This is a genomic window from Brevibacterium sp. HMSC07C04 (assembly GCF_001815905.1).
Classification (GTDB): domain Bacteria; phylum Actinomycetota; class Actinomycetes; order Actinomycetales; family Brevibacteriaceae; genus Brevibacterium.
On sequence record NZ_KV823244.1, the window covers coordinates 135,709 to 193,379 of the forward strand.

Genomic DNA, 57,671 nt, shown 5'->3' on the forward strand with positions numbered 1-57,671 from the left:
CTTCGACGAACGGCGAAGCCTTTACGAAGAAGCCGCAACGGCAGTCATTCAGGCCGATGATGGCCCGCCGTCTACGGCGGTCAACCGCATCGTCGGGATCATCACCGGTCTCCAGCGGGCCGAAGAATACGAAAAATTCCGTGAAAGCAGCCAGGAACAGGAGTTTCAGTGACAGAAGCAGTCGTGCCGGTCAGCGCCGGGGGGGACTACGACGTTGTGATCGGGCACAAGCTCATGCACCGACTGCCGGAGCTCATCGGCGGTCGTGCGCAGAAAGTGCTCGTGATCTATCCGCGAGCTCTGCGGACGACGGGGGATCTGGTCCGCGATGACCTGCAGGCGGCAGGCTACGAGGCCCTTGCCGCAGAAATCCCCGATGCCGAAGAAGCCAAGCACGGCCGGGTGGCCGAATTCTGCTGGAAGATCCTCGGCCAGTCTGACTTCACCCGCACTGATGTCATCGTCAATGTGGGAGGGGGAGCGGTGACCGATTTGGGGGGCTTCGTGGCCGCCACGTGGCTGCGCGGAATCCGCTATATCAACATCCCCACGACCGTGCTCGGCATGGTCGATGCCGCCGTCGGAGGCAAAACCGGCATCAACACCGAGGAGGGCAAGAACCTGGTCGGCGCTTTTCACGCGCCGGCAGGCGTCCTGTGTGATCTTGAAACACTCGCCACACTGCCGCCGAATGAGCTCTTCACCGGCTTGGCCGAAAGTGTGAAGTGCGGTTTCATTGCCGACCCCGAAATCCTTGACCTCATCGAAAATACACCCAAGGATTCACTCACAGATCCCGCATCGCCGGAGCTGTTTGAGATCATTCGCCGTTCCATCGCGGTGAAGGCAGACATTGTCAGCGAGGATTTTCAGGAATCTGGCAAGCGTGAGTTCCTCAACTTCGGGCACACCCTCGGTCACGCCATCGAACGCCTGGAACGCTACCAGTGGCGCCACGGGGCCGCTGTGGCCGTCGGCATGATGTTCGCCGCAGAACTGTCGGTTCTCACCAAGAACCTGTCGGAAGAAAACGTCACCCGGCTGCGCACCGTTCTTGAGCACCTGGGTCTGCCGACCGGCTACCGCGGCGACAAGTGGCCGCAGCTGCTGGACACAATGCGCAGGGACAAGAAGGCTCGCGGCTCTCTCCTGCGATTCATCGTCCTGGAGGACATCGGGCGTCCAGCTGTTCTTGAAGCAGCGGACACATCGCTGCCGTTCAGCGCCTACACCGCAATCGGAACGGATTCGCCCGTCACGCGGCTGAGCTGAGCACTGATACAATCGACGGGGTTTTCGGCCATTCATCGGATGAAGGAGAAACGTGGCAACGACGAATGATCTGAAGAACGGCATGGTGCTGGTTCTCGACAACGAACTGTGGCAGGTGCTTGAGTTTCTGCACGTCAAGCCCGGCAAGGGCCCGGCCTTCGTCCGCTCTAAGATCAAAAACGTTCTGTCTGGAAAGATCGTCGACCGCACGTTCAACGCGGGCACCAAGGTTGAGACCGCCACGGTCGATCGCCGGGACATGCAGTACCTGTACAACGACGGCACCGACTACGTCTTCATGGACGAAAAGGACTACGACCAGGTCTCCATCGGTCCTGAACTCGTTGGCGACGCCGCGAACTTCATGCTGGAAAACCAGTCGCTGCAGATCGCTTTCCACGACGGCAGCCCGCTGTACGTGGAACTTCCGCCGATCGTCGAACTCACGATTACACACACCGAACCCGGTCTGCAGGGCGACCGCTCCTCTGGCGGCACCAAACCCGCAACCCTGGAAACCGGATACGAAATCCAGGTTCCGCTTTTCCTCGAAGAGGGCACCGCTGTGCGCGTCGACACCCGCTCCGGTGAGTACCTCGGGCGCGTTCGCGATTGAGCGCCCGCAGTCGCGCCCGCCGCAGGGCGCTTGAACTTCTCTTTGAAGCCGGAGAGCGCAAGCTGGATGAAAACGAGCTCATCCAGCTGCGCTCCGGTGACCCCGAATACCCCATGAAGGAATACGCCGTCGAGATCGTGCGCGGTGTTGTCGAACACCGCACCGCCATCGACGCCACTCTGCGGGAGTATTCGGAATGGAACGTCGACCAGCTGCCGAAGGTCGATATCGCTCTGCTGCGCATGGGCCTGTGGGAAGTTCTCTACAATGACGAACTCGACGATCCCGTTGCGATTGACGAAACCGTCAGCCTCGCTGCCGCCTACTCGACCGATGATTCACCGGCCTTCATCAACGCGCTGCTTGACCGTGTGAGCAAAGAGGGCAAGAAGGACCGCAGCACTCCAGACCAGGCTGTGCAGCAGCCGCAGCCGGAATCAGCACAGTCCGACGAAGGCTCAGCCGAACAGGACTGAACCGGTTCGGCTATGCTGATGAAAATCGCTCCTTTAATGACCGTCCAGTGAGGCGGGGAAGGGGGACTGATGCGCACAGCCGAAGTTTTCGACGCGAGTGAGATCTCGCGTGCGCTGACACGCATTGCCCACGAAATTCTCGAATCCAACAAGGGTGCCGATGGCCTCCTGCTCCTTGGCGTTCCAACCCGCGGTGTGCCTTTGGCGCAGCGACTGGCCCAGCGGATCGCCGCGATCGAACCCGGTGTGAGTTCAGACAGGATCGTCGGAAGCATTGACGCGACGATGCACCGGGACGACCTCAACACCGGCAGGCTCCGCCCAGCGCTGCCCACTCAGCTGCCCGAAAGCGGAATCGACGGACGTACCGTCGTCCTGGTCGATGATGTTCTCTACTCGGGGCGCACCGTGCGCGCAGCACTCGATGCGCTGCACGACTACGGACGCCCGCAGGCGGTCCGCTTGGCTGTTCTCGTTGATCGCGGGCACCGTCAGCTGCCCATCCGCGCTGATTTTGTCGGCAAGAACCTGCCGACCTCTGCCGAAGAGCGCGTCGCGGTGTCGCTGTCAGAAACCGACGACGCCTGCGACCGGGTCATCATCACCTCCCCAGAACGAGGTGAGGGGTGATGCGCCACCTTCTTGGCACCTCGGGCCTGGGCAAGGCCAATGCGGTCGACCTGCTCGACATTGCCGAAGCCATGACCGTTTCCGGTGGGCAGGCGGTCAAGAAGCTGCCCGCCCTGCGGGGGCGCACAGTTGTCAATCTGTTCTTTGAAGACTCCACCCGAACGCGCATTTCCTTTGAGGCCGCCGCCAAGCGCCTGAGTGCGGACGTCATCAACTTCTCCGCCAAAGGCTCTTCGGTTTCCAAGGGCGAAAGCCTCCAAGACACCGTCCAGACGCTCGGCGCCATGGGCATTGATGCGATCGTCATCCGCCACCCCGGGTCCGGAACACCGCACTTCCTGGCCGGCAGCGAATGGACGGACGCGCATATTCTCAACGCCGGCGACGGTATGCACGAACACCCCACACAAGCACTGCTGGACGCCTTCACCCTGCGCCGCATACTGTCTGACGAACCTGTTTCCGGGCCCTCTGAGACCAGCTTCGGCAAGGACCTGGCCGGTATGCGAGTGGCAATCGTGGGCGATGTTCTGCACTCCCGCGTAGCCCGCTCAAATGTGCATCTGCTGGAGACCCTGGGGGCTTCTGTCGTTCTCATCGCTCCGCCCACCCTGCTGCCGTGGGGAGTGGAAAGCTGGCCGTGTGAAATCCGCTATGACTTCGATACCGCCCTTGAAGAGTTCGACTTCGACGCCGTCATGATGCTGAGAGTCCAGCGCGAGCGCATGCATCAGGCGTTCTTCCCCGGCCCGCGCGAATACACGCGGCTGTGGGGCCTCACCGAGGAGCGCTACCGCAGACTGCCTGAAGCTGCCGCAATACTGCACCCCGGACCTATGAACCGCGGTTTTGAAATCTGTGCGGCCGCAGCCGATTCGCCCCGCGCCGCTGTCCTCGGACAGGTGGAGAACGGCGTCTACGTGCGCATGGCTGCGCTCTATCGTCTTTTGACCGGTCGCACTTCGGAGGACATGCAATGACATCGCTGCTCATCACCAACGCTCAGCTGCCCGACGGCAGCACCGGCTCGATTGCGGTGCGCGACGGCCGGATCGTCGAATCTGTCGAGGCTGGCGACACCACGATCGACGCGACGGGGCTGGTGGCCCTGCCGGGCCTGGTCGACATGCACGTCCACCTGCGCGAACCCGGAAAAGAAGACGCCGAGACAGTTGCCACTGGTTCGGCCTCGGCCGCTCGGGGCGGCTTCACCGCAGTCAACGCCATGGCGAACACACAGCCGGTTGCTGACACCGCCGGTGTTGTCGAGCAGGTGTGGCACCTGGGCCGCGAGGTGGGGCTGACGGAAGTCGCGCCGATCGGAGCGGTCACGGTCGGACAGGAGGGCACCCAGCTGGCAGAGCTCGGTGCGATGGCGGCCAGCGCCGCGCAGGTGCGCGTCTTCTCCGATGACGGTCTGTGTGTCCACGACCCGCTTCTCATGCGTCGCGCCCTCGAGTACGTCAAAACCTTCGACGGCATCATCGCCCAGCACGCGCAGGACCCTCGCCTGACCGAGGGCGCCCAGATGAACGAGGGCACGATCTCAGCAAAGCTCGGCCTGCCGGGCTGGCCCGCCGTTGCCGAAGAGTCGATCATCGCCCGTGACATTCTTCTGGCCGAACACGTGGATTCGCGCCTGCACGTGTGCCACCTGTCGACTGCAGGTTCCGTGGACCTCGTGCGCTGGGCGAAATCCCGCGGTGTCCGAGTCACGGCCGAGGTCACACCGCACCACCTGATGCTCACCGACGAACTCGTCGAAACCTTCGACCCTGTATACAAGGTCAATCCGCCGCTTCGCACTCGCCGCGATGTCGAAGCCGTCCGCGAAGGGCTGGCCGACGGCACGATCGACATCGTCGCCACCGACCACGCACCCCACCCGGCCGAACACAAGTGCTGCGAATGGTCGGCTGCGGCCATGGGCATGGTCGGCATGGAATCGGCTCTGCCGATCGTGGTCGAGGCCATGCGCGACTACGACTTCGGCTGGGCCGATATCGCCCGCGTCATGAGTTCGAATCCGGCGGCTATCGCCGGGCACACAGAACACGGTTCCCTCGAGGTCGGAACGGGTGCGAACATCATTCTGGTCGACCCGAGCTCACCCGGTGTGATCGAACCCGACACCCATGCAACCAAGGGCCGCAACAACCCCTTCCGCGGTCTGGAGATCAACACGCGCGTCGTCCACACCGTCCTGTACGGCACACACATCGTCGAAGACGGTTCGATCGTGCGCAAACACGAACTTCGGGAGGGCTCGTGGATCGCCTGATCCCCGTCCTCGTCCTCGCTGCAGTCGCGGTGGCCGTCCTGCTGCTCATGCGCTGGGGGTGGAAGGCCAGACAGAATCGCCAGGCGGACATCCCGGCCCCGCAATCGGCCGAGCCCACCGACAGCGGCTATGATGGCTACTACATTGCCACCACCTTCGCCGACCAGCACCTCGAGAGGATCAGCGTCCACGGCCTCGGCGTGCGCACGGGCGCTGGGCTCGACATCCAGGATGACGGTGTTGTCTTCAGCCTCGACGGCCGTACGCCCTTTCGGATTCCCGCCGAAGACATCGTGGATGTGTTCTTCGGCTCGGGCATGATCGGCAAGTTTGTAGAGAAAGACGGAATCGTCATCATCCGCTGGAACCTCGGTGACCACGAAGTCGACACCGGCTTCCGCCCAAGGGAACACAGCGCTAAGAAGACCATCGCCGCAGAAATCGAGATACTCAGAGGTAGGAGACGATGAGCCTGCGCACACAGCCGGCCCGGCTTGTTCTGGAAGACGGCACGCACTACACGGGATACGCGTTCGGCGCCCTGGGGACAACGGTTGGCGAGGCGGTCTTCACCACCGCTATGACCGGCTACCAGGAGACCCTGACGGACCCCTCGTATCACCGGCAGATCGTGATTCACACGTTCCCCCACATCGGCAATGTCGGGGTCAACAGCGAAGACAGCGAATCGGGCCGGTACTGGGCCGCCGGGGTCGTCGTCCGCGACCCTTCTCGGATCACGTCGAACTGGCGTGCCGAAGGCGACTACGAAGAGCATCTTAAATCGATTGGGCTCGTGGGAATCTGCGACGTCGACACTCGCGCACTCACACTGCACCTGCGCGACAAGGGCGCCATGCGTATGGGAGTCTTCTCCGGCGATGACGCTCAGAAGTCCCTGGATGAGCTGCTTGAGATCGTCCGCCGGGCCCCGCAGATGCAGGGCGCGGACCTCGCCTCGGAAGTCACCTGCCAGGAGCCGTACACCGTTCCCGCGGAAGGCGAGAAGCGCTTCTCGGTTGTCGCCTACGACCTCGGTGTGAAGAAGACAACGCTGGACCAGCTGGCCCAGCGCGGCCTCGAAGTGACTGTGGTGCCTGCAGGCACGACGGTCGATGAGCTCACGGAGCTTGCCCCCGACGGCGTGTTCTTCTCGAACGGACCGGGTGACCCCTCGGCCATGAAGCAGCCGATCGCAGTCCTTCAGCACGTGCTGAAAGAGCGCATCCCGTTCTTCGGCATCTGCTTCGGCAACCAGCTGCTGGGCCGAGCACTGGGCTTTGACACCTACAAGCTGACTTTCGGCCACCGCGGTTCGAACCAGCCGGTTCTCGACGTCGCATCGGGGCGTGTCGAAATCACCACGCAGAATCACGGTTTTGCCGTCGATGCGCCGCTGGGCGATCCGGTCACGGCACCGAACGCTGAGTACGGCAGGGTGCAGGTTTCGCACATCGGCATGAACGACCAAGTAGTCGAGGGACTGACATGCCTGGACATCCCGGCGTTCTCGGTGCAGTTCCACCCGGAGTCAGCGGCGGGACCGCACGACTCGCGCACCCTTTTCGACACTTTCGCCCAGCTGTTGGCTGACAACGCCAAGGAGAACTGATGCCGCTGCGTACAGACATCAAAACCGTCCTCGTGATCGGCTCTGGTCCGATTGTCATCGGCCAGGCCTGCGAATTCGACTATTCCGGCACTCAGGCCTGCCGCATCCTGCGCCGCGAGGGCATGCGGGTTGTGCTCGTCAACTCCAATCCGGCGACGATCATGACCGACCCAGAACTGGCCGACGCCACCTACGTTGAGCCGATCGACCCCGATGTCATCGAAAAGATCATCGAAAAGGAGAAGCCCGATGCGCTCCTGCCCACCCTCGGGGGGCAGACGGCACTGAACGCCGCAATCAATCTGCATGAATCGGGTGTTCTCGCCAAGCACGGTGTGGAGCTCATCGGCGCTGATGTCGACGCGATTGAACGCGGCGAAGACCGCCAGCAGTTCAAAGACGTCGTCGAACAGTGCGGCGCTGAAGTCGCCCGGTCCTATATTGCGAACACAATGGACGAGGTGCTCGACGGTGCTGCGAAGCTCGGCTACCCGCTGGTTGTGCGTCCGTCATTCACGATGGGCGGCCTGGGCTCCGGCATGGCCTATTGCGAAGAGGACCTGCGCCGAATTGCCGGCGACGGTCTGCACGACTCGCTGACAAACGAGGTGCTGCTGGAAGAGAGCATCCTCGGGTGGAAGGAGTTCGAGCTTGAACTCATCCGCGATAAGAACGACAACGTCATCGTCGTATGCGCAATTGAGAACTTCGATCCCGTCGGCGTGCACACCGGTGATGCCATCACGGTGGCGCCGTCGTTGACTCTGACCGACGTCGAATACCAGAAAATGCGCGACATCGGGATTGCGATCATCCGCGGTGTCGGGGTGGAGACCGGCGGCTGCAACATCCAGTTCGCAATCCACCCGGAGACCGGCCGAATCGTCGTCATCGAAATGAACCCCCGCGTGTCCCGGTCGTCGGCCCTGGCGTCGAAGGCAACCGGCTTTCCGATTGCAAAGATCGCAGCGAAGCTCGCCGTGGGCTACACGCTCGATGAGATTCCAAACGACATCACCGCAACAACTCCGGCCGCATTCGAACCGGCCCTGGACTACGTAGTCGCGAAGATTCCGCGCTTCGCCTTTGAGAAGTTCCCCGCCGCCGACCCGACCCTGACGACCACCATGAAGGCCGTCGGCGAAGTCATGGCGCTTGGCCGCAACTTCACGACGGCGCTGCAGAAGGCTCTGCGCAGCCTGGAGAAGAAGAATTCCGAGTTCGCCTTCGATGCGGCGTTCAACCTCGAAGACAGCAGTGTCCGCGCAGAGGTCGAAGCCAAACTCGCACACGCGACAGAAGATCGCATCTACACGGTCCAGCGTGCTCTCATGTCGGGCATGAGCATTGACGAGGTCTTCGAGCACACCAAGATCGACCGGTGGTTCCTCGATCAGATTGCGCTGATCAACGAGGTCGCCGACTACGTCCGCGCAGCCGAAGAACTCAGCCCCGAAGTTCTCGTCATAGCCAAGAAGCACGGTTTCTCCGATAGGCAGATCGCACAGCTGCGCAGCCTTGACCCGGCCGTTGTCATGGGTGTGCGGCACGCATTGGGCGTTCGCCCCGTCTACAAGTCGGTAGACACCTGCGCTGGAGAATTCGAGGCGAAGACTCCGTACTACTACTCGAGCTATGACGCGACCAGCGAAGTTGCGCCGCGGAACCGGGAAGCCGTCATCATCCTGGGCTCGGGTCCCAACCGCATCGGGCAGGGAATCGAATTCGACTATTCCTGCGTGCACGCGGCGATGGCGCTCGAATCCGCCGGCTACGAAACCGTCATGGTCAACTGCAATCCGGAGACCGTGTCGACGGACTACGACACCGCTGACCGCCTGTACTTCGAGCCGCTGACACTCGAGGACGTCCTCGAGGTGTACCACGCCGAGGCGCAGGCCGGTCCGGTCGCCGGTGTCATCTGCACCCTGGGCGGGCAGACTCCGCTGGGTCTGGCGACTGCGCTCAAGGAAGCGGGCGTGCCGATTCTCGGCACGCAGCCCGAAGCGATTGACCTCGCTGAGGACCGCGGCGAGTTCGGCCGGATCATGGCCGAAGCACATCTCGTCGCTCCCAAGCACGGAACCGCCGTGACCTTTGATGAGGCCGTCGACATTGCCGAAGACATCGGCTATCCGGTGCTCGTGCGCCCCTCCTACGTGCTGGGCGGTCGCGGTATGCAGATTGTCTACGACTCCGAGCAGCTGCGCTCCTACATGGAGACCGCCACCGAAGTTTCGTCCGACCGACCGGTGCTGGTTGACAAGTTCCTCGACGACGCGGTCGAAATCGACGTCGACGCACTGTTCGACGGCGAAGAGCTCTACATCGGCGGCATATCCGAGCACATCGAAGAAGCCGGCGTGCACTCCGGAGACTCCACGTCTGTCCTGCCGTCGATCAGCCTGGGCGAAAGCGTTCTGCAGCGTGTGCGCGAAGCGACTCTGGCGATTGCCCGGGGAACGGGTGTTCGCGGCCTGCTCAACATTCAGTTCGCGGTGGCCGCCGACATTCTCTACGTCATCGAAGCCAATCCGCGTGCTTCGCGCACCGTGCCGTTCGTGTCGAAGGCAACCCATCGCCAGCTGGCCAAAGCAGCAGCCCTCATAGCCGTCGGCCGCACTATCAGCCAGCTGCGCGGAACGATCCTGGCAGAGGAGTCCGACGGCTCCTACCTTCCGCTGAACCACCCCGTGACAGTCAAAGAGGTTGTCCTTCCGTTCCGCCGCTTCCGCACCCCCGACGGCAAGGCAGTCGATTCGATTCTCGGCCCGGAAATGCGCTCAACCGGCGAAGTCATGGGCATCGCCCCGAACTTCCCGGAGGCCTTCGCGAAAGCCCAGCTGGGCGCTTCGACGGCTCTGCCCACCGAAGGGCGGGTGTTCGTGTCGATCGCAGACCGCGACAAGCGCTCTATCGTCCTGCCGGTGAAAACCCTTGCCGACATGGGCTTCGAAATCGTCGCCACCGCCGGCACTGCTGATGTCCTGGCCCGCCACGGCGTGCCGAGCACCCGCATTGCCAAGCAGCACGAAGCGGCCGAGGGCGAGGACACCATTCTGCACAAGATCGACCAGCGGGAAATCGACCTCGTGGTCAATGTGCCGTCGGGACGCCAGGAGCGCTCCGACGGCTATGAGATTCGCGCGGCCGCTGTTGCTGCGAACGTTCCGATTATGACGACGACAGCGGCGTTCTCCTCGGCTGTCGGCGCTATTGACGTGCGCCGGCGCAACACCGCCGAAGTCTGTTCGCTTCAGGACTGGGCATGACGTTCACACAGTGGCACGACGCGGCCTGGGCAAGCCCCTTGTGCGTCGGAATCGATCCGCACCCGGAGCAGATCGCACAGTGGGGTCTGCCGGACAGTCCGGACTCACTCAGCACATTCTCAAACAATGTGCTGAGCGCTGCGGCCGGACGGGCGAGGTTCATCAAACCCCAGTCGGCGTTTTTCGAACGCCACGGCTCAGCCGGCATCGCCGTTCTCGAAGATCTGCTCGCCCAGGCTCGCGAAGCTGGTCTGCTGTCGATTCTCGATGCCAAACGCGGTGATATCGGTTCGACGATGGCCGGCTACGCAGACGCCTACCTCAATCCCGCACGCCCCCTCGCCGCCGACGCTTTGACCGTGTCGCCCTATCTGGGAGTGGGGTCCTTGCGACCGGCCATGGAAGCCGCGGCCGAGCACAGCAAGGGCCTGTTCGTGCTGGCGCTGACCTCGAACCCCGAAGGCAGAGAAGTCCAGCACGCGCGCACTCCGGAGGGCAGGGCAGTTGCCGCCGAGGTGGTCAGGCAGGCTGAGGAGGTCAATCGCCAGCTGGATGTTCCGCTCATCGGACTGGTCGTCGGCGCGACGATCGGAACTGCCGCTGCTGATCTCGGCATTGACCTCGGGGGATTTTCGGGCCCGGTGCTCTCACCGGGCTTCGGTTCGCAGGGGGCCGGGACTGCCGATCTTGAGGCTGTTTTCGGTGACGCCTACCGTGCCGGAAGGGTTATCGTCAACGCCTCGCGGTCGCTGTCGCGGTGCGGTCCTGACAGTGCCGATATTGCTGAGGAAATAGCCTCGATTGCCGAAGCGGTGACCCCAAAAGGCCGCTAGACTGCGAGTGTCCCGATCTACAAAGCGGATCTTGAGGAGGGGGACACATGGTACTGACACCGCTGACTGACGAACAGCGATCAGCTGCCCTGCGCAAGGCCTTCGACGCTCGCGTTGAGCGGGCGGAAGCCAAAGCAGATTTGAAATCAGGCAAAAAGAAGCTCGCCCAGGTCTTGGCAGAAGCCAATGACAGCGAAGCCCTGCAGAAGATGAAGGTCTACGACCTTCTGCGCGCAATCCCCAAAGTAGGGGACAGGCGCGCAGAGGCCATTATGGAAGAAGCCGGCATCGCCCGTTCACGCAGGATCAGAGGCCTGGGGGTCCACCAGCGAGCCGCGCTATTGGAGAAATTTGACTGAACCAGTTCTGACCGTGCTCACCGGCCCATCGGCGGTCGGCAAGGGCACCGTTGTCCAGCATGCCAAGAACAGCGTTGACCGACTGTGGCTCTCGGTGTCGGCAACTACGCGCGACCCCCGCCCGGGAGAAGTGGACGGCGTGCACTACCGCTTTGTGACGGACGCAGAGTTCGACGATCTCATCGACGCGGGCAGAATGCTCGAATATGCTGTCGTCCACGGTAAGCACCGCTACGGAACGCCGTCAGAGCCTGTTGAGCAGGCTTTGGCCGAGGGCTTTGCACCGCTTTTGGAAATCGACCTCGACGGGGCGCGTCAAGTGCGTCAGCACGCACCGAATGCGCGTTTTGTGTTCATGGCTCCGCCCAGTTGGGACGAACTCGTTCGCCGACTCACCGGTCGCGGCACCGAAACGCCCGAGCAGATTGCCCGTCGTCTTGAAACTGCGCGCACTGAACTTGCGGCGAAGGACGAATTCGATCACGTGATAGTCAACACCGATGTTTCGGCAGCCGCTGCCGAACTAGTAGACTTGATGGGACTGTCATCAGACACCCCTAGGTGAATGTGGAGAAATTTCTTGACTGCTAACCCCGAAGGCATCACCAATCCGCCGATCGACGATCTGCTCAATGTGACGCCGTCGAAGTACGAACTCGTCATCGAAGCATCCCGCCGCGCCCGCCAGATCAATTCGTACTACGCACAGCTGCAGGACGGACTGCTGGAGAACGTCGGTCCGCTCGTGACCCCGGAAGCCGGCGAAAAGCCGCTGTCGATCGCCCTGCGCGAAATCAATGAGGGCAAGCTCGTCAGCCGTGAGGCCAGCCCCGAAGAACTCGCTCAGGAAGAAGCTCTCGCCGAAGAGTTCGACTTCAGCTTGGACCCCGACGCACTGTGAACATCGTTCTCGGCGTCACCGGGGGCATTGCCGCGTACAAAGCGGCTCATATTGTCAGGATTCTAAAAGAGGCAGGGCACAGCGTTCGCGTTGTTCCCACCGAAAGCGCCCTGCGCTTTGTCGGCGCGCCCACGTGGGAGGCGCTGTCCGGCCAAGCCGTGCAGACGGATGTCTTCACACGCGTTGAAGATGTCGAGCACGTACTCATCGGCCAAGAAGCCGACCTCGTGCTCATTGCACCGGCAACGGCAGACAGCCTGGCGCGCATCCGCGCCGGCATTGCCGACGATCTTCTGACTGCCACGGTTCTGACGACCACCGCACCGGTCGTGGTTGCCCCCGCAATGCACACCGAGATGTGGTTCAACCCGGCAACCGTCGACAACGTCATCGTTCTGCGCAGTCGCGGAGTGCACGTCCTGGAACCTGCTTCCGGTCGCCTGACCGGAGCGGACTCCGGTCCCGGACGGCTGCCGGAACCGCAGGAGATCGTCGACTTCGCCCTGTCCGTCCACCGCGAAGCCGCTGCCCAATCAGCCAGCGGACTCCTTGCCGGGCGCCGAGTGTTCATCAGCGCCGGCGGCACCCGCGAACCACTCGACCCGGTGCGCTTCCTGGGCAATCGGTCATCCGGCAAACAGGGCGCAGCGCTTGCTGCCGCAGCCCACAGGGCCGGCGCTGAGGTTTGTTTGGCGTCGGCCAATATCGATTCGTCGATCCTTGCGTCCCTGCCGACCGGCATTGACATTCGGGAAGTCGAAACGACAGCACAGCTGGAAAGCGTGTGCCGCGAGCAGGCCGCCCAAGCAGACATCGTCATCATGGCAGCCGCTGTGGCGGACTACCGTCCGGCCCAGACGGCAGGCCACAAGATGAAAAAAGACGGCGATGCCGGTCTGACCATCGAACTCGTGCAGAACCCCGACATCCTCGCCGGTCTTGTTGAAAATCGGCGCGAAGGCCAGACCATCGTCGGCTTTGCCGCGGAAACGGGCAGCCCGGAAACTTCTGCCGCGGAAATGGCTCGGCAGAAGATCGTGCGCAAGCGCTGCGACCTTTTGGTTTTCAACGATGTGTCCGGCGGCAAGACCTTCGGCCACGACACCACGAGCGTCGAAGTGCTCGCCCTGACCGACACGGGGGCTGTGGGGCTCGGAGACTTCACCGGAGACAAGGCCGATGTGTCGGTTTCTGTCATGGACACGATCGCCAAGCACGCGGTCGAATAGGATTGAAGCGTGTCTGAACTTCGTCAATTCACCTCTGAATCCGTAACTGAGGGCCACCCGGACAAGATCTGCGATCAGATCAGCGATGCCGTGCTCGATGCCCTTCTCGAACAGGACCGTCGGGCCCGCGTGGCCGTCGAAACGATGGTCACCACCGGCCTGGTGCACGTCGCCGGCGAGGTGACAACCTCTGGCTACGCTGACATTGCGCAGCTGGTGCGCGACGTCATCACCGACATCGGCTACGACTCTTCAGCGAAGGGCTTTGACGGGCACACCTGCGGTGTTTCCCTGTCGATCGGCGCCCAGTCGAACGACATCTCGTCGGGTGTGACGCGCTCCCTCGAAGCGCGGTCGGGCACAACGGACCTGTACAGCGCTCTGGGTGCTGGCGACCAGGGCCTCATGTTCGGCTACGCGGACAATTCGACGCCCACTCTCATGCCTACGCCCATCTACTGGTCGCATCGTCTGACCGAACGACTCACCGCAGTCCGCAAGTCCGGCACTCTGCCCTATCTGCGGCCCGATGGAAAATCCCAGGTCACGGTCGGCTACGACGGCGACGCGGCGGTGTCTGTCGAAGCTGTTGTCCTGTCTACACAGCATGACGAGACTGTCACACACGCCGAGCTCGCCCAGGACATCCGCACGCACGTGGTCGATCCCGTGCTGGAAGAATCCGGTCTTGACACCACTAAGACCAACTACTTCATCAACCCCGCCGGGCCGTTCATCACCGGCGGCCCCATGGGGGATGCCGGTCTGACCGGGCGGAAGATCATCGTGGACACCTACGGCGGCTTTGCCCGGCACGGCGGCGGTGCGTTCTCCGGCAAGGACCCCTCGAAAGTCGACCGCTCCGGTGCCTACGCAACCCGCTGGGTGGCCAAGAACCTCGTCGCCGCCGGCCTGGCCGACCGCGCCGAAGTCCAGGTCGCCTATGCAATCGGCGCTGCAAGTCCCGTCGGCCTGTACGTCGAGACCTTCGGCACCAGCACGGTTGACCCGGTGAAGTTGGCTGACGCGGTTCGGGGCGTCTTCGACCTGCGGCCGGCGGCTATTATCGACGAACTCGACCTCAACCGGCCCATTTACCGCAAAACCTCGACCTACGGCCACTTCGGTCGCGAAGACTCCGACTTCACGTGGGAGAACACCGACCGCGCCGATGCTCTGAAGTCCTATTTCAGCTGAGCGCTGTGGACGACGCTCAGCTGTTCACAGACGCTGAGGAGCCTCGTTTGAGGATCCGCGGCGGTGCACAGCCTGCGGCGGACCGTCCCGTGGCGCGCGTCCTGTTGGAATCACCGCTTCCGCACCTGGATCGGCTGTTCGACTACGCGGTGACCGAAGAGCAGGAAGCCGAGGCGGTCGTCGGTGCTCGCGTCCGCGTCCGGTTCTCTGGGCGCAGGCTGTCGGGTTTCATTGTGCAGCGCACAGATACGACCGATGTCGACGGCGAGCTTGCGCCGCTGGCCTCTGTTGTTTCGCCGCTGCCTGTGCTGGGTGAGCAGCTGTACGGCCTGTGCACGGCTGTTGCCGCGCGCTTTGCCGGAACAACGGCCGATGTTGTCAGACTGGGTGTGCCCGCACGCCACGCCAGGGGCGAAAAGAGCGTTCTGAAATCTGCTCCCGGTGATCCAGCACTGGCAGCTGAGGCCGCCCGCGCCGTTTCGGAGTCGACACAGGCCGACACGGCCCCAGCTGCAGAAGCCGATTTCCTTGCGGCACTGCATTCGTGGGCTGAGAACGCGGGTTCGTCTGAGTCGTCTGAGTTCCCACCGGGCCCGCGTGGTGCCTACACGGTGCTTCCGGGAGATTCCGGAGGTCTCGATTGGGTGCGCTTCGGGCTTGAGGCTGCTGCCGGGGTGATTGCCGCGGGGCGGACCGTGCTGTGGCTCGTCCCGGACTACCGGGAACTCGAAGCCGTCAAGCGTCGGCTCGGGAGGCTTGCTGAGTTCACTTCTGTTCTCAGCGCTGACCAGGGTCCAGAAGCACGATGGGCCGCGTGGGTTCGCGTGCTGACCGGACGGTCGCGCATGGTTCTGGGCACACAGGCGGCAGCCTTTGCACCCCTGCAGGACCTCGGGCTCATTCAGATGTTCGACGACGGCAATGACTCTTATCTTTTTGGGCGCGCACCGTACGTTCATGCGCGCTTTGTGTTGCAGGAGAGGGTCCGTCAATCCGGTGCCGCTTTGCTGTTTGTTGACCGCACGCGCACAGTCGACGTGCAGTTCCTCATCGACTCCGGCTGGGTGGGGCAGCTGCAGACTTCTCGCCAGGAGCGACGCGACGGTGCCCCGGTAGTCTTCTGCCCGCAGACTCAGCGCAGCGTCAGTGACCTGACCCAGCTGCCGGATGCGGTCTTCAGCGTCATCCGCGCTGCGCTGGGGCGTGCGAAAAGCGATGCCGCTGTTGGGCCTGTGCTCGTGCAGGTTCCGCGGACCGGCTATTCGACGTTTCTGACGTGTGCGGCGTGCCGCAGTCCTGCTCTCTGCCCGTCGTGCGAAGCCCCGCTGAGTGCGGCGGGGCCGGAGGGCCCCTTCGCCTGCTCGCGCTGCGGGTGGCACATCGAGCACCTGTCCTGCCGCAGTTGCCGCAGTCGGCGCTTCAGCTTCCACAGCGCCGGTCTCGACGGCATTCACGCGCAGCTCGGCCGGGCATTTCCCGGCTTCAGCGTTGTGCGCTCCGGCGGCAGCAGAGTGTTTTCCCGGCTTGACGATCCTGCTGACATCGTTGTTGCCTCGACGGGTGCCGAGCCTTATGTGGATGGCGGATACGCGGCAGCGGTTCTTCTTGACACGCTGTGGCCCGGTCCGGTTCTCAGGGCGACAGACAGGGCAATTGCCCGGCGCATGCGGGCCGCGGGCATGGTTCGCTCGTCTCGCGCAGGCGGTCGGGTGCTCATACTCGACGACGATCCCGATGTTGTGCGGACCCTGACCCGCTGGGATCCCGATGTCTACGCTGCAGCGGAAGCCGCCGATCGAACGCAGGCCGGCTTCCCGCCGGCCTGGCGAACAGCCGAGGTGACAGGTGCCCGCAGCGCGGTCGAAGACGTTTCAGAAGCCTGCTGTGATCAGTTCGGCGCACGCCTGTACGAACTGCGCGACGGCCCGCCTCGTTCCCGCTTCACCCGACCCGGTGACGATGTCGATGAGTCCGTCGTCACCGCGGTTATCGGCATTCCGGCCGCAACCGGCAACACCCTGTCTGAGCACTTGGCCGCCGAAACCGCAGCCCGGTCCATGCGGGGTGACGCGCAGATTCGCGTCCGCATGGACGATCCCGACGCTCTGTGACAGCTGCCGCCCACTAGACTGAGCGGCGTGAGAATCCTGTTTGCCGGCACCCCGGAACCCGCTGTTCCCTCCTTGCGCGCGGTGGCCTCGCAGCACAGCGTGGCAGCCGTGCTCACCCGTCCCGATGCACCCCTTGGGCGCAAACGCGTTCTGACGCCCAGTCCGGTCAAGATCGCCGCACAGGAACTCGGCCTGCCCGTCATTGAGGCCAGCCGCCTGGTCGGCGACGCCGTCACGCAGATCGAAGAACTCGAAGTCGATGCCGTGGCAGTCGTCGCCTACGGAGCGCTGGCCGGCCCCCGATCTCTCGCGGCCGCCCGCCTGGGCTGGTACAACCTGCACTTTTCGCTGCTGCCCGACTATCGGGGCGCCGCTCCCGTGCAGCGTGCTCTCATCGACGGGCACACCTCTTCCGGTGTCACCGTGTTTCGGCTTGATGAGGGTATGGACACCGGCGATATTGTCAGTGCCCTCGAACTGCCGCTCGACCACGCTGACGCAGGTGCAGCCCTTGTCGACTACGCGGACAGGGGAGCGGCGGTTCTGGCTGATGCGCTCACAGCCGTGGAAAACGGCACCGCACAGTTCACCCCTCAGCCGCATGAGGGCACACTCGCACCCAAGATCACCGCCGCTGATGCCCACCTGGACTTCCGGCGCCCAGCCGAACAGCTCATCGCACGCTCCCGCGGCACCTCGCCGGCTCCGGGACCGTGGAGCACAATCAACGGCAAGAGAGCCAAACTGGGTCCGCTCCAAGCCGCAGACGGCGCACTCGAACCGGGACGGGTCGCCAGTGCTGACGGCGGCATGCTCATCGGCACCGGCAGCCATCCCGTATTCGCCCCGACTGTCCAGCCGTTCGGCAAGCAGCGCATGGCCGCAGCTGACTTCCTGCGCGGCAACCCGGATGTTCGCTTTGACCTGGGAGACGTTGAATGAGTCGCCCCGACGCTCGTCGCAGCCGAGGGAGGAACAACCGACAGAAGGCAAATCTCGCCCGCATTCTCGCCTGGGAGGTGCTCGTCGCCGTAGACGAAGACGACGCCTATGCAAACCTCCTGCTGCCGCGCAAGATTGAGCGCACGCGCCTGCGGGCAGACGACGCCGCCCTGGCTACTGAACTGACCTACGGCACACTGCGAGCCCGCGGCCTGTACGACGCGATCATCGCCGAAGCCGCATCCCGAAAAGTCGACAGCCTTGAAGCGCCCGTGGTCAATGCCATGCGGATGGGCGCACACCAGCTTTTGGCAATGCGCGTTCCCGACCACGCGGCGGTCGGCGAAACAGTCGCCGTCATCAAACAGTCGCTGCCGAGGGCGGCAGGCATCGTCAACGCCGTCCTGCGTCGGATCGGTGAGCGCAGCTATGACGACTGGCTTGCGGCAGTCAGTGCGGGCCTGGCCGAAACACAGGCGAAATCCCTGCGGTACTCTCACCCGGCCTGGATTGTCACCGCCCTTGAAGAGGCGCTCACCGCTCACGGGCGCAGCGCATCCGAAATCGATCTGCTGCTGCAATCGCACAACGTTCCCGCCCCCGTTGTGCTGACCGCGCTGCCCGGCCTTGATCGCAGCGAACTTCCCGGAACGCCGACCGAACTGTCGCCCCTGGGCGCTGTTCTCGACCGCGGCGACCCGGGAAACCTCGAAGCGGTGCGCGCCGGGCGCGCCCGCGTGCAAGACGAAGGCTCGCAGCTGACAGCGCTCACACTGCTCGAAGCCACCGCCCCAGACGGGGAATGGCTGGACATGTGCGCAGGTCCCGGGGGCAAAACCGCTGTGCTGGCGGCAACGGCAGCACAGCGGAACACACCCGTGACAGCGCTCGACGCCTCCGGGCACCGAGCCGACCTCGTGGTAGACAGCACGCGCGCTTTTGCTGACACGGTCGAAGTCTTCAAAGCCGACGGGCGGGAATTCGCCGAGGCCTACCCCGGGGACTTCACCCGGGTTCTCGTTGACGTTCCATGCTCCGGTCTGGGTGCGCTGCGGCGCAGGCCGGAAGCGCGGTGGCGGCGCAGCGCCGAAGACGTGCAGACACTGCGGCCGCTGCAGGACGAACTGCTTCGTGCGGCGTGGCAGGCGTGTGCGCCCGGCGGGGTCATCGCATACTCCACGTGCTCACCCCACCGACACGAAACCCTTGACGTGGTCCGCGCCTTCGCCGAAAACACTCCCGAGGCCCAGATTCTCAACACACCCGACCGCCTGGCCCAGGTGACGCGACAGCCTGCCGAAAGCTTCGCATCGTCCGCCGTGGGCGACGGCACAGCAGCCCAGCTGTGGCCTCACGTGCACGAAACCGACGGCATGTTCGTCTGCCTCATCCGCCGTCCAGCCTGAGAGGACACCCGTGCCGATTTCCATCAACCCCAGCATCCTGTCCTGTGACTTCGCCCAGTTCGATCGCGAACTGGCCCGAATCGCCGATGCCGACATGGCGCACGTCGACGTCATGGACAACCACTTCGTGCCCAACCTCACCTTCGGTCCGCCCGTTGTAGAGCGGATCCAGGCCGTTTCGCCCATCCCGTTGGACATGCACCTCATGATCGCCGATGCCGACAGGCACGCCCCGGTCTACGCCGAAATGGGCTGTGAGTCAGTGACCTTCCACCTGGAAGCATCGGCTGCTCCGGTGCGCACCGCCCGCGAACTTCGACGTTTGGGCGCGAAGGCATCCGTCGCAGTCAAACCGGCCACCCCGGTCGAACCGCTCATCGACCTGCTCGGAGAGTTCGATCAGGTGCTCATCATGACCGTTGAGCCGGGCTTCGGCGGACAGAAGTTTCTCGACGTGTGCCTGCCGAAGATCCAGCGGATCCGCGATGCGATCTCGGCGGCCAATCTCGAACTGACAGTTCAGGTCGACGGGGGAATCTCGGAGCAGACCATAGGCCGTGCCGCAGAGGCCGGGGCGGATGTCTTCGTGGCCGGCTCAGCCGTATACGGTGCCGACAGCCCGGCCGCGCAGATTGCGTGTCTGCGCGAACTTGCGGGAGAGCACGCTTGCTGACAGACCTCTTCGGAATCCTCAACACGCCCGCCTTCTGGCTGGCGGGCAAGGCCGTCCCGTGGTCAGACCTCATCGGCAATGTCTTCGCCCTGCTGACGGTGGGCCTTGCGCTCAAACGCAGCGTGTGGTCCTGGCCGGTGCAGATTCTGGGTTCCCTGCTTCTGCTCAGCGCGTCCCTGTCAGCGCACCTGGGAGGCAACGCCAGCCGCCAGGTGGTCATCATCGCCGCAGCCGTGTGGGGGTGGAGCACGTGGCAGAAGTCGAAGAGCGAAACCGGCTCGATTGAGGTTCGCTGGGCAACGTGGAAAGAGCGCGCTGTTTTCCTTGCCGCGCTCATTGTGGGCACCGCTGTTTTCGGCACCGTGCTGAAACTGGGGGACTGGTCCTGGAACCCCTATCCGGACGCGTACATCTTCATCGGCTCGCTCGCTGCGATGTACGCGCAGGGCAGGGCGATCGTCGAATTCTGGTTCGTGTGGTTGGCTGTCGACCTCGTGGGAATCCCGCTGGCCGTTATGGGCGGACTGCTCTTTTCCGGGATCGTCTACTTCATCTTCCTCATCATGGTGCTCATGGGCATGCGCGACTGGGCCAAGCGGTCAAGGCAGACAATATCGTCGCCGTCATCGGCCGCTGCCACAATCCACGGTGACGAGGCCGTCTGAGCCGAGGGCACCTCGGGTGTGAGCAGCTGTGATTCTCGCACAGCGAGCCGCGGCACATACGGCACGAGGCGTGTACTAATCTGACAGCGTGAAGACCTTTGACGAGCTTTTTGCCGAATTGAAGAACAAGGCGCAGACCCGCCCGGAAGGGTCCTCGACCGTGGCCGAACTCGACGCCGGAGTGCACCAGATCGGAAAGAAGGTCGTCGAAGAGGCCGCCGAGGTGTGGATGGCCGCCGAATACCAGTCCGACAGCGAACTGGCCGAAGAGATCTCCCAGGCGATCTACCACCTGCAGGTCATGATGCTCGCACGCGGACTGACCCCCGAAGACATCTACCGGTACCTGTAAGGAAGGCCCCGTGCTCAGAGTCGCAGTCCCGAACAAGGGATCCCTGTCAGAAAAAGCCACGGAAATGCTCCGCGCCGCAGGCTATTCGCTGCGGTCGAACGCGAAGACGCTGGCCCACACTGACAACGTCAACGAAATCGAGTTCTTCTACCTGCGTCCGCGCGACATCGCGGTGTACATCGGGCGAGGAATCCTTGACATCGGCATCACCGGCCGTGATCTCCTGCTCGAATCCGGTGCGGAAGCCAAAGAGATCATGTCGCTTGGCTTCGGCGCCTCGCGATTCCACTACGCCGGCCCGGCCGGTGCTTTTGCCAACACGCGCGAACTGGACGGCAAGAGCATTGCGACCTCGTACCCGGAACTCGTTGAGCAGGACCTCGCCCAGCGGGGCATGAGCGCCTCGATCGTGCCGCTGGACGGTGCTGTCGAAGTGTCGATCCAACTGGGTGTTGCCGACGCGATCGCAGATGTTGTCGAAACCGGCACCACCCTGCGGGCTGCGGGACTGGAGACAATAGGGGAGCCGATTCTGCGCTCCGAGGGAGTGCTCATAGGTCGGGACGGACCGCCGCGCGAAGCAGAAGACCCCGAGCAGATCGAACTCAGAACCGATATTCTGCTGCGCCGCCTGGAAAGCGTCATCGTCGCCCGCGACTACGTGCTCATCGACTACGACGTCGCCGAAGAAAACCTCGAAGCGGCCATCAGCATCACCCCGGGCTTCGAAAGCCCAACCGTTTCGACCCTGCACGACCGCGGCTGGTTCGCCGTGCGGGCCATGGTGCCCTCGGCTGAACAGCACACTCTCATGGACAAGCTCTACAGCGTTGGCGCGCGGGCGATCCTCGTCAGCCGCATCGACGCCTGTCGTATCTGATATCGGCCGTCAGCACCGACGCCGACGGCTGCCACACCAGGAAGGACTGACATGTCGCAAGGACCACTCAACGGCTACACCGTCGTAGACCTATCCCGCGCTTTGGCCGGCCCTCACGCAGGCCAGATCTTCGGTGACCTCGGCGCGCGGGTCATCAAAGTGGAAAACCCCGCCAGCGGTGATGACACCCGCAGCTGGGGACCGCAGTACGTGGGTCCCGAAGACCAAAAGCAGGCCACGTACTTCCTGGCGTGCAACCGGAATAAGGAATCCATCGCGTTGGATCTCAAAAGCGAGGACGGCCAGCACGTCCTCGAAGAGCTGATCAAGCGCGCAGACGTTCTCATCGAGAACTTCCGCACCGGGGTTATGGATCGTCTGGGCTTCTCCACGCAGCGCTGTCTGGAGCTCAACCCACGCCTTGTGATCCTGTCCATCACCGGTTTCGGCCACGACGGTCCCGAAGGCGGCCGTGCCGGCTATGACCAGATCGCCCAGGGCGAGGCGGGGCTCATGTCGGTCACGGGTTCGGGCCCGGACGACTTCCAGCGGGTCGGCGTGCCGATCGGCGACCTCCTGGGCGGCATCAACGGAACCCTCGGAGTCCTGGCGGCTCTGCTTGAGCGCGAAAGGACCGGCAGGGGCAAGATCGTGCGCACCTCGCTCATTGCGGGAATTGTCGGCGTGCACGCCTTCCAGGCCACTTCGCAGCTCGTCGGCGGTGTGACACCCAAACCCAACGGCAACCACCACCCGGCGCTGTCGCCCTACGGCCTCTTCCGCTGCAAGGGCGGCGAGGGAGGTGCGGTCCAGATGTCGGTGGGCAACCAGTCGCTGTGGCAGAAGTTCTGCAGCGCCTTCGGCCTTGACCCCGAAGCTGAGGGCATGGCCGACAACGACGCGCGCGTGAAGAATCGCGAAGCCGTGACAGCTGCCGTTGAAGGCGCTTTTGCGGACCTCGATTCCGCAGAAGCCCTCGCGAAGCTCAGCGAGGCGGGAATTCCCGCCGGTGTCGTCCGCACGATTGACGAAGTCTACAGCTGGGATCAGGCGCTCTCACAGGGCCTGAAGATCACCGTCGACCACCCGGTTGTCGGCGACATGGACCTGGCAGGGCCGGTGCTGCGCTTCTTCGACGGAGGCGAAGCCGGCGAAGTCGAAACGACGTTCGCCGACCACAAAGCACCTCCTGTCCTCAACGCCGACTCCGAGGCCATCCGCGCCTGGTTGGACGGTGAATCATGACCAAGCGCTACTCCGCTCGCGAACTCATTGAACTCGTCGTCGATGAGGGAACATTCGAATCCTGGGACACCGAACCGATCACACCGGCGGCCGGGATCTCCGAAGAATACGCGGCTGAACTTGCCGCAGCCTCCGAAAAATCCGGGGCTGACGAAGCGATCCTCACCGGCGAAGGCCGTGTGCGCGGTCGTCGCGTGGCCATTGTGGCCAGCGAGTTCCGCTTTCTTGCCGGTTCAATCGGCATTGCCGCAGCTGAGCGCCTGACTGCCGCCGTCGAGCGGGCGACAGCCGAGGGCCTGCCGCTGTTGGCTGGGCCCGCTTCCGGCGGTACGCGCATGCAGGAGGGTACGGTCGCCTTCCTGTCGATGGTGAAGATCACCGCCGCAGTCAACGATCACCGCAAAGCCGGTCTGCCGATCCTCGTGTACCTGCGCCACCCCACCACGGGCGGAGTGTTCGCATCGTGGGGTTCACTCGGCCACTTCTCAGTCGCCGAACCGGGCGCGCTCGTGGGCTTTCTCGGCCCGCGCGTGTACGAAGAGCTCTACGGTGAGCCCTTCCCAACCAACGTGCAGACCGGCGACAACCTCCACCGGCGCGGCCTGGTGGATGCCGTCATGGGGCCTGAGCGGCTGGCAGAAACCGCAGCGAAAGCCCTCGACGTCCTCATGGGCGCACTCGAGGTTCCGGCCCCGGTGGACAATCCCGACACCTCGCCCGACCCGATGCCCAGCGGCACCAACGCGTGGGACATCATCACCGCCTCGCGCGATGACAACCGTCCCGGAGTACGCGAACTGCTGCGCTACGGGGCGCGCAATGTGCTGCCGCTGAACGGAACCGGTCAGGGTGAGAAGGACCGCGGCATGATTCTTGCGCTGGCCACGTTCGGTTCGGCCCCCTGCATTGTGCTGGGACAGGACCGCCGCGGACAGCGCAAATACGAGCCCATGGGCCCGGCGGCCCTGCGGGAGGCTCGCCGCGGTATGCGCCTGGCTGATGAACTGCACATTCCGCTGGTCACCGTCATCGACACCCCGGGTGCGGCTCTGTCCAAGGATGCTGAAGAAGGCGGCCTCGCCGGTGAAATCGCCCGGTCTCTGTCCGATCTCATTGCCCTGAAAGCACCGACGGTGTCGGTCATCCTCGGTGAGGGATCCGGCGGCGGAGCCTTGGCTCTCATCCCCGCCGATCGCGTGCTCAGCGCAGAAAACGGCTGGCTGTCTCCGCTGCCGCCAGAAGGCGCTTCGGCAATCGTGCACCGGACAAAGGACTACGCCGCTGACATGGCACAGGCCCAGCAGGTGCACTGCGAAAAGCTCGTTGAACACGGAATCGTCGACAGAGTCATCGCCGAGAAGCCCAACGCCGCTGCCGAACCGCGTGAATTCTCCGAGCGCGTGGCTCAGACGCTGGAATACGAAATCATCAACCTCATGCGCGTCCATCCTTCGCGCCGCCGCTACCAGCGGATCGACCGCTACCGAAAGCTGGGTGTGTAATGCCTGCCGTGCGCATCATTCCGTGCCTTGACGTTGACGGCGGGCGTGTCGTCAAGGGTGTGAACTTCAAGGGTCTGCAGGACGTGGGCGACCCGGTTGAACTCGCTGCCCGCTACGGCGACGGCGGAGCAGACGAACTGACGTTCCTCGACATCGGAGCTTCCAGTTCGAACCGCGAAACCCTGTACGACGCGGTCAAGAAGACCGCTGAACAGGTTTTCATTCCGCTGACCGTCGGCGGGGGAGTCCGCACCGCCGAAGACGTCGATCGGCTGCTGCGCTGTGGAGCTGACAAAGCGTCGATCAACACCGCCGCCATCGCCCGGCCCGAGGTGATCGGCGAGATCGTCGACCGCTTCGGTTCGCAGGTTCTCGTGTTGTCTGCCGATGTGCGCCGCGGCGAAACCGCCTCTGGCTATGAGGTCACAACCCACGGCGGCAAGAAGGGAACGGGCCTGGACGCGCTTGAGTGGGTACGCGAAGCCCAGGAGCGCGGCGTGGGCGAAGTCCTGCTGAACTCCATGGACGCCGACGGCACCAAGGAGGGCTTCGATCTCGAACTCATTCGCCACGTGCGCCCGCATATCACGGTTCCGCTCATCGCATCCGGTGGTGCAGGCAAGCTCGAGCACTTCGCACCCGCCGTGCGAGCCGGAGCAGATGCGGTTTTGGCCGCCTCGGTCTTCCACTACGGAACATTCACAATTGCCGATGTGAAAGACGCTCTGCGCACAGAGGGCATCGAAGTTCGATGACCGACGTTTGGGGACCCGACGACCTGCGCTATGGCGCCGATGGTCTTCTGCCTGCCGTCGTTCAGGAGTACGACACTCGCGAAGTGCTCATGCTCGCCTGGGTCGATGCCGAGGCGGTGCGCCGCACACTGGCCACGGGAAGAGCCACGTACTGGTCGCGTTCCCGCGCGGAGTACTGGGTGAAGGGCGAAACCTCTGGCCACGCACAGCAGGTCGTACGAGTCAGCCACGACTGTGACGGTGACACGGTTCTGTACGAAGTGCGCCAGACGGGGGCTGCCTGCCACACGAACACGCCGTCGTGCTTTTCTGACAGGAGGATGGATGATCACGCCGCTCAGTGAATTCCGCGAACTCGGCAAACATCACCGGGTCGTTCCCGTCACCGCGAAAGTTCTCGGCGACGGGGAAACCCCGATGTCGATCTACCGGGCTGTTGCCCACGGCCGCCCGGGCGCGTTCCTGCTGGAATCAGCTTCGCAGGGATCCTGGCAGCGCTACTCCTTTGTGGGACGCAGCCCCCTGTCGACGCTGACCGCACAGCGCGGCGGCGAACTGACCTGGCACGGCACGGTCCCCGCGGGTGCACCGACAGGCGGCGATCCGCTGGAGGGCATTTCGCACGTGCTCAGTCTGCTCAAGAGCCCGCCCCCGGTTGATCTGCCTCCGATGACATCGTCGCTTGTGGGCTACATCGGCTGGGACGCGGTCCGTCGCTTTGAAAAGCTCGCCGATGGTCCGCACGCCGTCTCGAACATCCCCGAGATCCACCTGTCGATCCCCGGTGACGTCGTGGTGTTCGACCACTACACCGCAGAAATCACTCTCGTGGCCAACGTGCTCAACGCCGACGGATCCCCTGAGCGGATCGAGCAGGCCTACGAGAACGGGCGCAGCAGGATCGACGCCATGCTGCACGATCTCAACTCCCCGCGCACACCGGTCATTTCAACACTCGACTGGCCGGAGCCGACAGTGCGATCGCACACGGAGCACGAAGACTTCCTCACCACCGTCGAAGCCGCAAAAGAGCACATCCGCCGCGGCGACGTGTTCCAAGTTGTGCCCGGACAGCGCTTCGAAAGCGACACCTCGGCATCGGCGCTCGACATCTACCGCGTGCTGCGGCGAACCAACCCCAGCTCGTACATGTACCTGCTCGACATCGAAAACTCCGAGGGCGAGCCGTTCAGCGTCATAGGCTCGTCACCCGAGGCGCTCGTGACCGTGAAGGACCGAGAAGTCCTCACACATCCGATTGCAGGTTCGCGCCCCCGGGGCAAGACCGAAGCCGAAGACCGGCGGCTGGCCGAAGAGCTCATCGGCGATGCGAAAGAGCGCTCCGAACACGTCATGCTGGTAGATCTGGCGCGCAACGACCTTGCAAAAGTGTGTCGGCCGGGAACTGTGGACGTCGCAGAGTTCATGGAAATCGCACGCTACAGCCACATCATGCACATCGAATCGACCGTGACCGGCACACTGCGCGACGGCGTCGACTGCATGGACGTCATCCGCGCGGCATTTCCAGCGGGCACGCTTTCGGGTGCGCCGAAGCCCCGGGCGCTGCAGCTGATCGACGAACTCGAACCGGTCGGACGCGGACTGTACGGCGGTGTTGTCGGCTACTTGTCGTTCGCCGGGGACCTCGACATGGCAATCGCCATTCGCACAGGAGTCCTCAAGGACGGCGTCATTGCCGTCTACGCTGGGGCCGGTGTGGTTGCTGACTCTGCACCGGAAGCCGAGTATCAGGAAACGCGCTCCAAGGCCGCATCCGTGCTCAATTCGGCCGCTGCCGCGCAGACGCTGCGGGCAGCAGGCTCAGCGGAATACCTCGAAGGACGCGAGGAGCGCGCATGACCCGCGGCCGGTCCGTTCTTCTGCTGCTGGTGATCGCCGGGATCCTGTGGTTCATTTCGACGCGTGAACTCGTGATGCTGACTCCAGCGGGCAGCACCGGTCCGGTAGGTGTGGCCAATGGGGAACCCGCCGCCTCCGAAGGCGGGGGTTCGCCCGTCCTTGCAGCACAGGCGGCGGCATTTGCGGTCACGGCTCTGCTGCTGGCGATGCTGGGCACGCTCGGCCGCAGAATCACCGGCATCCTCATGGTGCTGTTGGGGTTCGGCTACGCCGGTGCGAGCCTTGGCATCGCGCTTGGCCAAGATGCCACACCCTGGGCGTGGACGGCCGTGGTGGCCGGCTTGGCAGCGGCTGCCGCCGCGGGGTTTGTCGGCTTCGGCCGCGATCAATGGCGCACCAGCCAGAAATTCGAACGAGCGGGAACCGCTGAGGGTGAAGCCCATCCTGACGACGACCCAGCCGCCGCCTGGGACGCGCTGTCGCGGGGAGAAGACCCTGACGACATCAGATGATCTGCCGACAGTGGCGAGCCGATTGTCAGCGACTCGGCCTTTCGTGAGAGAATCCTGACAGCAGAATGAAGGAGCACAATGTCTAAGACCAAGTACCGCAACGGAGCCCCCGACCTCGACAAGTCGAGCATCGACTACGAAGCAATTCAGGACCCTGGCCACATGCACTCCGTAGGCGCGTGGATCGGCGTCATCCTCGTGTTCGTCGGTGTTGCCGTCGCCGGCATCGGCACCCTCATCGTCAACACCAGCGGCTGGGCGCTGTTCTTCGTCGGCTGTGCAGTCGTCGTGCTCGGCGCGGTTGTCGGCCCGGTCCTGGTCAAGGCCGGCCTTGGACCGAAGATTCACCGCAACACCCTGCAGCGTTGACAGTCCTCGGTGACATCATCGACGGGGTTCGCGAGGACCTCGAAGAACGCCGCGCTCGTGTCGACCTCGAGCAGATAAAAGAGCGCGCAGCGGCAGCAGCCCCTGCGCGCTCTTTTGCGCCGGAGCAGTTCGGGCTGATCTGCGAAGTCAAGCGCTCGTCGCCCTCCAAGGGCGCACTGGCCGACATTGCCGACCCGTCTGAGCTCGCCGCGGCCTATGAATCCGGGGGAGCGGCAGCCATTTCGGTGCTGACGGAAGAGCGCGGCTTCGGCGGCAGCCTGGCGGACTTCGCAGCCGTGCGCGCCCGCGTGGACGTTCCGCTGCTGCGCAAGGACTTCATGGTCGACGAATACCAGGTGTACGAGGCCCGGGCCTACGGCGCAGACATCATCCTGCTGATCGTCGCAGCCCTCGATGACTCCCAGATGCGCCGCCTGTACGATCTCGCACACGAACTCGGCATGGCCGTCCTCGTCGAAGCGCACACGAGCGAAGAAATCGTTCGTGCCACAGCGCTCGGCGCGAAGGTGCTCGGTGTGAACACCCGCAACCTCAAAGACCTGTCGGTCGACCCGGCCCGCTTTGCACCGCTGGCGGCGCAAGCCAGAGGGCACACGCACTTGGTCGCCGAAAGCGGTGTGGCCACGAGCGCTGAAGTCGAACTCTACGCCGCGGCGGGTGCAGACCTGGTGCTCGTCGGCGAAGCACTCGTGAAGCACGGCGACCCGCAGGCCGCGGTGGCCGAGTTCACCCGCGCTGGCCGCGCACAGCGCTGAACACCACCAGCCGCACATTCAAAGCAAGCCGCCCGCGCGCAGGCGCCTTCGGCCCCGAAACCGCGCACACAGAACGGAAGTGACTATGCCCGAAATCCCAGCAGCAGAAGCCGGTCCGTACTTCGGTGAGTTCGGCGGACGCTTCTTCCCAGAAGCCCTCGTGCCCGCTCTCGAGCAGATTGAGGAAGCCTGGCGCAAAGCCATGGTCGACCCCCAGTTCTCGGAAGAGCTGACTCGACTGCAGCTTGAGTACACGGGTCGTCCCAGCCTGCTGACGGAAGCGCCGCGCTTCGGTCAGCACTGCGGCGGGGCTCGCATCTTCCTCAAACGCGAGGACCTCAATCACACGGGCTCACACAAAATCAACAACGTGCTCGGGCAGGCTCTGCTGACGGCGCGAATGGGCAAGACGCGGGTCATAGCCGAAACCGGCGCGGGCCAGCACGGCGTGGCCGCAGCGACTGCTGCTGCGCTGTTCGGCCTTGAGTGCACCGTGTACATGGGTGAAGAAGACACTCAGCGACAGTCGCTCAACGTGGCTCGCATGCGCCTTCTCGGCGCAGAAGTGGTTCCCGTGCGCACGGGAACCCGCACCCTCAAAGACGCTATGAACGAAGCCATGCGCGACTGGGTTGCGAACGTCGAAACGACGCACTACATGATCGGCACAGTAGCCGGACCCCACCCGTTCCCCGCCATGGTGCGAAGCTTCCAGCGGGTCATTTCGGATGAAGCCCGCGAACAGATCCAGCAGCAGGCAGGCCGCCTGCCGGACGCCGTATGCGCCTGTGTGGGAGGCGGCTCGAACGCCATGGGCATCTTCGCGGCTTTCATCCGCGACGAAAACGTCCGCCTGTACGGTTTCGAAGCAGGCGGCGACGGAGTCGACACGGGCCGTCACGCAGCTCGATTCTCCGGCGGCAGGCCGGGTGTTCTGCACGGCTCTGCCACCTACATTCTGCAGGACGAAGATGGGCAGACCCTGCCTTCGCACTCTGTGTCTGCTGGACTGGACTATCCGTCCGTGGGGCCCGAACACTCCTACCTCAACGATTCCGGGCGAGCTGAATACCGGCCGATCGTCGATGACGAAGCCATGGAGGCCTTTCGCCTGCTTGCCCGCACCGAGGGGATCATCCCCGCCATCGAAAGCTCGCACGCGCTTGCCGGCGCAATGAAAATCGGCAGGGAACTCGGAGAAGACGCTGTTATCGTCGTGAGCCTGTCAGGGCGCGGTGACAAAGACATGACCACCGCAGCCCGGTGGTTTGACTACATCGACGAAGGAGCAGTCCAGGTATGAGCACGGCTGAAGTCCTGACACAGACCAAGAATGACGGCCGGGCCGCCCTCGTGGGCTACCTGCCGGTCGGCTTCCCTGACGTTCCCGGCTCACTTGAGGCCATCGGCGAACTGGCTCGGGGTGGGGCCGACATGATTGAAATCGGCATCCCGTACACCGATCCCGGGATGGACGGACCGGTCATCCAGCGGGCAGCCGATGTTGCCCTGCGCGGCGGCGTGCGCGTTTCCGATTCGCTGCGCGCTGTCGAAGCGGCGGCGAGCGCCGGGGCCGTTCCCGTCGTCATGAGCTACTGGAATCTGATCCTGCAGTACGGCGTCGAAGCCTACTCACGTGACCTCGCATCGGCCGGGGGCCATGGCATCATCACCCCGGATCTGCTTCCGGATGACTGCGCAGCCTGGGACGCCGCTTCGGACGCACACGGCCTTGACAGAATCTTCCTCGCCGCACCGTCCTCAACTCCCGAACGGCTCGCTCTCATCAGCTCTCGGTCGCGCGGTTTCGTCTACGCCGCTTCGACTATGGGCGTGACCGGAACCCGCGCTCAGGTGGACTCGCACGCGGAAGGCCTCGTCAGCCGCGTGCGCGAGGCCGGTGCCGAGCACGTGTGCGTGGGCCTGGGTGTGTCGAATCGCGAACAGGCCGCCGAGGTTGCCGCCTATGCTGACGGTGTGATCGTCGGCTCCGCACTGGTGCGGGCTCTCGATGAGGGCGGTTCGGCCGCGGTCGGCCGACTTGCTGAAGAACTGAGCGAAGGCACGGTCCGCTCGTGACATATCAGGCGGCTATTCCCTCACCGACGTGGCAGGGCTTTTCGTTCGGCCCTCTGACGATCCACGCCTACGCTCTGTGCATCATCGCCGGGATCTTTGTGGCCCTGTGGCTGACGAACCGCAGGTGGACTGCACGAGGCGGAGATTCCGATGACCTGTGGACGATTGCCATGTGGGCGATCCCGGCTGGCATCATCGGCGGTCGCCTCTACCACGTGTTCTCTACCCCCGACCCGTACTTCGGGCCGGGCGGCAATCCGGTCGCGGCACTCTACATCTGGAACGGCGGACTGGGCATTTGGGGCGCTGTCGCCCTGGGTGTGCTGGCTGCCTACTTTGCAGCGCGCAGGCTCGACATCCGGTTCGGGGCCTTCCTCGATGCGGCAGCTCCCGGCCTGCTCCTGGCACAGGGGATCGGACGATGGGGGAACTGGTTCAACCAGGAGCTCTTCGGCGCTCCGACCAGGCTTCCGTGGGGTCTGCAGATCGACCGGGTGCTCAACGGCCGCTCCAACCCCAACTGGCCGGATCCCGCCATCCCAGAGGGCACGCTGTTCCACCCGACGTTCCTGTACGAATCAGTCTGGAACATTCTGGGTGCTCTGCTGCTCATTTGGCTGGGCAGGCGGTTCCGCCTGGATCACGGTCAGGTGTTCTTTGCATACATCTGCTATTACACGCTCGGTCGCGTGTGGATCGAGGCGCTGCGCATCGACACCGCCGAGCACATTCTGGGCCTGCGGCTCAATGTGTGGACGTCCATCCTGGTGTTCGTGCTGGGAGCCGTTCTGCTGGCCGTGTCGCGACTTCGGCACCCCGATTTCAACCCGGACATCACCCTGAGCGGATCATCGGGTGCTCCCGACACCCAGCCGAGCGGGCCTTCGACTGAAACCTCCGCGCTGCCCCTGCAGGCCGACGGCGGCCAGGAGATCGGGTTCGGACCCGTCACGCACACACTGCCGGTGATTGCCGACCCCGAAACAGCTGAACTTCCGGTATCGGGTCGGTCGTTCGGCTACTTCGGGGCGGTCACATCGACGATTTCGATCATTCCACAGGTGCGCAAACGCGAGGATGAGCAGCGCGAAAGCTGATTGATCTGCGGTGGAGCTCTCACCGGGGACGACATTCGACTAGGGTGGAACCATGCGGCTAGCCAAGATCGTTGCGACCCTCGGACCTGCTCAGAAAACCTACGAAGACATTCGCGCCATAATCGATGCCGGAGTCGATGTCCTCCGCTTCAACTTCTCCCACGGCACTCACGCTGACCACAAACGCCTGTACGGCTGGGTGCGCGAAGCGGCAAACGACACGGGACGGCCCGTTGCGGTCCTTATGGACCTGCAGGGACCTAAGATCCGCTTGGGCACTTTTGCCGACGGCCAGAAGCACTATTTTGAACGCGGCCAGCAGTTCACAATCACAACTGAAGACGTCGAAGGAACTGTCGAGCGCATCTCGACCACGTACCAGGGCCTGCCCGGCGACGTCAGTGTGGGCGATCCTCTGCTGGTTGACGATGGCCGCGTGCGCCTGCGCGCTGTCGAAGTCGGCGAAACCGACATCCTGGTCGAAGTTGAAGTGCCCGGCTACCTGTCTGACCACAAGGGCGTCAACCTGCCCGGTGTTGCCGTTTCGGTGCCGGCGATGACCGAAAAGGACATCAAAGACCTCCGCTTCGGTCTGCGCATGGGCGTTGACTGGGTGGCACTGTCCTTTGTGCGCGACGCCGCCGACGCCGAGTACATTCGGTCAATCATGGACGACGAGGGAATTCACATCCCCGTGATCGCCAAACTGGAAAAGCCGCAGGCGGTAGAGAAGCTCGATGAGATCGTTGACGCCTTTGACGGCCTCATGGTGGCTCGCGGTGACCTGGGCGTCGAAGTGCCGCTCGAACAGGTTCCACTCGTGCAGAAAAAGGCCATTGCCAAGTGCCGCCGTGAGGCCAAACCCGTCATCGTGGCCACTCAGATGCTCGAATCGATGATCGAAGAGCCCCGGCCCACCCGTGCTGAAGCCTCGGACTGCGCCAATGCCGTGTTCGATGGAGCTGACGCGCTCATGCTCTCCGGCGAAACCTCGATCGGTCAGCACTGGCTAGACGCAGTGCGCACCATGGCGCGCATCATCGAGTCCTCCGAACAGCAGGGCCTGCACTTGGTGCCCGAATTGGGCAGCGAACCGAAGACCCGCGGCGGAGCGATCACCGCGGCGGCAGTGCAGGTCGCCCATGACCTCGACATCGACCACATGTGCGTTTTCACCCAGACGGGCGACTCGGTTCGCCGCATGTCACGGCTGCGCGCACCGCTGCAGCTTCTGGCATTCACCCCCGATGTCAAGGTGCGTCATCAGCTGGCGCTCACCTGGGGTGTCGAAACAATCCTCGTCAACGAAGTCAGCCACACTGACCAGATGGCCCGGCAGACTGACGAAATTCTGCTGGGCGAGGGCATGGCCGAAGAAGGCGACTACTGCGTCATCGTGGCGGGATCCCCACCGGGGCTGCCCGGTTCGACCAACGCTCTGCGCGTGCACAAGCTGGGGGACGCGATAAAGGGCCGCGCGCCGGCGTATCGGGACGACAATCAGATCTTCAGCCATCCCGAAGCCGGCTACGGCAAGGTCACCGAACCGGGTTTCTGATCCGCGGCCGCTTCCTCGGCGAGCTGAGCCGGAACAGCCCCGTTGTGCCCCGTGCGGAAGTGGGGCTGTTCCGGCGCCGAAGCAAAAAGTCTCGGGACATCGTTCACGCGATGTCCCGAGACTTCGTCTGTGTACCGGATGCGGGACTCGAACCCGCACATCTTGCGATAGAGCATTTTGAGTGCTCCGCGTCTACCAATTCCGCCAATCCGGCATCAGGGCAATCGTAGTGCACACCGGCGGAAGCACAAAACACGTGCCGCAGGCCCCGGCTTTCGATCACCTGCCCGGCCTGCGTACCGTTTACAGGCCAAGGCGACTACGATGGAGGCGTGTCTAACCCAGATCAAGAACATCAGCCCGTACGTCGAGTCATCGTCGCCGAAGACGAATCCGTCATTCGACTCGACATTGTTGAAATGCTTCGGGAAGTCGGCTACGACGTCGTAGGCGAAGCGGGTGACGGTGAATCAGCCGTGCGCCTTGCCGAAGAGCTCCGTCCCGACCTTGTTGTCATGGACATCAAAATGCCGAAGCTCGACGGCATTTCCGCAGCCGAGAAAATCGCCAGGGCAGGTATTGCCCCTGTCGTGCTGCTCACCGCCTTCTCACAGAAGGAACTCGTCGAGCGCGCCCGAGACGCCGGAGCTATGGCCTATGTCGTCAAGCCGTTCACAGCGGCCGACCTGATTCCCGCCCTCGAGATCGCACAGTCGCGCTACCAGGAAATGCAGGCGCTGGAATCCGAGATCGCGGACATGACCGATCGCTTTGAAACGCGCAAGCTGGTCGAACGCGCCAAGGGGCTGCTCATCTCCAGCATGGGGCTGACTGAACCGGAGGCCTTCCGCTGGATCCAGAAAACGTCGATGGACCGCCGCCTGACAATGCGCGAGGTCGCCGAAACGGTTCTCAACCAGCTCGACTCCAAGGACTGACTGAGCGGCTCTTTGCGCGTTCGGCTCAGCTCTTAGGCTGGAGCACCAGATTGGTGATCCGCACGATCGACAGCAGTCTGCCGTCGTCGTCGGTCATGCGGACTTCGTGGTTGATGATGGTCCGACCGGCGTGGATCACTTCGGCACGACCCCGGACGCGACCGCTGCGGGCGGCTTTCAGGTGAGTGGCGTTGAGGTCGACGCCGACGACGTTGGTGCCCGCGCGCAGAAAGGAATGCTGGGAGGCCAGGGTTTCTGCAAGTGCTACGTGGGCGCCGCCGTGGAACAGCCCGGCTGGCTGCTTGTTGCCCTCAACGGGCACGCTTCCGCTCAGGAAGTCGTAGCCGAGTGAGTCAATTGACATGTTCATTGCGGCCATGAGGGTGTCATCGCCGAATTGCGGATGGCCGGCGAGGATCGCCGCGTACTCGGTTTCGCTCAGTCCCGGTGCCAGTGGTGTGATCTGCTTCATGTTCCTCCTTGCTGTGGTCACTCTAGCCGATCCCAGCCGGCGGTTAGCGCAGTGGTTTTGCCGGTAGTGTGGGGGTGTGAGCACCAAGAGACTTCTTCTGATTGACGGTCATTCCCTTGCCTACCGGGCCTACTTTGCTCTGCCGCCGGAGAACTTCTCAACGGCTGACGGTCAGACCACGAACGCTGTTTTCGGCTTTGCCAGAATGCTGCTGACCGCCGTCAATTCGCTCGAACCCACTCACGTGGCCGTGGCGTTCGACCTGGGTCGGCAGACCTTTCGGCTCGAAGAGTACCCGGAGTACAAAGCCGGTCGGGCAAAGACTCCGGAGGACTTTCACGGTCAGGTGGACCTCATCAAGGACATGCTCACCGCCTTCGGCGTCCCGGTCATCACTCGGGAGGGGTACGAGGCGGATGACCTCCTGGCCTCGCTGGCTCGCCGGGGTGCGGGGGAGGGCTATGACACCCTCATCGCATCGGGTGACAAAGACTCCTTCCAGTTGGCTGATGACAACATCACAATCATGTACCCCAAACGGGGTTTCACCGATCTGCAGCACATGACGCCGCAGGCAGTGGAAGACAAGTACGGTGTCACTCCGGCGAACTACCGGGGCCTTGCCGCGCTCGTGGGCGAAAAGGCGGACAATCTGCCCGGCGTGCCCGGGGTGGGCGAGAAGACGGCCGCAAAGTGGCTGACCAAGTACGGTGACCTTCCCTCGATCATCGACAACGCTGAGGACGTCGGCGGCAAGGTCGGGCAGAGCCTGCGCGATCACATTGCGGATGTCGAACGCAACTACCGCCTCAACAGGCTCATCGACGACCTTGATATCCCGCTGGATCTTGCTGATGCAGCTCTGGGCCGCGGCAGCGCCGAAGAGATCACCGAGCTGTTCGACGCGCTCGAATTCCGTCAGCTGGCAGCAGAAATCGGGCCATTCCTCGGCGGCGGGGAAATCCCTGCGCCCACCGGGAGCGAAGCTCCCGCTCCACAGAAGACCGACAGCATCCGCGCTGTTGCGGAAGCCGCTGCTGGCTGTGTCCTGGGTGTGGACGTCGATCTCGACACGCCCGACCGCCTGGGCTTTGCCGCAGGTGACAGCGCGTGGCTTATTGACCTGAGCACTCTCAGCCCGGATGCCCAACAGCAGCTGTCGGCCCTTCTGACTGAGCATCCGCAGATTGCAATGCACGACGCCAAACCGCAGATCAAAGCTTTAGCCGACAACGGTCTTCGGGTGAGCGTGTGGACGGACACGGAGCTTGCCGCCTACCTGCTGACACCGGACGCGCGCGGCTATGACCTCGAAGAACTTGCCCAGAGCCGTGCTGGCATCGCTGCGGCTGAGCCCGACGGAAACGCCGGCACTCTGCTGGAGAACACGAATGATGAAGCAGCGGCCAGAAAGGCTTTTCTCGCATCCCGCCTGGCCCCGATTCTGCGGGAGCAGCTCGACGAGTACAGCCAGCTTGCAGTTCTCGACGACATCGAGATGCCCGCGCAGGCGGTCCTGGCAGCGATGGAGCGAATCGGCATCAACATCGACTCCACGCAGCTGCAGAACCTCATTGACGAGTTCGGGCGCGAAGCCGACCAGAGCGCCGAAGACGCCTACAGTGCCATCGGCCACACCGTGAACCTGGGTTCGCCCAAACAGCTGCAGACCGTGCTCTTCGACGAACTCGACATGCCGAAGACCAAGAAGACGAAGACCGGCTACACCACCAACGCCGATGCTCTGCACGATCTGTTCCGCAGAACCCAGCACCCTTTCTTGGAGCACCTGTTGGCTCACCGCGAACGCATCAAGCTCAAGCAGACGGTTGTGGGTCTGAAGAAGGAGATCGCTGACGACGGGCGGATTCACACCACCTACCTGCAGACGATGACCGCAACCGGCAGATTGAGCTCAAAAGACCCCAATCTGCAGAACATACCGGTCCGCACCGATTCGGGCCGGAGAATCCGCGGTGTATTCACGGCCGATGCCGATGCGGGCTTTACGGACCTTATGAGCGCTGACTATTCGCAGATCGAAATGCGGATCATGGCTCACCTGTCCGGTGACGAAGCGCTCATCGAGGCATTCCGCGCCGGTGAGGACCTGCACTCCTTCGTGGCCGGCCAGGTTTTTCAGATCCCGGTTGAGGATGTCAGTCGGCAACAGCGCGAAAAGGTCAAGGCCATGTCCTACGGGCTGGTCTACGGTTTGTCGGCCTACGGGCTGTCGAATCAGCTGGGCATCAGCCCGACCGAAGCGTCGGATCTCATGGCCGAGTACTTCTCGCGTTTCGGTGCGGTGAAGAAGTACCTTGACGGTTCGGTCGAAGAAGCTCGCCAGAGGGGCTACACCCAGACAATGTACGGTCGCCGTCGCTATCTGCCGGCACTGCAGTCCTCCAGCCGCCCACAGCGCGAAATGGCCGAGCGGGCGGCTCTCAACAGTCCTATCCAGGGAACTGCGGCGGACATTATGAAGATCGCAATGTTCCGCATTGCCGACGCCCTTGCCGAGGCGGATCTCGCCTCGCGCATTCTCCTGCAGGTGCACGATGAAGTGATTGTCGAGTGCGCCGCCGGAGAGTTCGACAGCCTCGAGAAGATTGTGGTCGATACGATGCGCGATGCCGCTGAGCTCAGCGTTCCCCTTGACGTCAATGTGGGCCGAGGGCCGGACTGGCAGTCCGCGGCTCACTGACGCGGCGCTCATGCGGCTGTGGTCTCACCCGAAAAGTGGGGCCACAGCCGTACTGAGTCACTGTGCCAAGCGGGTGGAGAAGATCGCGGTGCCGGGCATGAGCTTGCCGCGCAGGGGGGACCATCCGCCCCACGAGGTTTCGTTGTCTTCGGGCCATTCGGGTTCGGTGAGCTTTTCCAGTGTGAAGCCGGCTCCGTGGATCAGTGAGATCCAGTCGCCCAGAGTGCGGTGGTGTTCTGCGTAGACCGGATTTCCCTGTTCGTCGAGTTCGACATAGGGGGTGCGGTCGAAATAGGAGTATTCGACGCACAGGCCGTCTTCGCCGGGCAGATCAGGGAATATCCAACGCAGAGGATGGGTGACGGAGAATACCCACCGACCGCCGGGGCGCAGAACGCGCGCGGTTTCAGCAAGCACCTTTTCGGCGTCTTTGACAAAGGGGAGGGCACCGTAGGACGAAAAGGCAATGTCAAATGAGCCCGAGGGGAACGGCAGCTGGCGGGCATCTGCCAGCAGGAACGTCGGCGGGGTGGCGGAGTCGCTCAGCGGGTTTTCCCTGGAGAGTCGGGCGGCCTGTTCGAGCATGCCGGACGATACATCGCATCCGGTGACGATTCCGCCCTGTTCTGCAACCCAGCGCGAACACTGCCCGGCCCCGCAGCCGATCTCGAGCACCTGTCTGCGCGCAACATCGCCGAGCAGGTTGACGTCGTCTTCGTTAACCCCTTCTGGACACCAGATGAATTCTTTGGCACCGAGAAAAGAGCCGTGCTCGGCCAGGTAGTCCTCCGCGGAGTTGTCCCAGTAGGTGCGATTGGCCCGAACAGAGGCCTCCTCGTCGATCGGAAAGTATCCGCCGGAGATGATGCTGGGGTAGCCGTCAGACGTGCTCATACACTTCCATCCTCATTAAGCAGCGGGCTGTCTATTCTAAAGCGACTCAATGGATGTTACGCTTGATCATTGTGTAATGCTTGCGTCGCTCTGCTCGCCCGCGTACACACAATAATCTGTCCATATCAACACGAGCTCCGGACCGAGCAGCCCGCCCGGACCGGATAATCCAAATCGGAGTCCCTAACTTTATGACCACTACCACGCCGGACGCGGCGAACACCAAGCAGGTCGCTGTCGACGACATCGGATCTGCGGAAGATTTCCTCGCGGCAGTCGACGAAACCATCAAGTACTTCAACGACGGCGACATCGTTGAAGGCACAGTCGTCAAGGTTGACCGCGACGAAGTCCTGGTCGACATCGGATACAAGACGGAAGGCGTCATCCTTTCGCGCGAACTGTCGATCAAGCACGACGTCGACCCCTCTGAGGTTGTCGAAGTCGGGGATCCGATCGAAGCACTCGTGCTGACGAAGGAAGACAAAGACGGACGCCTGATGCTCTCGAAGAAGCGCGCACAGTACGAGCGCGCTTGGGGCGACATCGAAAAGATCAAGGAAGACGACGGCGTCGTCACCGGTTCGGTCATCGAAGTCGTCAAGGGCGGCCTCATCGTCGACATCGGACTGCGCGGCTTCCTGCCTGCTTCGCTTGTGGAAATGCGCCGCGTGCGCGACCTCACGCCGTACATCGGCCAGGAAGTCGAAGCCAAGATCATCGAGCTCGACAAGAACCGCAACAACGTCGTTCTGTCGCGCCGCGCATGGCTGGAAGAAACCCAGTCGGCCGTCCGCCACGACTTCCTGCAGACCCTGCAGAAGGGCCAGGTGCGCCCCGGTGTCGTGTCGTCGATCGTCAACTTCGGTGCATTCGTGGACCTGGGCGGAGTCGACGGACTCGTCCACGTGTCCGAACTGTCCTGGAAGCACATCGACCACCCCTCCGAGGTCGTCGCAGTCGGCGACGAGGTCACGGTGGAGGTTCTCGATGTCGACATGGACCGCGAACGCGTTTCACTGTCGCTCAAGGCCACCCAGGAAGACCCGTGGCAGCACTTTGCTCGGACTCACGTCATCGGCCAGATCGTGCCCGGCAAGGTCACCAAGCTCGTTCCGTTCGGTGCGTTCGTTCGCGTCGAAGACGGCATCGAAGGTCTCGTTCACATCTCCGAGCTCGCCGTTCGGCACATCGACCTGCCCGAGCAGGTCGTGTCGGTTGACGAAACCATCTATGTCAAGGTCATTGACATCGACCTGGACCGCCGCCGCATCTCGCTGTCGCTCAAGCAGGCTAACGAAGGTGTCGACCCGGACGCCGAGGAATTCCTCGACCCGGCTCTGTACGGCATGCTCCAGGAGTACGACGAAGACGGCAACTACAAGTACCCCGAAGGCTTCGACCCCGAAACCCAGGAATGGATGGAAGGCTACGAAGCACAGCGCGAAGAATGGGAGCAGCAGTATGCTGCAGCCCAGGAGCGCTGGGAAGAGCACAAGAAGCAGGTTGCGCGCGCAATCGCCGCCGACGCCGAGGCCGCCGCTCAGGCCGGCGACGACGCCGCCGGTGCGGGCGCTTCGTTCAGCACGGAAGAATCGGCTGATGACGAAGGCACCCTCGCTTCGGACGAAGCTCTCGCCGCTCTGCGCGAGAAGCTCGCAGGCAGCTGATCTCCTCTGAGATGAAGCCGCGGCCACTCCCACGGGGAGGGGCCGCGGCTTCTGCTTTCCACATCAGAAAACTCGCTCCCTGGCTGATCTACACTGCCGTCCTGGCCTGCTTGTCCGCGGTCGTCTACGCGGAGCTCTTCGGCGGCTTCGGCTCAAGAGTCTTTGCTGACAACGACGATTCGTCCCTCTTCATCTGGTGGATAGCCCACACGGCCGATGTTGTCGGCGGATGGCTGGGCAGACCCACCTTTGACAGTTCTCTGCTGTACACCACCGCAATGAACGCCCCAGACGGTGTCAACGGAGCGTGGAACACCTCGCTTGTCGGCATAGGCCTGCCGCTCGTGCCGATCACCTGGGCGTTTGGTCCGATCGTCAGCTACAACCTCGCCATCGTGTGCGCCCCGGTGGTGTCAGCCCTTGCGGCAGCGCTTCTCTGCCGACGCTTCACCGCTCATCTGCCCGCATTCTTCACCGGCGCCCTGTACGGTTTCTCCACCTACACCATCGCCCAGTCTTCGGGCCACCTGAATCTGGCCAGCGCGGCCTTCCCGCCGTTGGTGGTGCTGCTGATGCTGCTCATTGCACGCGACCGCCGTTGGACGGTGCCCTTCGGCATTGTTCTGGGCTGGCAGTTCTATATTTCAACTGAGCTGTTGGCGGGCACCTTGCTCGCAGTCCTCGTCTTCGCGGCTTCAGCAAGCATGTCGGCGTGGTCTCACGTTCGGGCCTCTGCGCCTGCTGTTGTTCGCCGAGGTGCAATCGCTGCGGTCATTGGGCTTGTCATAGCTGCGCCTCTGCTGTTCACCATGTGGTTCAGACCGAACGCTCCGCGGGAAGCCATCCGACCGCACGGGGTGTGGAACACCGATGTTCTCGATGCGGTCACCCCGGGCCACTACACCCGAATCGGCGGGGGAGCGAAGCTGCCGCGGATCGAGCCGATTGACCCCTCGGAACTTGGCGGCTACCTGAGCGCACTGTGGCTTGTACTGTGTCTTATCGCCGTCATCGTGCTGTGGAAGCGAAGCCCAGCGGCCCGCACCGCTGCCCTGACCGGGGCTGGCGTGTGGGTTCTGTCCTTGGGCTCACCGGTGCTCTTAGGCGGCGAGCAGGTGCTGCCCCTAGGGCCGTTCCGGCTGGTGGAGCTTACACCCGTGCTTGGAAATATTCTTCCGATGCGGTTGATGATCCATGTTGTGCTCGCCTGTTCTGTTCTGTCGGCGCTGGTGATGGAACGTGCGCGTGCTCTGCCGGTTCGCGCTCTGACCGGCGCTGGACTGGCCGGTGTCCTCGTATTGACAACCGCGGCCCCAGTTCCCGCGCGTGACCTCCACATCCCCGCGTTCTACACCCAGTCGATTCACGACACGATCCCAGCAGGATCGCTGGTCAAAACACTTCCCAGACCGCGGGCCTGGGCCTATCCTCGGGCAGACGAGGCGATGGTCTGGCAGGCCGTGTCCGGTATGCACTACCGCGAGGCCGGGGGCTACTTCATCGGCGGGCGCGACGACGCACCCGTAACCTATGCCGCGCCCGCCGATTCGCTGGATATCCTCCTAGAAGAAAAGCGCGGCGGTCCTGTGCCGAGTGCTGCAGAACTGCAAGACGGAGTCAGAGAGCTGTGCGGCGGGGGAGTTGACTACATCCTCATTGCCGACGACGGCTTCTACCTGCCGCAGTCAGCCCCGGACATCGCACAGGCCGTCGGCGAAGCCGCCGGTGTGACGCCTCAACATACAGGCGGGGTGTGGATGATCAAGCTGAACAAGGAGCAAGGATGCTGAAAATAGGTCTGACCGGCGGTATCGGAGCCGGAAAGTCAACTGCGGCAGCGCTGTTCAGAGCGCGGGGCGTACCCGTCATCGACTCGGACGCCGTTGCACGCGAAGTTGTCGAACCCGGACAGCCCGCCCTGCGGGCACTGCGTGAGCGCTTCGGAGAGTCAGTTGTCAAGGACGGCGAACTGGACCGCGCTGAACTTGCTCGAATCGCATTTGTCGACGCCGAATCCACACGGGCCCTCAACGACATCATGCACCCGGCTATTGCACAGCGCACCGCTGAGCTGTTTGCCGAGCAGGCCGGAACCGGGACCGTCGTCCACGATGTTCCTCTGCTGGCTGAGAACAGCATGGAAGACGACTATGACCTTGTCGTCGTCGTCGACGTTCCCGCCGAAGTGCGCTTACAGCGGCTGGTGCAGCTGCGCGGAATGGACGAAGCTGATGCACGCCGGCGGATTCTCCGCCAGGCCTCAGACGATCAGCGCAAGTCAATCGCAGATGTCGTTCTCGACAATTCCGGCACCCCCGAGGAATTCGAAGAGCGATTCGAAGAGGCCTTCCAAAGCGTGATCCAACCAGCCGCGCGCAAAGCCAGGGGCTCCCAGCCCGGCCGGTGACAGCGTTCTGCTGCTGACTACCTCGTGAGTTCCGGGAAGCAGTGGGCGCGAGCCGTCCATGAGCACAGAACAGCGCCGTCGATGACGGCGCTGTTCTTATGGCTCTCTGATCTTTTAGGCCATAGTGGCGCTGAGCGTGATCTTCACACCCGACAGCGCTTTTGCCGCCGGGCAGGTCTTCTTGGCCCGCTCAGCGAGTGTCTGGAAAGTCTTCTGCTCGATGCCCCCTGCGCGGCCGACAGTGACGAGGTGGATCTCCTTGATGCCCTTGACTGGGTCGAAGGTGACGTCGGCCCCCGTGGTGATCTGCTCGGGAGTGGCGCCCTCTTCAGCGACGATGTTGGCAAGCGCCATCGAAAAGCACGACGCAAGACCAGCTCCGATGAGCTCTTCGGGGCTTGTCACCTTGTCGACTTCGGTTTCGGCGCGGTTTGTCCAGTTGACGGTGAACGGGCCGATTCCGGCACTTTCCAGCGAAGCGGATCCTTCGCCGTCTGCCAGGTGGCCCTTCCAGGTGGCCTGTGCTTTTGTTACGCGGCTCATTTTGCCTCCTCAGATTGGGGGTTCACTCCAACTCTATGTGCTCGGGCACCTCCAGCGCTCGTGGCCCACAGCCGTGCAGAGTAGCCTGGATGCATGGCGCAGAAGTCTCTTCCCGTTCCCAAGATCGGACACCGGCCGGAAGTCACCCGTTCAGTGGCCCCGTTTGAGGTCGTCAGCGAATACAAGCCGTCTGGCGACCAGCCCACGGCCATTGCCGAAATGGCTGAGCGGCTTCGCGCGGGAGAAAAAGACGTCGTCCTCATGGGTGCGACGGGCACGGGCAAGTCTGCGACAGCAGCGTGGCTGATCGAAGAGGTACAGCGGCCCACGCTCATCATGGCGCACAACAAGACGCTGGCGGCCCAGCTGGCCAATGAGTTCCGTCAGCTGTTGCCGAACAACGCCGTCGAGTACTTCGTGTCGTACTACGACTACTACCAGCCGGAAGCCTATGTACCGCAGACGGATACGTCCATTGAAAAGGATTCGTCGATCAATGACGAAGTCGAGCGCCTGCGCCACTCGGCAACAAATGCGCTTCTGACCCGACGCGATGTTGTCGTCGTCTCCACCGTGTCGTGCATCTACGGTCTTGGAACACCGGAAGAGTACGTGGAGCGCATGGTTTCCCTCGAGGTCGGCGAAGAAGTTGACCGCGACGCGCTGCTCAAGCAGTTCGTGACAATGCAGTACACCCGCAACGACGTTGCGTTCACCCGCGGCACTTTCCGCGTGCGCGGCGACACCGTCGAAATCATCCCTCAGTACGAAGAGCTCGCCATTCGAATTGAGTTCTTCGGCGACGAAATCGAAGCTCTCTACACTCTGCATCCGCTGACGGGCGAAATCATTCGCGAAGAAGAGGTCATCCACATCTTCCCCGCGTCGCACTATGTGGCCGGTGAGGACCGCATGGCTCGGGCAATTGCCGATATCGAGGCCGAACTGCAGGAGCGACTGGCTGAACTCGAGGGGCAGAACAAGCTGCTGGAAGCCCAGCGGCTGAAGATGCGCACCACCTACGACCTCGAAATGATGCAGTCGATGGGCTTCACGTCCGGGATTGAGAACTATTCGCGGCACATCGACGGTCGTGCGGCGGGCACCGCTCCGAACTGTCTGCTTGACTATTTTCCGGAAGACTTCCTGCTTGTGGTCGACGAGTCACACGTGACGATCCCGCAGATCGGCGGTATGTACGAAGGCGACATGTCGCGCAAGCGCACACTCGTTGAGCACGGCTTCCGCCTGCCGAGCGCCCTGGATAACAGGCCGCTGCGGTTCTCGGAGTTCCAGGATCGGATCGGCCAGACCGTCTACCTTTCGGCTACACCCGGTGATTACGAACTCGAGCGCTCCAACGGCGTTGTCGAACAGATCATTCGCCCCACTGGCCTGGTCGACCCGAAGGTCATCGTCAAACCCACGCGCGGTCAGATTGACGACCTGCTGGATGAAATCAATCTGCGGGTGGAGCGCAACGAACGCGTGCTCGTGACGACGCTGACGAAGAAGATGGCGGAAGACCTCACGGACTATCTGCTGAACCACAATGTGCGGGTCGAATACCTGCACTCGGACGTCGACACTCTGCGCCGCGTTGAGCTGCTGAGCGAACTGCGCTCCGGTGTGTTCGACGTGCTGGTCGGCATCAATCTGCTGCGTGAGGGTCTCGACCTGCCCGAGGTGTCGCTCGTGTCGATTCTCGATGCCGACAAAGAGGGCTTCCTGCGGTCCACCACCTCGCTCATTCAGACCATCGGCCGTGCCGCCCGAAACGTCAACGGCGAAGTGCACATGTACGCCGATACGCGAACCGAATCCATGCAGCGGGCCATTGAGGAAACCGAGCGTCGCCGCGAAAAGCAGATCGCGTTCAACAAAGAGCATGGAATCGATCCGACTCCGCTGGTCAAGAAGATTGCGGACATCACAGAGCGGCTCAAACGCGACAACGAAGACACCGCCGAGCTTCTCAACGACTTCGACTACGGCAAGGGCAAACGCGGCTACAACTCGGCCCAAACCGATGAGCAGCGCGCCCGCTCGGCAGGTCAGGAGACAGGACAGCCGACATCCGTGCGTCCGCCGACGACCGACCTTCCTGAGCTCATTGCCGAACTCACCGAGCAGATGAACCAAGCGGCAGCGGATCTGCAGTTCGAACTCGCTGCGCGCCTGCGCGATGAACTGCAGGAGCTCAAACGTGATCTGCGTCAGATCCAGCGCGAAAGCTGACTGAAAGGCCCCCACTGTGCTCTAGACTGGATGACCGGTGAAGGGGAGTATCCTCATGTGCTGATTCGTCAACACGAAACCGTTCGGCCACCGGCCGGACCGGGATCCGGGTCAGCAGCGCACGCAACAGCAGCTTCGGCGCAGGAAAGACTTTCACGGATGCCAACGACCCCTAAGAAAGAACTCCCGTGCACCACGAATCAGCCAGCGGACTGTCGCTGACCTTCGAATTCATCGTCCTCGGCGCTCTATGCGCTCTTCTCCTGGCAGACCTGCTGATCATCCTCAAACGCCCCCACCGGCCCTCGAACCGCGAAGCCGGTCTGTGGGTCGGCTTCTACGTTGTCCTCGCGCTGATCTTCGCGGGAGTGCTCTTCCTGTTCGGCAACAAGCAGGCAAGCGGTGAGTTCCTAGCCGGATGGCTCATGGAGTATTCGCTGTCGATTGACAACGTCTTCGTCTTCATCATCGTGCTGTCTGCTTTCAAGGTGCCGCCGCGCTATCAGCAGGAAGTGCTCATGGTCGGCATCATCATTTCGCTGGTGTTCCGCGGCATCTTCATTCTTGCGGGCGTGTGGATCATCGAGAAGTTCATCTGGGTGTTCTTCATCTTCGGCGCGTTCCTGCTGTGGACTGCGTGGAAGCAGGCCATGGAAAAAGACGGCGACGGCGAGGGCAGCGGCGACAACTTCCTCGTCCGCATGGTCAAGAAGCGCTTTCCCTTCACGGATGACTATCACGACAACAAGATCTTCGTGAAGATTGACGGCAAGCGATTTGCCACGCCGATGCTTCTGGTGTTCCTGGCCATCGGCACCACGGACGTCATGTTCGCGCTCGACTCGATTCCGGCGATCATGGCGGTGACTCGTTCGGCGTTCATCATCTTCACCGCGAACCTGTTTGCGCTCATGGGGCTGCGTCAGCTGTACTTCCTGTTGGAGAACCTGGCTGACAAACTGCAGTACCTCAAGTACGGCATCGCTGTCATCCTCGGCTACATCGGCTTCAAGCTCATCTACACGGCAACCCGGGAAACCTTGGCCCACCAGCTGCCGGAGATCCCGCTGGCGGTTTCGCTCGGTGTGATCGTGGTTTCCATGACGGTGGCTGTCATCGCCAGCCTTCTCAAGCGCAAACGCGACTACCGGCACTTCCGCAGCGAGCACCTCGGCGGGTGATGCCAGTCGGGCACACAGAAAGGGCGGACGCACCGGCGTCCGCCCTTGTCAGTGAAGATCAGATCAGCGTGCCTGACCGAAGCCGCCGATGACGACATCCCATTCGTCGATGGTGGTTTCGATGATCACCCGAGCCTCGGCAAAGGGGTCATTCGTCAAGAGGTCTTCGACGTTGGCTTTCTCTTCAGCCTGGAATATCAGGAGGGCTCCCGGCTGTTGAGTGTTGACAAGAGGGCCTGAAGCCATGAGCATTCCGGCGTCAGCCAGTTTGGCCAGCCACTCCCGATGCGTGGGACGGACCTCCATCCGCGTCTGCTCGTCGTCGCTGTAGCGATAGGTGACCGCATAGAAAGCCATGGCGTTCCTCTCATGGGGAATAATGGGTAGTCCCAGTCAGTCTAGTTGAGGAATGGGTAATCGCTTCGTGAGTGCACTTGAGCAGATACCGGAGGAATTCGCCTCTGCCGACACCGTGTACGAAGCATTCGAAGACTATGTAAGCGGTTTGGGTCTGGACCTGTACGACGCGCAGCAGGAAGCGATACTCGCAGTTCTCGCAGGCGACAACACGATCGTTGCAACTCCCACTGGCTCGGGTAAGTCGATGGTCGCCCTCGCCGCCGCCTACTGGGGTGTGAGCACCGGGGTGAGGGTCTACTACACCGCGCCGATCAAGGCGCTCGTCTCAGAAAAGTTTTTCGACCTAAGCGAGCGCTTGGGCGCTGACAACGTCGGCATGGTCACCGGCGACAGTTCAGTCAACGCGGACGCTCCCGTCATCTGCGCTACAGCGGAGATTCTTGCCAACCAGGCGCTGCGCGAAGGTCCGCTGCTGGACGTGGGAATTGTCATCATGGACGAATTCCACTATTTCGGCGACCCTCAGCGCGGTTGGGCGTGGCAGGTGCCGCTGCTGACGCTGCCGCAGTCGCAGTTCGTTCTCATGTCCGCCACGCTCGGCGACACGACAGCGATAGCCGAAGGCATGGAACAGCTCACCGGCAGATCGACCTCCTATGTCACGGGTGCGCAGCGGCCGGTGCCGCTGGAGTTCAGCTACTCAGAAGAGCCGCTGCACGAAACACTCCACGCGCTCGTTCGCCACGACCAGGCGCCCGTCTACGTTGTCTCGTTCTCCCAGCGGCAGGCCGCGGAACTCGCCGGGTCGATTGTCAGCGCGAACCTTGCCACCCGGGAAGAACGCGAGGCGATCGCCGATGAGATCCGCGGCTTCGGCTTTCAGAAGGGGTTCGGAACAACCCTCAAACGCTTGCTGCTGCACGGCATCGGCGTTCACCACGCCGGCATGCTGCCCAAGTACCGCAGGCTTGTCGAGCACTTGGCGGGCCGGGGTCTGCTCAAGGTCATATCCGGCACGGACACGCTCGGCATCGGCATCAACGTGCCAATCCGAACTGTGCTGCTGACCGCTCTGACGAAATTCGACGGTTCGAAGATGCGCAGGCTCTCGGTTCGTGAATTCCAGCAGATTGCCGGACGTGCGGGTCGGGCCGGGTTCGACACGGTCGGCTATGTGGTCGCGCAGGCGCCCGAACACGAAATCGAGAACAAGAAGGCAGCTGATAAGGCTGCCAACAGCGGCAAGAAGCGAAAACCGGCCAAGAAACAGCCGCCGGCGGGCTTCGTCGGCTGGTCGCAGGAGACTTTTGAGAACCTGCGCGACAGCGAGGTCGAAGAGCTTCGCTCCCGCATGAAGATTGCGCATTCGACCGTCATCAACCTTGCCGCACGCGGGGGAGACGTCGTCAAGACCGTGCGCGACTTCATCGCCTCGACCCATGAAACACCCGCCCGCAAGCTCGATATGCAGCTGCGCGCACTGCGGATCGGCCGTGCGCTGCTGAACGCGGAAGTTCTCGTGCGCACAGAACACAGCGGTCAGGTCCGCTTTGAGCTCGCCGAGGACTTCGGCCCGCAGTTCGCTCTCAACCAGCCGCTTTCGCCGTTCGCCCTGGCGGCCTTGGAGCTTTTCGATCCCGAAGCAGACGACTGGGCGGACAATGTGCTCAGCGTCATCGAAGCGACAACGGAGGTCCCGTACCACGTTCTTCGCGGACAGCTGGACCGGCTGAAGGGCGAAGAGATCCAAGCGCTCAAATCTGAGGGCGTGCCCTATGACGAGCGCATGGCGATCATCGACGAAATGGAGCTGCCCCGCCCCAACGGCGAAGTTCTGGACGAAGCCTTCGAGGCGTTCACGCAGCACGCGCCCTGGCTGCGCGAAATCGGGATTGAGCCCAAAGCGGTTGTGGCCGACATGATCAGCCAGGCCATGAACTTTTCGCAGTTCGTCATGTACTACAAGCTCGCACGCGTGGAGGGCGGACTGCTTCGCTATCTGACTGATGTCTATCGCGCACTGGTGCAGACCGTGCCGGAAGACCTCGTGACAGAGCCGCTGAAGGACGTCATCGACTGGCTGGGCGATCTTGTTCTGCGCGTCGATTCTTCTCTCGTGCAGGAATGGGAAGCGCTTCGCAGGGCCGGTGCGGAGGAAACCGACACACTGCCGTTGGAACACGCGACGCGTAAGCTCACAGACGACGAGCGCGCTTTCACAGTCCTGGTTCGCAACGCACTGTTCCACCGGGTGCTGCTGGCTGAACGCGCCGCCTACCGGGCGCTGGGAGAGCTCGACGGGGACGACGGTTGGGACCACCGGCGCTGGGAGGACGCCGTCGAGGCGTTCTACGACGAATACGGTGAGCTCGGGGTGGGAGCCGACGCGCGTTCGGCTGATTTCATTCACATCCGCCGCGACGGCAGAACCTGGCTGGTCGACCAGATACTCGACGATCCGGAAGGCGACAAAGACTGGGCCATCCGCGCCCGGGTCGACCTCGACGCCTCGGACGATCTTGGAGAACCCGCGGTGACGATCATCGACGTCGCCCCGCGTTCGGAAATGGAGAGCTGACACATGACCACATACGAATCTCAGATTCATCGGCCCGCGGGCGGGGGAGTGTCTCACCTCGACACGATCATCGTGCAGGGCGCACGGGCGCACAACCTCAAGAACGTCGATGTCGAGGTGCCGCGGGACAGCCTCGTCGTCTTCTCCGGCCTGTCCGGCTCCGGCAAATCGTCACTTGCGTTCGACACGATCTTCGCCGAGGGCCAGCGCCGCTATGTCGAATCCCTGTCCTCCTACGCGCGGATGTTCTTAGGGCAGATGGACAAACCCGACGTCGACATGATCGAGGGCCTGTCGCCGGCGGTGTCGATCGATCAGAAGTCCACTTCGCGAAACCCTCGTTCGACTGTCGGCACCATCACCGAAGTCTATGACTTCATGCGCCTGCTGTGGGCGCGAATCGGAATTCCCCACTGCCCCCAGTGCGGCGAGGAGATCTCCAGCCAAACCCCCCAGCAGATCGTCGACCAGCTGCTCGGTCTGCCGGAGCGCACCAAGTTCATCGTCATGGCGCCGGTAGTCCGGCAGCGCAAAGGCGAGTTCGCCGATCTGTTCCAACAGCTGCAGATCCAGGGCTTCTCACGTGCATGGGTTGACGGCGAACAGATCAGCCTGAGCGAACCGCCGACCTTGAAGAAGCAGTACAAGCACGACATCTCGGTTGTCGTCGACCGTCTCATCGCAAAAGACGGCATCCGGCAGCGCCTGACGGATTCGGTGGAAACCGCCCTGCGCACGGCGGACGGACGCCTCGACGTTCTGCTGGTCGATTCAGACGAGATGCGAACGTTCTCCGAACACATGTCCTGCCCCAATGACCACCCGCTGACCACCGACACGATCGAACCGCGCACATTCTCATTCAATTCGCCGTTCGGCGCCTGCCCCGCGTGCGATGGAATCGGGGTGCGCCTGCAGGTCGACGAACACCTCGTGGTCCCCGATGACGAAATGACACTCGGCGAGGGCGCAATCGCCGCGTGGTCGCACGGCAAGTCGACCATGAAGTACTTCAACCGCCTGCTTAAGGGACTGGGCGATGAAATCGGCTTCGACCTGAAAACCCCTTGGAAGGATCTGCCGAAGAAAGCCCGCAAGGCGATTCTCCAGGGCAAGGACTACAAGGTCCACGTTAAGTACCGCAACCGCTTCGGACGCGAGCGCACCTACTCAACGGGCTTTGAGGGTGTGTTCAACTACATCCTGCGCAAACACGGCGAGACCGAATCCGATACCGCCCGTGACCGCTACGAAGCGTACATGCGGGAAGTCCCGTGCGCCTCCTGCGATGGAACCAGGCTCAAGCCGGAAGCACTCGCCGTCACGGTGGCCGACACCTCGATAGCGGATGTCAGCCGGATGGCGATTGATCAGGCAGCAGAATTCCTCGGCGGCCTCGAACTGAGCGCGCGCGATGCGCAGATCGCCGACCAGGTGATGAAGGAAATTCGCGCCCGCCTGCAGTTCCTGCTGGACGTCGGCCTGGAATACCTGTCACTCGACCGCGCCGCCGGCACGCTCTCCGGCGGCGAAGCACAGCGCATCCGCCTGGCCACCCAGATCGGCTCGGGACTCGTAGGCGTGCTGTACGTGCTCGACGAACCGTCAATCGGCCTGCACCAGCGGGACAACAGGCGGCTGATCGACACACTCATGAAGCTGCGCGACCTGGGCAACACCCTGATCGTCGTCGAACATGACGAAGAGACGATTGATGCGGCCGACTGGATTGTCGACATCGGTCCCGGTGCTGGCGAACACGGCGGTCAGGTCGTCTACTCCGGCCCCGTCAAGGAGCTGACCCGTGCGGAAGGGTCCGCAACTGGCGACTACATTGCCGGGCGCCGCAAGATCGGGGTCCCGGACGAGCGCCGCCGGGTCGACCGCAAGCGAATGCTCGGCGTGGAGCGGGCGAGGGCCAATAACCTCAAAGACATCTCGGTGAAGTTCCCGCTGTCGGTGCTGACATCTGTAACCGGCGTGTCCGGGTCCGGGAAATCGACGCTGGTCAACGACATCCTGTACAGCGAACTGGCCAACAAGCTCAACAACGCCAAGCGGGTCCCGGGTCTGCACAAGCGGGTGACGGGCGTTGAAGAGCTCGACAAGGTCATCCACGTCGACCAGTCGCCCATCGGACGCACGCCACGGTCGAACCCGGCCACCTACACGGGCGTTTTCGACCACGTGCGGCGCCTGTTCGCCGAAACCGAAACAGCGCGCATGCGCGGCTACCAGCCGGGCCGCTTCTCGTTCAACGTCAAGGGCGGCCGCTGCGAGAACTGCTCGGGTGACGGCACCATCAAAATCGAAATGAACTTCCTGCCGGACGTCTACGTGCCCTGCGAAGTGTGCGGGGGAGCGCGCTACAACCGCGAAACGCTCGAAGTGAAGTTCAAGGGCAAGTCGATTGCCGAAGTGCTCGACATGCCGATCGAAGAGGCCGCCGAGTTCTTTGAGGCGGTTCCCGCAATTGCCCGTCACCTCAACACGCTCGTCAAGGTGGGCCTGGGCTATGTGCGCTTGGGCCAGCCGGCAACCACGCTGTCCGGTGGCGAAGCCCAGCGCGTGAAGCTCGCCGCAGAACTGCAGAAGCGCACGCGCGGCCGGGCCGTCTACGTTCTTGACGAACCGACCACGGGCCTGCACTTCGAGGACATCCGGAAACTGCTGCTGGTGCTTCAGGGGCTCGTCGACAAGGGCAACACCGTCATCGTCATCGAGCACAACCTCGACGTGATTGCCGCCAGTGACTACATCATCGACATGGGGCCCGAAGGCGGTCGAGGCGGAGGCACGGTTGTGGCTGCCGGCACGCCTGAAGAAGTGGCTCAGGTTGAGGCAAGCCACACCGGACGCTATCTGGCAGCCATGCCCGAGATTGCGAGCCGCATTGGCTGACCCCAGTCAGTATCGGCCTAAGCCGGGGGAGATCCCCACTCTTCCCGGGGTCTACCGATTTCGCGATGATGAGCGGCGGATCATCTACGTCGGCAAGGCGAAGAACCTGCGCAATCGGCTGAATTCCTATTTCGCCAACCCGGCGGGCCTGCACCCGCGGACATTCACGATGGTCCATACGGCGATGTCCGTCGAATGGACGATCGTGGAAAGCGAAGTTGAGGCGCTGCGGCTTGAATGGACGTGGATCAACGAATTCAAGCCGCGGTTCAACGTCATGTTCCGCGACGACAAGTCCTACCCCTACCTGGCGGTCACGGTGAAAGACCGCTATCCGCGGGTCTTCGTCACGCGGGGCAAACGGCGCAAGGGCGTGAAGTACTTCGGTCCGTTCACCGCAGTGTGGGCCATCCGCGAATCTCTCGACCTGCTGTTGAAGGCTTTTCCCGTGCGCACGTGCGCAAAGACGGTGTTCGACCGCGCCGCGCGTTCGGGCAGGCCCTGTCTGCTGGGCTACATCGACAAGTGCTCTGCCCCGTGTGTTGATCGGATCACCCCGGAGGCGCACCGGGAGCTCGTTGAGGGCGTCACCGAATTCATGTCGGGCAGCACGGGGAAGATCATCTCCACGCGCAGGCGGGCAATGAAAGAAGCCGCCGGTGAACTCGATTTCGAGAGGGCCGCGAAGCTGCGCGACGAGATTGAAGCTCTCGAAAAGATCGTCGACAAGTCCTCCGTCATCCTCTCGCAGAACGTCGACACAGACATCTTCGGACTGACAGTCGAAGAGCTCGAGGCATCCGTCCAGGTCTTCCACGTGCGCGGCGGTCGGATTCGCGGTCAGCGCGGATGGATCATCGAGCGGATGCAGGACCTTTCGGCCGCTCAGCTCACAAGCGACTACCTGCGCCAGGCCTACCTCGATGTTGAAGCAGAGGCGATTCCGAAGGAAATCCTCGTCGACACCCTGCCGGAAGACCACGCGACCCTAGAGGACTGGCTCAGCCAGACCAGGGGCGCGAAGGTCACAATCCGCGTTCCCGAGCGCGGTGAAAAAGCTGCCGCGCTGACAACTGTCGTCGCCAATGCCGAACAGGCTCTGGAGCTGCACAAGAAGCGCCGGTCGTCGGATCTGACCACCCGCAGCCAGGCGCTCAACGAGATCCAAGAGAACCTGGGTCTGGAAGAGCCTCCGCTGCGCATCGAGTGCATTGACAATTCGCACTTCCACGGCGAAGACGTCGTGGGTTCGCTCGTGGTGTTCGAAGACGGGCTGCCGGTCAAACGCGACTACCGCAGGTTCTCGGTGACCGGTGACGCGGCTAGGGACGACACCTCGGCCATGTACGACGTGGTGTCTCGCAGATTCAGCCGGTACCTGGAGTCCCTGGCCAGTGAAGACGATGATCCCAAGTTCGGCTACCGGCCGTCGCTGCTCGTAGTCGACGGCGCCCTGCCGCAGGTGTCAGCTGCCAGGCGAGCGCTCGATGACCTGGGCCTTGTCGACATCACCGTCGTCGGCCTGGCCAAGCGGCTCGAAGAGGTGTGGGTTTCGTGGGACGAATTCCCCGTCATCTTTCCGCGCAACTCCGAGGGCCTGTTCATGTTGCAGCGCGTGCGTGACGAAGCCCACCGCTTTGCCATCACCTTCCAGCGCAGCAAACGCAGAATCACAGCTTCCGCACTCGATACGGTCGAAGGCCTCGGCGCGGCCAAGAGGCAGGCGCTGCTTGACCACTTCGGGTCTGTTACGAAGATCAAAAGGGCCAGCGCTGATGAGCTGACCCAGGTCAAGGGGATCGGCCCGGCCTTGGCGGAGCGCATTGTGGCCGCGTTCAGAAAAGACTGAAAGAATTGAGCGGGGAAGAATAAGGAGATCGCATGACGACCAATCAGCGTGACACCGTGCTCGTCGTAACGGGCATGTCCGGTGCCGGACGTTCAACCGCGGCAAAGGCCCTCGAGGACATGGGCTGGTACGTTGTCGACAATCTGCCGCCGCAGATGATCAGCGGTCTTGTCGATATTGTCAGTCGGGTCGACGGTGACGCTCCGAAAGTCGCTGTTGTGGCCGACGTGCGCGGGCGGGGCATGTTCGCAACACTGAAGGACACCCTGCGCGATCTCCACGGCCCCGAAGGCATCCGCGTTCTCTACCTCGATGCGTCCGACGACGCTCTTGTGCGCCGCTATGAATCTGTTCGCCGCCCCCATCCGCTGCAGGGCGAGGGCACCATTGTCGACGGTCTGGAAGCCGAACGGCGGGAACTCGAGCCGGTGCGCTCCAGTGCCGATGTCATCGTCGACACCTCCGACCTCAATGTCCATCAGCTGGGCGATGAAATCCGCCGTCTGTTCGACAAGGACGGTTCATCGGCGCTGCGGCTTACGGTTATGAGCTTCGGCTTCAAATACGGCACCCCGAAAGACGCCGACTACGTTGCGGATGTCCGCTTTCTGCCGAATCCCTTCTGGGTGCCGGAGCTCAAAGCCCTGCGCGGAACAGACGAACCGGTTGCCGAATATGTGCTCACACAGCCGCGTGCTCAGGACTTCATCGACCGCTACGTGTCAGCGCTGGAAATCGTCATCGACGGCTACCTCGCCGATCACCGCCCCTACGCGACCATTGCGATTGGCTGCACGGGCGGCAAACACCGCTCGGTCGCGGTCGCCGAAGCCGTCCACCGCAGACTTGCCGAACTGACTCACGCATCGGTCACCCTGCGCCACAGGGACCTGGGGAAGGAATGACATGGAGCCCCCAGTCAACACTGCGGAACTTCCCCTGTATCTGAAGCACCCGGCCCGGCGCACCGGACCGAAGGTCGTGTCTTTCGGCGGCGGCCATGGACTGTATGCCGCTCTGCGCGCTTTTCGCCTGCTGACGGAAGATCTCGTCGCCGTGGTCACCGTCGCCGACGACGGCGGCTCGTCTGGCCGGCTGCGCCAGGAGTTCGGCGGTCTACCGCCGGGGGACCTGCGCATGGCGCTTGCCGCTTTGACTGATGACAGCGAGTGGGGTCGCATTTGGCGCGATGTCATTCAGCACCGCTTCGACTCTTCCGGTTGCCTTGACGGGCATTCGGTGGGCAATCTGCTCATCAGCGCTCTGTGGCAGATCCACGGGGACGAAGTCGAGGGCCTCGACTGGGTGGCTCGGCTCCTGCGAGCGCACGGTCGTGTGCTGCCCATGTCGTCGGTGCCGCTGACAATCGAAGCAGATTTCACTGACAGCCAGGGAACTTCCGGTGTGATCCGCGGTCAGTCGCAAGTCGCCTCGTGCCGGGCGACCGTGTCCCAGGTTCAGCTCGTTCCAGCCGCGCCGCCGGCGCGGAAGGAGACAATCGCCGAGGTGGAGCAGGCCGATGTTCTCAACCTCGGCCCCGGTTCGTGGTACACCTCGGTCATGCCGCACCTCTTGGTGCCGGAACTGGCGGAGACGATCTGCTCCTCGACCGCTGTGAAGTCGTTGACTCTCAACCTGCCGGGAGCGACAGCGGAAACCCGAGGCCTGAGCCTGACCGAGCACCTGGAGTCGTTGAAAGAGCACGCGCCTGGGCTCAGCTTCGACTACATTCTCGTCGACGAAGTTGCAGCCGCTGAAGAAGCCGGTCTGCGCGATGCCGCAGAGAAGCTGTTTGCGGCCAGACTGTGGGCCCGGCCCCTGGCCGCGCGGATCCGCGGTCAGCACGACACGCTGAAGCTTGCCGCGTGCTATCGCGATATGTTTGTCAACGCCGGTCTCAAGACCGATGAACAGTGGTGACTGAGGAAGGAACCCCATGTCCCTGACCGCAAAGGTCAAAGACGAACTCACGAGGGTGGAAGAACGCCGCTCGCCCGCCCGCAAGGCCGAGGTCGCCTCGACGCTGCGCTTCGCTTCGGCTCTGCACATCGTGGCCGGTTCAATCGTCATCGAAGCTGAGCTCGACACTGCGGCGGCTGCCCGCCGCCTCTACGGCGAGATTGCAACTCTCTACGGGGCTTCGCCGGAGGTCGCCGTTGCGGGAGCCTCGGGTTTGAACAAGCGGGAACGCTACATTGTGCGCGTCACCGAAGAAGGGCCTGCGCTGGCCCGACAGACCGGGCTTATCGACAACCGGGGCCGTCCCGTCCGCGGACTGCCCCCGGCAGTCGTCAACGGCTCCACCAACGATTCCAAAGCCGCCTGGCGCGGAGCATTCCTCGCTCACGGGTCACTCACCGAACCAGGCCGGTCGTCAGCTCTCGAAGTCACGTGTCCCGGACCGGAAGCAGCACTGGCGCTGGTTGGCGCTGCGCGGCGTTTGGGTATCATCGCCAAAGCCCGGGAGGTCCGCGGGGTCGATCGCGTTGTCATCCGCGACGGTGAGGCAATCGGCGAACTCCTCGAAGCCATGGGTGCCGCCGAAGTGCGCAGTGAATGGGAAGAAGGACGGCAGCGCCGCGAAGTCCGGGCCACCGCCAACCGCCTGGCGAACTTCGACGACGCCAACCTGCGCCGCAGCGCGCGGGCTGCGGTCGCAGCCGGTGCGCGTGTTGAGCGAGCCCTGGAGATTCTCGGTGACGACGTACCCGATCACCTCCGCTACGCTGGAGAGCTGAGGCTGAAGCACAAACAGGCCTCGCTCGAAGAACTCGGCCAGCTGGCCGATCCCCCCATGACAAAAGACGCCATTGCCGGCCGTGTTCGCAGGCTGCTGGCCACCGCGGACAAAAAGGCCGAGGAAACGGGCGTTCCCGACACCAAAGCCAGTCTCACACCCGAAATGCTCGACGACGTCTGACCCCCACCTCGAACTCACGGAACTCAGAACACGCGAAAGGCAGACACCATGACAGTCCGCATCGGAATCAACGGCTTCGGCCGCATCGGCCGTTCCGTTCTGCGCCAGATCCTCGCCGGAAGCACTTCACTCGAAGTGGTTGCCGTCAATGACCTCACCGACAACGCCAGCCTCGCCCATCTCTTCCGCTATGACACCGTGTGGGGTCGGTTCGGCGGGACCGTAGAGCACACTGACGATTCGCTCATCATCGACGGCAAGTCGATTCACGCCAGCGCCCACAAAGACCCGTCCGACATCCCTTGGGGAGAGCTCGGGGTCGACATCGTCATCGAAGCCACCGGCAAGTTCCGCAAGCGCGATCAGGCGCAGAAGCACATCGACGCCGGCGCTGAGAAGGTCCTGCTGTCGGCACCGGGCAAAAAAGACGACGGCATGTTCGTCATGGGCGTCAACCACGAAGAATTCGACCCGCAGAAGCATCACGTGTTCTCCAACGCGTCCTGCACCACCAACTGCTTGGCCCCGCTGGCAAAAGTCCTTCACGAAGAGT

General features: G+C 63.1%; 53 protein-coding genes and 1 tRNA gene (2 of these 54 only partly in view). 49 read left to right on the top strand and 5 right to left on the bottom strand.

Annotation, left to right across the window (positions count from 1 at the left end; all coding sequences use genetic code 11):
* The 35 genes from HMPREF3162_RS02950 to pyk form a co-directional block, all read left to right on the top strand.
* Positions 1-172: the 3' end of a shikimate kinase gene (locus HMPREF3162_RS02950; RefSeq protein ID WP_070572539.1), read on the top strand. Its footprint begins 461 nt before the window's first position; 172 of the gene's 633 nt are visible here — the last part of the coding sequence; its start codon lies off the left edge, out of view; the stop codon is at positions 170-172.
* On the top strand, positions 169-1,272 hold the full coding sequence (gene aroB, locus HMPREF3162_RS02955; protein WP_070572541.1) for a 3-dehydroquinate synthase: 1,104 nt from the start codon (positions 169-171) through the stop codon (positions 1,270-1,272). Before HMPREF3162_RS02950 ends, aroB begins: the two co-directional genes overlap by 4 nt.
* A gap of 52 nt (positions 1,273-1,324) precedes the next feature.
* Positions 1,325-1,888 (top strand): elongation factor P, encoded by a 564-nt coding sequence (efp, locus tag HMPREF3162_RS02960; protein WP_070572542.1) that lies wholly within the window; start codon positions 1,325-1,327, stop codon positions 1,886-1,888.
* Positions 1,885-2,364, top strand: a complete 480-nt coding sequence (gene nusB / locus HMPREF3162_RS02965; RefSeq protein ID WP_070572544.1) for a transcription antitermination factor NusB — start codon at positions 1,885-1,887, stop codon at positions 2,362-2,364. The genes efp and nusB overlap by 4 nt, the downstream gene beginning before the upstream one ends.
* 69 nt (positions 2,365-2,433) lie before the next feature.
* Complete coding sequence (gene pyrR, locus HMPREF3162_RS02970) at positions 2,434-2,994, top strand: bifunctional pyr operon transcriptional regulator/uracil phosphoribosyltransferase PyrR (protein ID WP_070572546.1); 561 nt, start codon at positions 2,434-2,436, stop codon at positions 2,992-2,994.
* The gene (locus HMPREF3162_RS02975) at positions 2,994-3,974 is read left to right on the top strand and encodes an aspartate carbamoyltransferase catalytic subunit (RefSeq protein ID WP_070776903.1); all 981 of its coding nucleotides are present in this window, start codon (positions 2,994-2,996) and stop codon (positions 3,972-3,974) included. The genes pyrR and HMPREF3162_RS02975 overlap by 1 nt, the downstream gene beginning before the upstream one ends.
* Positions 3,971-5,275 (top strand): dihydroorotase, encoded by a 1,305-nt coding sequence (locus HMPREF3162_RS02980; protein WP_070776854.1) that lies wholly within the window; start codon positions 3,971-3,973, stop codon positions 5,273-5,275. Before HMPREF3162_RS02975 ends, HMPREF3162_RS02980 begins: the two co-directional genes overlap by 4 nt.
* Complete coding sequence (locus HMPREF3162_RS02985; RefSeq protein ID WP_070572552.1) at positions 5,263-5,745, top strand: PH-like domain-containing protein; 483 nt, start codon at positions 5,263-5,265, stop codon at positions 5,743-5,745. The genes HMPREF3162_RS02980 and HMPREF3162_RS02985 overlap by 13 nt, the downstream gene beginning before the upstream one ends.
* Entirely contained in the window at positions 5,742-6,887 is a 1,146-nt protein-coding gene (carA, locus tag HMPREF3162_RS02990; RefSeq protein ID WP_070776855.1) for a glutamine-hydrolyzing carbamoyl-phosphate synthase small subunit, read from the top strand. The genes HMPREF3162_RS02985 and carA overlap by 4 nt, the downstream gene beginning before the upstream one ends.
* Complete coding sequence (gene carB, locus HMPREF3162_RS02995) at positions 6,887-10,159, top strand: carbamoyl-phosphate synthase large subunit (protein ID WP_070776856.1); 3,273 nt, start codon at positions 6,887-6,889, stop codon at positions 10,157-10,159. Before carA ends, carB begins: the two co-directional genes overlap by 1 nt.
* Complete coding sequence (gene pyrF, locus HMPREF3162_RS03000) at positions 10,156-10,992, top strand: orotidine-5'-phosphate decarboxylase (protein WP_070776857.1); 837 nt, start codon at positions 10,156-10,158, stop codon at positions 10,990-10,992. The genes carB and pyrF overlap by 4 nt, the downstream gene beginning before the upstream one ends.
* Positions 10,993-11,039: 47 nt before the next feature.
* Positions 11,040-11,351, top strand: coding sequence for an integration host factor, actinobacterial type (gene mihF / locus HMPREF3162_RS03005; RefSeq protein WP_070776858.1), 312 nt, complete (start codon positions 11,040-11,042; stop codon positions 11,349-11,351).
* A complete protein-coding gene (gmk, locus tag HMPREF3162_RS03010; protein WP_070776859.1) occupies positions 11,344-11,916 on the top strand; it encodes a guanylate kinase in 573 nt (190 codons plus the stop codon). Before mihF ends, gmk begins: the two co-directional genes overlap by 8 nt.
* A gap of 15 nt (positions 11,917-11,931) precedes the next feature.
* Positions 11,932-12,252, top strand: a complete 321-nt coding sequence (gene rpoZ, locus HMPREF3162_RS03015; protein ID WP_226829178.1) for a DNA-directed RNA polymerase subunit omega — start codon at positions 11,932-11,934, stop codon at positions 12,250-12,252.
* Entirely contained in the window at positions 12,249-13,481 is a 1,233-nt protein-coding gene (gene coaBC, locus HMPREF3162_RS03020) for a bifunctional phosphopantothenoylcysteine decarboxylase/phosphopantothenate--cysteine ligase CoaBC (protein WP_070776860.1), read from the top strand. Before rpoZ ends, coaBC begins: the two co-directional genes overlap by 4 nt.
* 9 nt (positions 13,482-13,490) lie before the next feature.
* Positions 13,491-14,678, top strand: a complete 1,188-nt coding sequence (metK, locus tag HMPREF3162_RS03025; protein WP_070776861.1) for a methionine adenosyltransferase — start codon at positions 13,491-13,493, stop codon at positions 14,676-14,678.
* 5 nt (positions 14,679-14,683) lie between these two features.
* Complete coding sequence (locus HMPREF3162_RS03030) at positions 14,684-16,789, top strand: primosomal protein N' family DNA-binding protein (RefSeq protein WP_083318880.1); 2,106 nt, start codon at positions 14,684-14,686, stop codon at positions 16,787-16,789.
* Between the two features lie 27 nt (positions 16,790-16,816).
* Positions 16,817-17,731, top strand: coding sequence for a methionyl-tRNA formyltransferase (locus tag HMPREF3162_RS03035; RefSeq protein ID WP_070776862.1), 915 nt, complete (start codon positions 16,817-16,819; stop codon positions 17,729-17,731).
* Positions 17,728-19,137 (top strand): RsmB/NOP family class I SAM-dependent RNA methyltransferase, encoded by a 1,410-nt coding sequence (locus tag HMPREF3162_RS03040; protein WP_070776863.1) that lies wholly within the window; start codon positions 17,728-17,730, stop codon positions 19,135-19,137. Before HMPREF3162_RS03035 ends, HMPREF3162_RS03040 begins: the two co-directional genes overlap by 4 nt.
* A gap of 10 nt (positions 19,138-19,147) precedes the next feature.
* Complete coding sequence (gene rpe / locus HMPREF3162_RS03045) at positions 19,148-19,810, top strand: ribulose-phosphate 3-epimerase (RefSeq protein WP_070776864.1); 663 nt, start codon at positions 19,148-19,150, stop codon at positions 19,808-19,810.
* The gene (locus HMPREF3162_RS03050) at positions 19,804-20,475 is read left to right on the top strand and encodes a nicotinamide mononucleotide transporter family protein (protein WP_070776865.1); all 672 of its coding nucleotides are present in this window, start codon (positions 19,804-19,806) and stop codon (positions 20,473-20,475) included. The genes rpe and HMPREF3162_RS03050 overlap by 7 nt, the downstream gene beginning before the upstream one ends.
* An 88-nt stretch (positions 20,476-20,563) precedes the next feature.
* Positions 20,564-20,827 carry a phosphoribosyl-ATP diphosphatase gene (locus tag HMPREF3162_RS03055; RefSeq protein ID WP_070572575.1) on the top strand — a complete coding sequence of 88 codons (264 nt, stop codon included), beginning with the start codon at positions 20,564-20,566 and terminating at the stop codon, positions 20,825-20,827.
* 10 nt (positions 20,828-20,837) lie between these two features.
* Positions 20,838-21,707, top strand: coding sequence for an ATP phosphoribosyltransferase (hisG, locus tag HMPREF3162_RS03060; RefSeq protein ID WP_070572576.1), 870 nt, complete (start codon positions 20,838-20,840; stop codon positions 21,705-21,707).
* Positions 21,708-21,758: 51 nt separating this feature from the next.
* Entirely contained in the window at positions 21,759-22,952 is a 1,194-nt protein-coding gene (locus HMPREF3162_RS03065; RefSeq protein ID WP_070776866.1) for a CaiB/BaiF CoA transferase family protein, read from the top strand.
* Entirely contained in the window at positions 22,949-24,454 is a 1,506-nt protein-coding gene (locus HMPREF3162_RS03070) for a carboxyl transferase domain-containing protein (RefSeq protein WP_070572580.1), read from the top strand. Before HMPREF3162_RS03065 ends, HMPREF3162_RS03070 begins: the two co-directional genes overlap by 4 nt.
* Complete coding sequence (gene hisF / locus HMPREF3162_RS03075) at positions 24,454-25,209, top strand: imidazole glycerol phosphate synthase subunit HisF (RefSeq protein WP_070572582.1); 756 nt, start codon at positions 24,454-24,456, stop codon at positions 25,207-25,209. Before HMPREF3162_RS03070 ends, hisF begins: the two co-directional genes overlap by 1 nt.
* Positions 25,206-25,553 carry a phosphoribosyl-AMP cyclohydrolase gene (hisI, locus tag HMPREF3162_RS03080; RefSeq protein WP_070572584.1) on the top strand — a complete coding sequence of 116 codons (348 nt, stop codon included), beginning with the start codon at positions 25,206-25,208 and terminating at the stop codon, positions 25,551-25,553. Before hisF ends, hisI begins: the two co-directional genes overlap by 4 nt.
* Positions 25,534-27,072, top strand: coding sequence for an anthranilate synthase component I (locus HMPREF3162_RS03085; protein ID WP_070776867.1), 1,539 nt, complete (start codon positions 25,534-25,536; stop codon positions 27,070-27,072). Before hisI ends, HMPREF3162_RS03085 begins: the two co-directional genes overlap by 20 nt.
* Positions 27,069-27,584: a Trp biosynthesis-associated membrane protein gene (locus HMPREF3162_RS03090; RefSeq protein WP_070776868.1), complete on the top strand. Its 516-nt coding sequence runs from the start codon at positions 27,069-27,071 to the stop codon at positions 27,582-27,584. Before HMPREF3162_RS03085 ends, HMPREF3162_RS03090 begins: the two co-directional genes overlap by 4 nt.
* 78 nt (positions 27,585-27,662) lie before the next feature.
* Positions 27,663-27,953 (top strand): HGxxPAAW family protein, encoded by a 291-nt coding sequence (locus HMPREF3162_RS03095; RefSeq protein ID WP_083318881.1) that lies wholly within the window; start codon positions 27,663-27,665, stop codon positions 27,951-27,953.
* Positions 27,950-28,729 (top strand): indole-3-glycerol phosphate synthase TrpC, encoded by a 780-nt coding sequence (gene trpC / locus HMPREF3162_RS03100; protein ID WP_070776869.1) that lies wholly within the window; start codon positions 27,950-27,952, stop codon positions 28,727-28,729. The genes HMPREF3162_RS03095 and trpC overlap by 4 nt, the downstream gene beginning before the upstream one ends.
* Positions 28,730-28,814: 85 nt before the next feature.
* Positions 28,815-30,032, top strand: coding sequence for a tryptophan synthase subunit beta (gene trpB / locus HMPREF3162_RS03105; protein WP_070572590.1), 1,218 nt, complete (start codon positions 28,815-28,817; stop codon positions 30,030-30,032).
* Positions 30,029-30,808, top strand: a complete 780-nt coding sequence (gene trpA, locus HMPREF3162_RS03110; protein ID WP_070776870.1) for a tryptophan synthase subunit alpha — start codon at positions 30,029-30,031, stop codon at positions 30,806-30,808. The genes trpB and trpA overlap by 4 nt, the downstream gene beginning before the upstream one ends.
* On the top strand, positions 30,805-31,905 hold the full coding sequence (gene lgt, locus HMPREF3162_RS03115; RefSeq protein WP_070776871.1) for a prolipoprotein diacylglyceryl transferase: 1,101 nt from the start codon (positions 30,805-30,807) through the stop codon (positions 31,903-31,905). The genes trpA and lgt overlap by 4 nt, the downstream gene beginning before the upstream one ends.
* 52 nt (positions 31,906-31,957) lie before the next feature.
* Positions 31,958-33,463 (top strand): pyruvate kinase, encoded by a 1,506-nt coding sequence (gene pyk / locus HMPREF3162_RS03120; RefSeq protein WP_070776872.1) that lies wholly within the window; start codon positions 31,958-31,960, stop codon positions 33,461-33,463.
* Between the two features lie 132 nt (positions 33,464-33,595).
* On the opposite strand, the gene HMPREF3162_RS03125 is transcribed toward pyk, so the two are convergent.
* Positions 33,596-33,677 (bottom strand) — tRNA-Leu (locus HMPREF3162_RS03125).
* A gap of 118 nt (positions 33,678-33,795) precedes the next feature.
* Here HMPREF3162_RS03125 and HMPREF3162_RS03130 point away from each other — a divergent pair.
* On the top strand, positions 33,796-34,401 hold the full coding sequence (locus HMPREF3162_RS03130; protein WP_070776873.1) for an ANTAR domain-containing response regulator: 606 nt from the start codon (positions 33,796-33,798) through the stop codon (positions 34,399-34,401).
* Positions 34,402-34,426: 25 nt separating this feature from the next.
* Here HMPREF3162_RS03130 and HMPREF3162_RS03135 read toward each other — a convergent pair whose 3' ends face one another.
* The gene (locus tag HMPREF3162_RS03135; protein ID WP_070776874.1) at positions 34,427-34,873 is read right to left on the bottom strand and encodes a PaaI family thioesterase; all 447 of its coding nucleotides are present in this window, start codon (positions 34,871-34,873) and stop codon (positions 34,427-34,429) included.
* A gap of 76 nt (positions 34,874-34,949) precedes the next feature.
* Here HMPREF3162_RS03135 and polA point away from each other — a divergent pair, with 76 nt between their 5' ends.
* Positions 34,950-37,577 (top strand): DNA polymerase I, encoded by a 2,628-nt coding sequence (gene polA, locus HMPREF3162_RS03140; protein WP_070776875.1) that lies wholly within the window; start codon positions 34,950-34,952, stop codon positions 37,575-37,577.
* A gap of 57 nt (positions 37,578-37,634) precedes the next feature.
* Here polA and HMPREF3162_RS03145 read toward each other — a convergent pair whose 3' ends face one another.
* Positions 37,635-38,471 (bottom strand): class I SAM-dependent methyltransferase, encoded by an 837-nt coding sequence (locus HMPREF3162_RS03145; protein ID WP_070572612.1) that lies wholly within the window; start codon positions 38,469-38,471, stop codon positions 37,635-37,637.
* Between the two features lie 191 nt (positions 38,472-38,662).
* On the opposite strand from HMPREF3162_RS03145, the gene rpsA reads away from it, so the two are divergent.
* The 3 genes from rpsA to coaE are packed head-to-tail and all read left to right on the top strand — an operon-like array spanning position 38,663 to position 42,548.
* Positions 38,663-40,141: a 30S ribosomal protein S1 gene (gene rpsA / locus HMPREF3162_RS03150; protein ID WP_070572614.1), complete on the top strand. Its 1,479-nt coding sequence runs from the start codon at positions 38,663-38,665 to the stop codon at positions 40,139-40,141.
* An 11-nt stretch (positions 40,142-40,152) separates the two neighbouring features.
* Positions 40,153-41,931: a hypothetical protein gene (locus HMPREF3162_RS03155; protein WP_070776876.1), complete on the top strand. Its 1,779-nt coding sequence runs from the start codon at positions 40,153-40,155 to the stop codon at positions 41,929-41,931.
* The gene (gene coaE, locus HMPREF3162_RS03160) at positions 41,925-42,548 is read left to right on the top strand and encodes a dephospho-CoA kinase (RefSeq protein ID WP_070776877.1); all 624 of its coding nucleotides are present in this window, start codon (positions 41,925-41,927) and stop codon (positions 42,546-42,548) included. The genes HMPREF3162_RS03155 and coaE overlap by 7 nt, the downstream gene beginning before the upstream one ends.
* 114 nt (positions 42,549-42,662) lie before the next feature.
* Here coaE and HMPREF3162_RS03165 read toward each other — a convergent pair whose 3' ends face one another.
* A complete protein-coding gene (locus HMPREF3162_RS03165) occupies positions 42,663-43,091 on the bottom strand; it encodes an OsmC family peroxiredoxin (protein WP_070776878.1) in 429 nt (142 codons plus the stop codon).
* Positions 43,092-43,184: 93 nt separating this feature from the next.
* On the opposite strand from HMPREF3162_RS03165, the gene uvrB reads away from it, so the two are divergent.
* Both uvrB and HMPREF3162_RS03175 read left to right on the top strand, forming a co-directional pair.
* Positions 43,185-45,329 (top strand): excinuclease ABC subunit UvrB, encoded by a 2,145-nt coding sequence (gene uvrB / locus HMPREF3162_RS03170; RefSeq protein WP_070776879.1) that lies wholly within the window; start codon positions 43,185-43,187, stop codon positions 45,327-45,329.
* A gap of 188 nt (positions 45,330-45,517) precedes the next feature.
* Complete coding sequence (locus HMPREF3162_RS03175; protein WP_070776880.1) at positions 45,518-46,510, top strand: TerC family protein; 993 nt, start codon at positions 45,518-45,520, stop codon at positions 46,508-46,510.
* A gap of 63 nt (positions 46,511-46,573) precedes the next feature.
* On the opposite strand, the gene HMPREF3162_RS03180 is transcribed toward HMPREF3162_RS03175, so the two are convergent.
* The gene (locus HMPREF3162_RS03180; protein ID WP_070572624.1) at positions 46,574-46,867 is read right to left on the bottom strand and encodes a YciI family protein; all 294 of its coding nucleotides are present in this window, start codon (positions 46,865-46,867) and stop codon (positions 46,574-46,576) included.
* A 52-nt stretch (positions 46,868-46,919) separates the two neighbouring features.
* Between HMPREF3162_RS03180 and HMPREF3162_RS03185 the strand changes: the two genes are divergently transcribed.
* The 7 genes in view from HMPREF3162_RS03185 to gap are tightly spaced (at most 48 nt apart) and all read left to right on the top strand, a layout consistent with a single transcriptional unit that may run on beyond the window.
* On the top strand, positions 46,920-49,448 hold the full coding sequence (locus HMPREF3162_RS03185) for a DEAD/DEAH box helicase (protein WP_070572626.1): 2,529 nt from the start codon (positions 46,920-46,922) through the stop codon (positions 49,446-49,448).
* A gap of 3 nt (positions 49,449-49,451) precedes the next feature.
* Entirely contained in the window at positions 49,452-52,349 is a 2,898-nt protein-coding gene (gene uvrA, locus HMPREF3162_RS03190; protein ID WP_070776881.1) for an excinuclease ABC subunit UvrA, read from the top strand.
* Positions 52,342-54,198 (top strand): excinuclease ABC subunit UvrC, encoded by a 1,857-nt coding sequence (gene uvrC / locus HMPREF3162_RS03195; RefSeq protein ID WP_070776882.1) that lies wholly within the window; start codon positions 52,342-52,344, stop codon positions 54,196-54,198. The genes uvrA and uvrC overlap by 8 nt, the downstream gene beginning before the upstream one ends.
* 32 nt (positions 54,199-54,230) lie before the next feature.
* Complete coding sequence (gene rapZ, locus HMPREF3162_RS03200; protein WP_070572631.1) at positions 54,231-55,103, top strand: RNase adapter RapZ; 873 nt, start codon at positions 54,231-54,233, stop codon at positions 55,101-55,103.
* Position 55,104: 1 nt separating this feature from the next.
* Positions 55,105-56,118 carry a gluconeogenesis factor YvcK family protein gene (gene yvcK / locus HMPREF3162_RS03205; protein ID WP_070776883.1) on the top strand — a complete coding sequence of 338 codons (1,014 nt, stop codon included), beginning with the start codon at positions 55,105-55,107 and terminating at the stop codon, positions 56,116-56,118.
* 16 nt (positions 56,119-56,134) lie between these two features.
* Positions 56,135-57,118 (top strand): DNA-binding protein WhiA, encoded by a 984-nt coding sequence (whiA, locus tag HMPREF3162_RS03210; RefSeq protein ID WP_070572635.1) that lies wholly within the window; start codon positions 56,135-56,137, stop codon positions 57,116-57,118.
* 48 nt (positions 57,119-57,166) lie between these two features.
* Positions 57,167-57,671: the 5' portion of a type I glyceraldehyde-3-phosphate dehydrogenase gene (gene gap, locus HMPREF3162_RS03215; protein ID WP_070776884.1), read on the top strand. Its footprint extends 500 nt past the window's final position; 505 of the gene's 1,005 nt are visible here — the first part of the coding sequence; its start codon is at positions 57,167-57,169; its stop codon lies off the right edge, out of view.

What these genes read in the sequence shown, in the direction of transcription:
- pyrR (WP_070572546.1), top strand. Translation starts at nt 2,434, where the DNA reads ATGCGCACAGCCGAAGTTTTCGACGCGAGTGAGATCTCGCGTGCGCTG.
- HMPREF3162_RS02975 (WP_070776903.1), top strand. Translation starts at nt 2,994, where the DNA reads ATGCGCCACCTTCTTGGCACCTCGGGCCTGGGCAAGGCCAATGCGGTC.
- HMPREF3162_RS02980 (WP_070776854.1), top strand. Translation starts at nt 3,971, where the DNA reads ATGACATCGCTGCTCATCACCAACGCTCAGCTGCCCGACGGCAGCACC.
- carA (WP_070776855.1), top strand. Translation starts at nt 5,742, where the DNA reads ATGAGCCTGCGCACACAGCCGGCCCGGCTTGTTCTGGAAGACGGCACG.
- carB (WP_070776856.1), top strand. Translation starts at nt 6,887, where the DNA reads ATGCCGCTGCGTACAGACATCAAAACCGTCCTCGTGATCGGCTCTGGT.
- pyrF (WP_070776857.1), top strand. Translation starts at nt 10,156, where the DNA reads ATGACGTTCACACAGTGGCACGACGCGGCCTGGGCAAGCCCCTTGTGC.
- mihF (WP_070776858.1), top strand. Translation starts at nt 11,040, where the DNA reads ATGGTACTGACACCGCTGACTGACGAACAGCGATCAGCTGCCCTGCGC.
- HMPREF3162_RS03040 (WP_070776863.1), top strand. Translation starts at nt 17,728, where the DNA reads ATGAGTCGCCCCGACGCTCGTCGCAGCCGAGGGAGGAACAACCGACAG.
- HMPREF3162_RS03065 (WP_070776866.1), top strand. Translation starts at nt 21,759, where the DNA reads ATGTCGCAAGGACCACTCAACGGCTACACCGTCGTAGACCTATCCCGC.
- HMPREF3162_RS03070 (WP_070572580.1), top strand. Translation starts at nt 22,949, where the DNA reads ATGACCAAGCGCTACTCCGCTCGCGAACTCATTGAACTCGTCGTCGAT.
- hisF (WP_070572582.1), top strand. Translation starts at nt 24,454, where the DNA reads ATGCCTGCCGTGCGCATCATTCCGTGCCTTGACGTTGACGGCGGGCGT.
- hisI (WP_070572584.1), top strand. Translation starts at nt 25,206, where the DNA reads ATGACCGACGTTTGGGGACCCGACGACCTGCGCTATGGCGCCGATGGT.
- HMPREF3162_RS03085 (WP_070776867.1), top strand. Translation starts at nt 25,534, where the DNA reads ATGATCACGCCGCTCAGTGAATTCCGCGAACTCGGCAAACATCACCGG.
- HMPREF3162_RS03090 (WP_070776868.1), top strand. Translation starts at nt 27,069, where the DNA reads ATGACCCGCGGCCGGTCCGTTCTTCTGCTGCTGGTGATCGCCGGGATC.
- HMPREF3162_RS03095 (WP_083318881.1), top strand. Translation starts at nt 27,663, where the DNA reads ATGTCTAAGACCAAGTACCGCAACGGAGCCCCCGACCTCGACAAGTCG.
- trpB (WP_070572590.1), top strand. Translation starts at nt 28,815, where the DNA reads ATGCCCGAAATCCCAGCAGCAGAAGCCGGTCCGTACTTCGGTGAGTTC.
- trpA (WP_070776870.1), top strand. Translation starts at nt 30,029, where the DNA reads ATGAGCACGGCTGAAGTCCTGACACAGACCAAGAATGACGGCCGGGCC.
- pyk (WP_070776872.1), top strand. Translation starts at nt 31,958, where the DNA reads ATGCGGCTAGCCAAGATCGTTGCGACCCTCGGACCTGCTCAGAAAACC.
- HMPREF3162_RS03135 (WP_070776874.1), bottom strand. Translation starts at nt 34,873, where the DNA reads ATGAAGCAGATCACACCACTGGCACCGGGACTGAGCGAAACCGAGTAC.
- HMPREF3162_RS03145 (WP_070572612.1), bottom strand. Translation starts at nt 38,471, where the DNA reads ATGAGCACGTCTGACGGCTACCCCAGCATCATCTCCGGCGGATACTTT.
- rpsA (WP_070572614.1), top strand. Translation starts at nt 38,663, where the DNA reads ATGACCACTACCACGCCGGACGCGGCGAACACCAAGCAGGTCGCTGTC.
- HMPREF3162_RS03155 (WP_070776876.1), top strand. Translation starts at nt 40,153, where the DNA reads ATGAAGCCGCGGCCACTCCCACGGGGAGGGGCCGCGGCTTCTGCTTTC.
- coaE (WP_070776877.1), top strand. Translation starts at nt 41,925, where the DNA reads ATGCTGAAAATAGGTCTGACCGGCGGTATCGGAGCCGGAAAGTCAACT.
- HMPREF3162_RS03165 (WP_070776878.1), bottom strand. Translation starts at nt 43,091, where the DNA reads ATGAGCCGCGTAACAAAAGCACAGGCCACCTGGAAGGGCCACCTGGCA.
- uvrB (WP_070776879.1), top strand. Translation starts at nt 43,185, where the DNA reads ATGGCGCAGAAGTCTCTTCCCGTTCCCAAGATCGGACACCGGCCGGAA.
- HMPREF3162_RS03180 (WP_070572624.1), bottom strand. Translation starts at nt 46,867, where the DNA reads ATGGCTTTCTATGCGGTCACCTATCGCTACAGCGACGACGAGCAGACG.
- HMPREF3162_RS03185 (WP_070572626.1), top strand. Translation starts at nt 46,920, where the DNA reads ATGGGTAATCGCTTCGTGAGTGCACTTGAGCAGATACCGGAGGAATTC.
- uvrA (WP_070776881.1), top strand. Translation starts at nt 49,452, where the DNA reads ATGACCACATACGAATCTCAGATTCATCGGCCCGCGGGCGGGGGAGTG.
- rapZ (WP_070572631.1), top strand. Translation starts at nt 54,231, where the DNA reads ATGACGACCAATCAGCGTGACACCGTGCTCGTCGTAACGGGCATGTCC.
- yvcK (WP_070776883.1), top strand. Translation starts at nt 55,105, where the DNA reads ATGGAGCCCCCAGTCAACACTGCGGAACTTCCCCTGTATCTGAAGCAC.
- whiA (WP_070572635.1), top strand. Translation starts at nt 56,135, where the DNA reads ATGTCCCTGACCGCAAAGGTCAAAGACGAACTCACGAGGGTGGAAGAA.